Here is a 55254-nt window from a genome sequence, read left to right as displayed (position 1 = left end):
CGCCGAGGCCGGCAACGGCGACGGCGACCACCTCGGCGGCCTGAAGGAGCTGGTCACCGACCTGGGCGCGATCGACGCCCGGGAGATCTCCTCCTTCCCCGTCGGCAACGGCATCGTGCTGCGGGTCGGCCGCTACGGCCCGTACATCGAGCGCGGCGAGAAGGACGCGGAGGGCCACCAGCGCGCCGACGTGCCGGAGGACCTGGCGCCCGACGAGCTGTCGGTCGAGCTGGCCGAGGAGCTGCTGGCCAAGCCGAGCGGCGACTTCGAGCTCGGTACGGACCCGGCGACCGGGCACCAGATCGTCGCCAAGGACGGCCGTTACGGCCCGTACGTCACGGAGGTCCTTCCCGAGGGCACCCCGAAGACCGGCAAGAACGCGGTGAAGCCGCGTACGGCCTCCCTCTTCAAGTCGATGACCCTCGACACGGTGACCCTGGAGGACGCGCTCCGCCTGATGTCGCTTCCCCGCGTCGTGGGCACCGACGCGGAGGGCGTCGAGATCACCGCCCAGAACGGCCGGTACGGCCCGTACCTGAAGAAGGGCACGGACTCGCGGTCGCTGGAGAACGAGGAGCAGCTCTTCAGCATCACGCTGGACGAGGCCCTGGCGATCTACGCCCAGCCGAAGCAGCGTGGCCGCGCCGCCGCCAAGCCCCCGCTGAAGGAGCTGGGCACCGACCCGGTCAGCGAGCGCCCGGTGGTCGTGAAGGACGGCCGCTTCGGTCCGTACGTCACGGACGGCGAGACGAACGCGACGCTGCGGACCGGCGACAGCGTGGAGACGATCACGCCCGAGCGCGGTTACGAGCTGCTGGCGGAGAAGCGGGCGAAGGGCCCGGCGAAGAAGACCGCCAAGAAGGCGGCGGCCAAGAAGGCCCCGGCGAAGAAGACCGCAGCGAAGACGACGACGGCCAAGAAGACGGCCGCGAAGAAGACGACCACGGCGAAGAAGACGACGGCGAAGAAGACGACGGCGAAGGCGACAACGGCGAAAAAGGCCACGGCGTCCAGGGCCTCGTCCGCCGCTTCGGCCTCCTCTGCCGCGTCGGACGACTGATCCCGGGAAGCCCCGGGCGCGCGCCGACTGCGCGCCACGGCGCCCCGGCCCTCCCGGGGCCGGGGCGTTTGTACGGGTGGGGACGACTGGGTGTCGGTCCGTCCGGATAGGCTGATGGGATGACGCGAGCCGAGCAGCCAACGGTCTTGAGCCCCACCTCAGACTCCGACGCCGCACTTGCCGCGGACTCCCGCGAGCGCGCCGTACGGGCTCTGTTGCGCACCCCGCCGCTGAGGCGGTTGTGGAGCGCGCAGCTCGTCGGCGGGATCGGTGACGCACTCGCCCTGCTCGTGCTGGTGCTGCTGGCGCTGCAGGCGGCGGTGGTCGAGGGAGCCTTCGGCGGCGGGTACCGGGGGGCGGCCTTCGCGGTCGCCGCGGTGTTCGGGGCGCGGATCCTGTCCACCTTCCTCTTCGGTGCCGTTCTGCTCGGCCCGCTGACGACGCTGACCGCCCCCAAGGGCCCGCTGGACCGCCGCTGGACCATGGTCGGTGCCGACGGCGTACGCGTCGGGCTGCTGGTCATCGCGCCGCTGTGGATCGACTGGATGCCCGACCAGGCCCTCGTGTTCCTCCTGGGGACCGCCTTCCTGGCCGGCGTCGCCGAGCGTTTCTGGACCGTGGCCAAGGAGGGCGCGGCCCCCGCGCTGCTGCCCGCCCCGCCGGCGGAGGGAGCCGCCGTACGGCCGCTGCCGGACCACATGGACGCCCTGCGGCGGCTGTCGCTGCGCACGAGCTTCGCCGCCATCCCCGGCGCGGCGGCCGCGCTCCTCGTCGCCACACTCGTCGGCAATGTGCTCGGGACGGGCATCGACTGGTTCACCACCCACCAGGCGGCCCTCGGTTCGTACGTCGCGGCCGGCCTGTTCGCGGCGTCCGTCTCCGTCCTGTACTTCCTGGAACTGCCCGACGCCCAGACCCCGCGCCCCCGCTCCCCGCTGGAGGGCCTGCGCCGCCCGTCGACCGGAAGCGGCGTCGACAAGGGCCGTACGGGGGCCATACCGCTGCTGGTGCTCGCGTGCGCCGCCGTCGCCGGAGCCGTCGCGTCCGCCACCGCCGTCGCGGCGCTGCACGGCAGCGACCTCGGCGGTGGGCCCGTCGCTTTCGCGCTCCTGGTGCTGGCGCTGATCGGCGGGACCGCCCTCGGCATCCGACGCGCTCCGTTCGTCCTGCCCGCCCTGTCCCGCCGCCGCCTGCTGGCGCTGGCGATCGCCGTCACGGGCGTCGCCCTGCTCGCCGTGGGCCTGGTGCCGGACACGGCGACCGTGCTGTTCATCGCGCTCGGCGCGGGATTCGCGGCCGGTGTGGCGGCCAACACCGGGCACACCCTGCTGGACCAGGAGACGGAGGAGTACCGGCGGCCGCGTCTCACCGAGCACCTCCACGCCGTCGTACGGGTCTCCATCGCGCTCGGCGCGCTGGCCGCCCCGCTGCTCGCCGCCGCCATCGGCCCGCACCGGCTCGCCGGCGGCGACTTCGTCTTCGCCCACGGCGGTGCCGCCTTCACGCTGATGCTGGTCGGCGCCCTGCTGCTGCCCGTCGCGGCGCTGGTACTGGCCAAGACCGACGACCGCTCCGGGGTGCCGCTGCGCCGCGACCTGCGCGACGCGCTGCGCGGCGCGGACCCGGCGCAGGCCCCGTCGAAGACCGGTTTCTTCATCGCACTGGAGGGTGGTGACGGGGCAGGCAAGTCCACGCAGGTGGAGGCGCTGGCCGAGTGGATCCGGGCCAAGGGCCACGAGGTGGTCGTCACGCGCGAGCCGGGCGCCACACCGATCGGCAAGCGGCTGCGCTCGATCCTCCTCGATGTGTCGAGCGCCGGGCTGTCCAACCGCGCGGAGGCCCTGCTGTACGCGGCCGACCGCGCCGAGCACGTCGACTCGCTGGTCCGCCCGGCCCTGGAGCGCGGCGCGATCGTCATCTCCGACCGGTACATCGACTCGTCCGTGGCCTACCAGGGCGCCGGCCGTGACCTGTCGCCGACCGAGATCGCCCGCATCTCGCGCTGGGCGACCAGCGGTCTCGTACCGCACCTGACCGTCCTGCTGGACGTCTCGCCGGAGACCGCGCGGGAGCGGTTCACCGAGGCACCGGACCGGCTGGAGTCGGAGCCGGCGGAGTTCCACCGGCGTGTACGGGCCGGATTCCTCGCCCTCGCGGCGGCGGACCCGGGCCGGTACCTGGTGGTGGACGCCGGCCAGGAGCCGGAGGCGGTCACCACCGTCGTACGCCACCGTCTCGACCAAATGCTGCCGCTCTCCGAGGCCGAGGTGAAGGCCATGGAGGAGGCGCGCAAGCGCGCCGAGGAGGAAGCCCGGCGCAAGGCCGAGGAAGAGGCGGCGCGCAAGGCCGAGGAGGAGCGCCTGGAGCGCGAGCGCCAGGAACAGCTCGCCAAGCTGCGCGCCGAGGAGGAGGAGCGCAAGCGCCGCGAGGAGGAGGAAGCGCGTCAGCGCGAGGCCGAGCGGCAGGCCGAGGAGGCAAGGCGGCGGGCGGAGGAGGCGCGCCGTCTCGCCGAGGAGGAGCGGCGGCGCCGCGAGGCCGAGGAGAAGGCCCGCCACGAGGAGCAGGAGCGGTTGCGCAAGCTCAAGGAGGAGCAGGAGCGGCTGCGGGCCGAGGCCGAGGCACGGCGCCTGGAGAAGCAGCGCAAGGCCGAGGAGGCCCTGCTGCGCGCCGAGGAGGCACGGCGTCTCGCGGAGGCTGCCGCCGCGGCGTCGGCTGCCGCGTCCGCCACCGAGTCCGCTGCCGAGATCACGGTGCCGACGCCGGTGGTGAACCCGGACCAGGAGACCCAGGAAGTCCCGGCCCCGCGCGTCAACATGCGCAAGGACGACGACGAGACGGCCCTCCTCCCGCGCGTCCGTGACGAGGCCGCGTCCCCTGCCGCCGACGAGACGGCCGTGCTGCCTCCCGTACGGGACGTCCAGGACGCCGGGCGGGCCGATGACGAGACGACCGTTCTGCGGCCGGTGCGCGACAGCGGCCCGGCCGCGCCCTCGGACGCCGAGGAGACGGCCGTCCTCCCGCCCGTGCGGGACGGGGGGCCTGCCGACCGCGTGCCGCCGGGCTTCTTCCGGGACGAGGAGCCCGACAGGCCGGGCCCCGAGCGGACCCGTGAGCTGCCGCAGGTCGACGAGCAGGGCAGGCCGAGGCGCCGCTCGGACTGGGCGGAGGAGACCCCGCTGGACGACCTGCCGACCCTCGCGGACGAGTTGCTCGGCCCGCACGACGACGAGGACTACGGACGCGGGGACGGCCGCCGCCGGTCCTGACGGAGCCGGGTGCTGACGGCCCGGTGGCCCGGCGCCCGCCGTCGGACCTCTGCTGTCAGACCCCTGCCCCACAATGGAACCCGCACCGGGCAGCCGGATCACGAACCACACCGGGAAGCCGGACCGAGACACGTACGCAGGAAGGCGGTGACCCATGCCCGTGTGGGACGACCTGGTCGGCCAGGACCGGATCCAGGAGCAGTTGCGCGCCGCCGCCCGCGACGCCGACGCGCTCGTCACCGCCGACGCGGGCGGCACCGCACCGCCCGACGCGTCGAAGATGACGCACGCGTGGCTGTTCACCGGCCCGCCCGGCTCCGGGCGCACCACCGCCGCCCGGGCCTTCGCCGCGGCACTGCAGTGCGTCAGCCCCGACCGGGCGCTCGGCGGCGAACCGGGCTGCGGGTTCTGCGACGGCTGCCACACGGCCCTGGTGGGCACGCACGCGGACGTCTCGACGGTCGCCGCCGTGGGCACCCAGATCCTGGTCGACGACATGCGGGACACGGTCCGCAAGTCGTTCACGTCACCCGCGAACGGGCGCTGGCAGGTCATCCTCGTCGAGGACGCCGAGCGGCTGAACGAGAAGTCGGCCAACGCCGTCCTGAAGGCCGTGGAGGAGCCGGCTCCGCGCACGGTGTGGCTGTTGTGCGCACCGTCCATCGAGGACGTCCTGCCCACCATCCGCTCCCGCTGCCGTCACCTCACCCTGCGCACGCCGCCGGTCGAGGCCGTCGCCGACGTCCTGATCCGGCGCGACGGCATCGAGCCGGAGGCCGCGTACGCCGCCGCCCGCGCCACCCAGGGCCACATCGACCACGCCCGTCGCCTGGCCACCGACGAGCGCGCCCGGGCCCGCCGGGCGACGGTCCTCAAGGTGCCCCTGCGGGTGGCGGACATCGGCGGCTGCCTCAAGGCGGCCCAGGAGCTGATCGACGCGGCGTCCGAGGACGCCAAGGAGGTCGCCGAGGGAACCGACGTCAAGGAGACCGAGGAGCTGAAGGCGGCGCTGGGCGGCACCCCCGGCGGCCGGATGCCGCGCGGCACGGCGGGTGCGATGAAGGAGCTGGAGGACAAGCAGAAGCGCCGCCGGACCCGTACCCAGCGCGACAGCCTGGACCTGGCGCTCGGCGAGCTGACGAGCTTCTACCGTGACGTGCTGGCGCTCCAGCTCGGCGCGGGCACGGCACTGGCGAACGAGGACGTGCGCGACGCGCTGGACCGGATCGCCCGCGAGTCGACACCGGAGCGGACCCTGCGCCGGATCGAGGCGGTCCTCGCCTGCCGCGAGGCCATGGACCGCAATGTGGCTCCCCTGCTCGCGGTGGAGGCGATGACGATGGCCCTCCGCCAGGGGTAACCCGTACGGGTGGCCACGGCCACAAAGCGTGATCAGACGGATACTCTCCGGGGATGGACTCCAGCCGTCTGCTCCGCACGTCCGCCGTCACCGCCTCGCTCCTCGGCCTGCTCCTGGCCGGCTGCACGGAGGGGGGCTCCACCCCTGCCGCCTCCGCCCAGGCGTCGGCCTCGATCGCCTCGGCCGAGCGGCTCAAGGCGTACTACGGCCAGCGGCTGACCTGGCACGCATGCGGCGCCCCCGGTTTCGAGTGCGCCACCATGAAGGCCCCGCTCGATTACGCCGACCCGGACGGCGAACAGATCAAGCTCGCCGTGTCCCGCGCCAAGGCCACCGGTCCCGGCAAGCGCCTGGGCTCGCTGCTGGTCAACCCGGGCGGCCCGGGCGGTTCGGCGGTCGGCTACCTCCAGGGGTACGCGGGCGTCGGGTACCCGGCCCCCGTCCGGGCCCGTTACGACATCGTCGCCGTCGACCCGCGCGGCGTGGCCCGCAGCGAGCCGGTCCACTGCCTCGACGGCCCGCAGATGGACGCGTACACCCAGGTGGACCAGACCCCGGACGACGGGGCCGAGACCGCACGCCTCGCCGCCTCCTTCAAGAGCTTCGCGGCCGGCTGCCAGAAGCGCTCCGGCCGGATCCTGCCCCACGTCTCGACCGTCGAGACCGCCCGTGACATGGACATCCTCCGCGAGGTGCTGGGCGACAAGCGGCTGAACTTCGTCGGCGCCTCGTACGGCACGTTCCTCGGCGCGACGTACGCCGAGCTGTTCCCCTCCCGCACCGGGCGGCTCGTCCTGGACGGCGCGATGGACCCGTCCCTGCCGACCGCCGAGCTCAACCGCGACCAGACGGCCGGTTTCGAGACCGCCTTCCGTTCCTTCGCCGCCGACTGCGTCGAGCAGTCCGACTGTCCGCTGGGCACCGGGTCGCCCACCGCCGCGGCCGCCCGCCTCAAGGCGTTCTTCGCCGCGCTCGACGAGCAGCCCATCCCCACCGGCGAGAGCCGCGAGCTCGGCGAGGCCCTCGCCACCACGGGCGTGATCGCCGCCATGTACGACGAGTCCGCCTGGCCGCAGCTGCGTGAGGCCCTCACCCGCGCCATGGGCGGCGAGGGATCCGCCCTCCTGGCCCTCGCCGACAGCTACTACGAGCGCGAGGAGGACGGCACGTACTCGAACCTGATGTACGCCAACGCCGCCGTGAACTGCCTCGACCAGCCGCCCGCCTTCACCAGCCCCGAGCAGGTCGCCGCCGCCGTCCCGTCCTTCGAGAAGGCCTCCTCCGTCTTCGGCGAGGGACTGGCCTGGGCATCGCTGAACTGCGCGTACTGGCCCACCAAGGCCACCGGCGCCGCCCACCGCATCGAGGCCGCCGGTGCCGCCCCCATCGTCGTCGTCGGCACCACCCGCGACCCCGCCACCCCCTACAAGTGGGCCCAGTCCCTCGCCGCCCAGCTCTCCTCCGGCACGCTCCTGACCTACGAGGGCGACGGCCATACGGCATACGGCCGTGGCAGCGACTGCATCGACACCGCCATCAACACCTACCTCCTCGACGGCACGGTCCCCCCGCCCGGCAAGCGCTGCCGCTGACGCGTGTGCGAAGCACCCCCCGGACCTGTGTAGACTTGTCCCCGCTGCTGCACCCGACAGGGATCGCACGGCATGCCGCCTTAGCTCAGTTGGCCAGAGCAACGCACTCGTAATGCGTAGGTCTCGGGTTCGAATCCCGAAGGCGGCTCAGAGAAAAACCCCAGGTCGGACACTCTCGACCTGGGGTTTTTGTTGCGCCGTTCCCGACTGGCCGCAGAGGCGGCGCCGCGGTCGGCTCCGGTCGGGGTCAGCCCCGTGGCCGGCTCGGGTCGCGGTCGGCCCGTGTCGCCGGTCAGCCGGTCCAGAAGTCCCACCAGCGGGTCAGGATCAGCATCCCGATGATCCCGGTGTGCAGGACGGGCGGCACCCAGGCGAACTCGTCCAGGAAGCCGCGCACCGCGCGCGGGGCCGGCAGGAGGCCGTTGCGTACGGTGTGGGAGGTCACGCACCAGAACATGACCAGCGTCGCGATCCATGCGGAACAGCACCACAGGCAGAGCGCGTTGATCTCGTAGAGCGACTGGTGCATCAGCCAGGTGCAGAAGCCGACCCCGAACAGCGTCCCGGCGTTCAGCCCCAGCCAGTACCAGCGCCGCAGCCGCGCCCCCGCCAGAAGCGCGGCGCCGATGGCGACGACCATGCCGTAGGTGACGAGCCCCAGCATCGGGTTGGGGAAGCCGAAGACGGCGGCCTGGTCGCTCTTCATGATGTTGCCGCAGGAGACGACCGGGTTCAGGCTGCAGCCCGGGGTGAAGTTCGGGTCCTCCAGCAGCTTGAACTTGTCGAGCGTGATCACCCACGCCGCGAGCAGTCCCGCCGCGCCCGTGACCACCAGCGTCCAGGCGAACGCCCGGCCCGCACCGACCGTCGTGTCCTGCTCGGGCTCCTCGTTCCGGGCGAGGGAAGCCTCGTCCTTCACGCGCGTCATCGTCATGGCGGCGACGTTACACGCGGAATCCTTTCATTGCGGTTTTACCCGTTTTCTTCCACCGAAACGAGGGAAGGCCCCGGCGCCAGGTCAACACGCCTGCTGCCGGGGCCCCTTCGGTCGATGGGTCAGGTGCGCACCCGGCGCACGGGCAGCAGGCAGTGGGCGCTGCGCGCCACCATCTCCTCGTCCGCGAGGAACGCCCGAAGCTGCTCCTCGCTGACCGGCTTGCCCTGCACCGCCTCGGGCCACGGGCGCAGCGAGCAGATGAGATAGGCCTTGCCGCTCTCGTGGGCGGCCTTCTCCCACTGCGGCGGCACCGGGCACTGCACCCTCATGAACGGCAGGTTGAGCACCGCCTGTTCGGCCTCCACCAGCAGTGTGACCGGGATCCGGGTCTCGCGGGAGAGGTCCGTCACCTTGTCGCCGATCGACAGGCCGATCTTCTCCAGCTGGTCGCGCAGTGCCTCCGACCCGGCCTCGGGACCGTCGCTGCCGTCCCCGAGCGAGTACACCATCAGGAACGGCGTCACGGGCGAGTCGGAGTCGGCCTCGGGCTCATTGGTCCAGGGGATGACGGTGAGGGTGCCCAGAGGGGATTCCTGCTGCCCAGGCGTTGCGGCGGTCGTGGAAGAGGTCATGCTGCCGGATGGTACTGCCGTCTTACGGAGCCTTCGGGCTGGTTTTCACCCGTTCAGCCGATATGCCCGGGCGGTGATTCACCTGGCCGGGTAATGGAATGCGGTTACACCGTCCGGAACACCAACGGATACACCCCTCCCGGGCACACCCTCCGGACACACCCCGGACACACCCTCCGGAACGGTTCGCGAGCAGGATCGTTTGCCCGGGGGAGCCACGACGACCAGGGGAGCCCGATCGATGAGCGTCGCACAGTCGTTGTCCCGTCTCCTCCCGCGCCGGCGCGCCGTATTGCGGGCGCTGTTCACGCTGACCGTCTCCGCGTTCACCGGCGGCGCGCTCGCCCATGTCGCCACCACGCGCCCCGAAGGCGCGGGAGACAAGAACGCCGACGGGGCCGACGAGATGTACAAGGGCCGGCACATCCGGGTCGTCCCCCCGGTGGCAGGGGCGCGGTACGACGTACGGATCGACGGGAGACCGCTGCACCTGATGCGGTGCGCCGACGGCGGCTATCTCACGCCCGTCGACCACTACCAGTCGTACCCGACACCTCTCGCCGCCGCGCGCGCCGCCGTGGACGAGCTGGGCTCCGCCCGACTGGCCCCAGGAGGACACCATGGTGTACGTCCGTAAGAACCAGCGCGACCTGACCTCCGCCGAGCGGAAGAAGTTCGTCAGCGCGGTACTGGCACTCAAAAGGAGCGGCCGGTACGACGACTTCGTCCGTACACACATCGAGTACTACAACGCGGACGGCGAGGACGACCTGCGGGTCGCGCACATGGCGCCGTCCTTCCTGCCGTGGCACCGCCAGTACCTGCTGGACTTCGAGCGTGCCCTCAGGCGCGTCGACCCGACGGTGACCGTCCCCTACTGGGACTGGACCCGAGACAACACCCCGGCCGCGTCCCTGTGGGGCGAGGACTTCATGGGCGGCAACGGCCGGCGCGGCGACCACCAGGTGATGACCGGGCCCTTCGCGTACGCCAGGGGGGACTGGCCGATCACGGTCGGCGTGACCGAAAGTCCCTTCCTCACCCGTGACTTCGGCAACCCGGCCAACCCCATCGGCCTGCCGACCGAGCGGGAGCTCGCCCGCGCGACCGCGGAAAGCGTCTACGACTCCGCCCCTTGGGACTCCACCAGCCGAACCGGCTTCCGCAACGCCCTCGAAGGGTGGACCCGTGCGAGCGGCAACGGCCGCTGGCGCAACCACAACCGTGTCCACCGATGGGTCGGCGGCCTGATGCTCGGCGGCGCGTCGGTCAACGACCCGGTCTTCTGGCTGCACCACTCCTTCATCGACCTGATCTGGTCGCGCTGGCAGCGGAAGAACCCCCGGGCCGCCTACCTGCCCGCCACCCCGCCCCCGCCGGGCTCCGCCCAGTACCGGCGGGTCGTCGCCCGGGACGAGCCGATGCCGCCGTTCGAGGTCACCCCCGCCGACGTAGCCGACCACCACCGCGTCTACCGCTACGCGTAACGGCGCGCCCGGCAAGCGGAACGGCCCCCCGGCGGTGAGCCGGGGGGCCGGACGCGGGGGTACGCGCGGTGGTTCAGTGGCCGTAGCCCTTGTGGTCCTTCTTGTGGCCGTCGACGTTCGCGCACTGGTTGCCGAACGCGGGGTTCAGCAGACCGATGATGTCGATGGTGTTGCCGCACAGGTTGATCGGGATGTGGATCGGGACCTGGACCGCGTTGCCGGAGATGACACCGGGGGACTCGACGGCAGCGGCGTCGGACCGTGCGTCGGCGACGGCCAGGCCGGTTCCGCTGAGGGCGACAGCGCCCGTGCCGACGATGACGGCGGCAGCCTTCGCGATGCGAGACATCAAAATCTCCTTGTACGTGGAAATCGGACCGCGGACCTGCGGTCGTCACTCCCCTACAACGCCGCTCGTCAGGCCGGGTAACGGCCGCGCCACTCCAACAGCCGGTCGCGGCACAGGGTTCCCTCATTCGGACGCGGGGAGCGGGGGGAAGGGCGAGGGTGCGGTCAGTTCTTCGGCTGTGCCAGGCCCAGCGACGAGTCGAGCGCTCCGGTGACGGTCGGTGCCAGGAAACCGGCCTGCGGCAGTTCGACGCCCGGCAGGCCGAGCGACTCGGCGCGCGGCAGGGTGACGGGGGAGCCCAGGATCGCGCCCGGGGTGGTCGCCTGCACCTCGGAGGCGGGGGCCGCGACCAGGGCCCGGCCCGACGGCTCACCCTCGACGACGTCCGGCAGCGGGGCGCTGACCAGCGTCTCCGGGACGCCCGCCGTGACCGGGAGCTGCGGCAGCATCAGCGGCTGCACCTTGCCCTCCCCGTGCCCGGTGAGCCCCATGGGCGCGCCCGGGAGCGGGATGGGAACGCCGGTACGCAGCGTCGGCGTCTCGGTGGGGAGTACGGTGCCGAGTCCGTGCAGCGGTACGTCCACCGGTGCGACGGGGACGGCGGCGGCCGCCTCGGCGGGTGACGCCATCGCCGCCGACGCGAGGCAGCTGACGACGATCCCCATGCCGGCCTGATATTTCCGGTTCATTGCTGCGTACGCCTTCCGGGGCTGTGAGTACGGTGTTGCCCAAAAGAACGAGCACGCGCCGAAAAACGCGTCAGAATTCGCCTGGTTGCAGCAATGTCGAAGCCCCGGTGTTGACGGCCGAGCACGCCGAAAGGCCGACGGAAACGTCATTGTTTCCCGTCGGCCCCGGCAGCGTCGCGTACGCGTAGTGCATTCCCGGCCGTTGCCGGGTTTTTTGTGGGCGTGTTACTTGCCCAGCGGCAGCCCGCCCAGGAGGGGCTGCGCGGTGTCCTTCGCGGGCTCCAGTCCACCGGCGGCGCCCTGCACCTTGTCGACGGCCTTGCCGTCGGTCACTTTGCCGACCGCGTCGGTCGGAACCGCCTCGGTCAGACCGCGCTTGCCCAGGGCTTCGACTCCTCCGTTGAGGCTGGACGGGGTGAGGCTGTCGACGGCGAAGGCCGGCGCGGCCGCGCCCAGAGCCATCACGGAACCGGCGACGACCGCAGCAACCTTGGTGGGCTTCATTGGAGTGAGTCCTTCCTGGAATGGCGTCTGTTCGCTGCAACTCGCGCGCTCCACAGGCCACTTGGAGCCACCTGTGCAGTGCTCTGCCTTCTGTAACGAGACCTCCGCGTGGGGGAAACTCCGCGAGCCCGGAATTCTCGGCACTGCACCCGAACGATACGAACTCGTCCTATTCTCCGATCGGTATGAGGAGCAAGGCCGACGGCCGTGTCGGCTCAGCGGGGGGACTGAGGCGGCACGGCCGTCGGTGCGTGGGACGCGATGGGGCGCGGGGCCTAGCGCTCGGCGGTCACCGGCGCCGGCTGGGAGGTGGCCGGGAGCGTGGTCGCGGGGAGCGTGCTCACGCCCGTCGCCGGTGTGCCGGTCATCTTGGTGACGTCCCGCATGATGATGTCCATCAGGGTCTTGGTCGCGGCCTGCACCTGGGACGCCGAGGTGACCGCCTGACCCTTGACCGCGGAGGCGACCAGGTCGTCGATGGCCTTGTCCATGGCGGCCAGGGCCTTGTCCATGTCCGCGTCCGCGGTGTCCAGGGATTCCATGGCGTCCATGGAGCCCGCGGAGTTGATGGAGTCCAGGGAGTTCACGGAGTCCATGGGGTCCAGGGGGGTGTCGTCGGCCGCCGTCCCGGTGCCGGCGGTGCCGGTGGTCCCGGTCGTGCCCGTCGTACCGGTCGTGCCGGTGGTCCCGGTCGTGCCGGAGGTGTTGGTCTTGGATTCGGCCGCCGCCTTCTTCAAGGCCTCGATGGCGGCCGTGAGGTCCTTCATCTGCTGGTTCGTCTCACCAGCGGGGAGTGTCTGGGTGCTGCTCGTGCCCGCTACGGTGCCGAGCACGGAGTCGAGCACGTCGCCGATCGAGCCGAGGATGTCGCCGATGTCCTCCGGCGCCTTGGCCCCCTGCTCGGCGGCGTGGGAGGTGGAGTGGGCGAGTGCGGGTCCCGCCGTACCGAGTGTGAGCGCGGCACAGAGTGCGGTGACCGCCACGCGGCGGGGTGTCAGGAGACGCATGCCTTGTCCTTCCAGTGATGCGTCGGAACGTGACATCACCGTGAGTCCGCTCATTGCGACCCGCAAACGCATGCGTGACAAATGCGCATGGGCCCGATGGGTGAATCGGGCCGCCTGACCTGCCGGGAAGAGTGCCCGACGCTCCGTCACCTGATCATGGTGACGCGCCGCCGATGGAGTGGCCCGCCCGTCCCTTTCGCGCTCACGCAGAAGTGCGCCATCCCCGGAGGGATGGCGCACTGTCGTCACGCCCGGCTGTCGTGCGCGCGAAGCGCCGCGTGCGTCAGTCGTTGATGCAGACGTTGCCGAAGGTCGGGTTCAGCGCACCGATGATGTCGATGGTGTTGCCGCACAGGTTGATCGGGATGTGGATCGGCACCTGGACCACGTTGCCGGAAATGACACCGGGGGACTTCACGGCCGCGGCATCCGCGTCGGCGTGCGCGACGCCGGTGGCACCGACGACGGACGCGGCGACGGCGGAGGTCAGGACGGCTGCCTTCGCGATACGGGACATGGTGACGAACTCCTAGGTCGATGAGGCACAGCGGCCGACGTGGCCGGCTACACCAACAACGCCCCAGAATTTCGCCGGTTGCGCGACCGAATGGGTGACGCGCCCGCCGGAAGCCCGCGCGCGACACGCCGCCCCGCCAACGCGGCGTGAAAATCGGGAAGTTGCTCCGGCGGTGTTTCGCATGCTTCTGGTCGTGTTTGCTGAGTTATAACGTACATCTCGCTGGACGCGGTCCTCACTCGTCAAAGCGGAGAACCAGTATGGGGAATTCAGAGGTTCTTGCAGTGCGGGCGCGCCCGAATAACACGCGCCGCTGACATTCGCCCGCGCACCGGAAAGCGCATGTCCCGCCGACCCCGCCAGTCCCGTCGAATCCGCCGGAACCCTCACTGCCGCCCGCTTCCCAGAAAGCTTCGTAGAAAGGGTCACGCGTGCGTCCCCCATTCACCGCATTGCATGTTGTCCAGCCGGGTGACGGCGGGGTGGCCCGCGTGGTCGTCGACGTGGTCGGCGCGCAGCTGGACCTGGGAATGCGGGTCGCCGTCGCCTGCCCGCCCGGCACGCCGCTGGCTCTCGCGGTCGACGCGTGCGGGGCGGACGTGCACCCGTGGCCGGCGGGCCGCGAGCCGGGGCCGCGGCTGGTCGCCGAAAGCCGCCGGATCGCCGCGCTGGTGAATCACGTACGCCCCGACCTGGTGCACGCGCACAGTGCGAAGGCCGGGCTTGCCGCCCGGATCGCCGTACGCGGCCGGGTGCCCACCGTGTACCAGCCGCACGCCTGGTCGTTCGAGGCGGTCGACGGGGTGACCGGTGCCCTCGCCAGGGGGTGGGAGCGCTGGGCCGCCCGCTGGACCGACCGGGTCATCTGCGTCAGCGAGGCGGAACGGCGGCGCGGCGAACACGCGGGGGTCCGGGCGCCCTGGACGGTCGTCCACAACGGTGTGGACGCCCAGCGGTTCCGCGCCGGACCGGGCCGGGCCGACGCCCGCGCCGCGCTCGGGCTGCCCGCCTCGGCACCGCTCGTGGTGTGCGTGGGGCGGCTGTGCCGGCAGAAGGGCCAGGACACGCTCCTGGAGGCATGGCCCGCCGCCCTCGACCGCGTACCGCACGCCCGGCTCGTCCTCGTCGGCGACGGCCCCGCTGCCGGGGCGCTGCGCAGCGCCGCCCGGCTGACCACCGCCGGACACTCGGTCACCTTCGCCGGTGCCGTCCCCGACCCCGCGCCCTGGTACCGGGCCGCCGACCTGGTCGTCCAGCCGTCGCGCTGGGAGGGCATGGCCCTCGCGCCGCTGGAGGCCATGGCGGGCGGCCGGACCGTCCTCCTCACCGACGTGGACGGCGCCCGGGAGAGCCTGCCGCCGGGCCACGAGACGTACTGCCTGGTCCGCCCCGACGACCCGGCCGCCCTCGGTGCCGCACTCGCCCGCCTCCTCCAGCGGCCCGTCCTCCGGGAGGCCCTGGGCCGCCAGGCCCAGCAGCACGTGCTGCGGCACTTCGACGTGCGGCGTGCCGGCGCGGCCATCGCGGACGTGTACCGCGAGGTGACCGCCACGCCACGCCACGAGCTCAGGGAGCCGATCTCCCAGTGACCACGGAAAGCACCAGCCCGGCCACCACCACGGTCGTCCCGCCCCGAGGTGCGGCGGACCGGGTCGCCCTGCCACCACGCCGCCCGGTGCCCGCGCCGGCCTTCGTCTCCTCCCTGGTCGCCGCAGACTGCGTCGCCGTCCTGTTCGCCGCGCTGGTGCTCGACCCCGAGCAGCGCAGCGCCGCCCTGCTGATGCAGCTCACCGCGTGCCTGGCCGCGCTCAACGGGTACGCCGGCCTCTACCGGCCCGGCGCCGTCGCCTCGGTACTCGACGAGCTGCCCACCCTCGCCGGGAGGGCGGCCGTCGCGTGGTGCGCCGCCGCCGCGCTGCTCGCCGCGCAGTCCGCGCAGCGCGCCATCGGCCCGGCAGCGCTGGCCGCCGCGTACGCCGTCCACCTGGGCCTCGTGTGCGGGTGCCGTGCCGTCCTGCACCACCGGCGCCGTGCCGCGTCCCGCGCGCACCCGCGCTCCGCGCTCGTCATCGGCTCCGCCACCGCCGCGCAGCGGCTGGCCGAGACCCTCGCCAGGCACCCCGAGTACGGCATGCGCCCGGTCGGCATCGTCACCACCCACCGCCCACCGGCCCCGGCCGAATCGTCACTGCCGGTGCTGACGACCCCCGAGGAGATCCACCGGGCCGTCATCCAGAACACCGTGCGCGACGCGGTGTTCGCCGGAGGCGAGCAGCCCGACCTCGTGGCGCTGCTGCGCCACTACGGCTGCGCCGGCTGGCTGGTCGGCGGCACCGGGGGCGGCATGCCGATGGGCCAGCACCTGTGGGGCCACGCCTGCCGGCGCCTGGAGGCGCCGCCCGCGCACCGGGGCCGGCTGCCCAAACGGATCCTCGACGTCACGGTCGCCGGGCTCATGCTCGCCGCCCTCTCGCCGCTCCTGCTGCTGTGTGCGGCGGCGATCCGGCTGTCGGACGGCCCCGGCGTGATCTTCCGTCAGGAGCGCGTCGGCCAGGACGGCCGGCTGTTCACCCTGCTGAAGTTCCGTACGCTGCGGCCCGCCGACGACGAGGAGGCCGCGACCCGCTGGAGCGTCGCCCACGACGAGCGGATGAGCGTCGTCGGAACGTTCCTGCGGCGTACCTCGCTCGACGAGCTGCCACAGCTCTGGAACGTGCTCCGCGGCGACATGAGCCTGGTCGGCCCGCGCCCCGAACGCCCCTACTTCGTCGACAGGTTCAGCCGCGTCCACCCCGGTTACGCGGCCCGCCACCGGATGCCCGTCGGGCTGACCGGGCTCGCGCAGGTGCACGGGCTGCGCGGCGACACCTCCATCGAGGACCGGTGCCGCTTCGACAACCACTACATCGACCACTGGTCGCTCTGGCAGGACGTGTGCATCCTGCTGCGTACGGCGGCCTCGCTGATCCGCCCGGCGGGCAGCTGATGCCGGTACGCAAGTGGGCACCGCTGGTGCCGTTGCTCGCCGTCGTCGCGCTGCTCGCCGTCCCGCCGCCGCGCGGCTCCTCCGGCACCGGCACGGTGGCGGACGCCGCGTCCGCCGTGCTGGTCGTCTTCTGCGCGGTACGGGTGGTCCGGGACCGGGCACGGCCGCTGTCGCGGACGGCGGCCGTCGTACTGGGCCTGCCCGTGCTCGGCATCTGCGGCGCGGCCGTCGCGTCCCACGACCCGGCGGCGAGCCTGCCGGGCGTCGCCCGCTACCTCCAGGTCTTCGTCCTCGTACCGGCGGCCGTGGTGCTGCTGGTACGCGACCGGCGGGACTTCGCCGTGGTCGCCTGGTCGGTGATCGGCCTCGCACTGGTGCAGGGGTCGGTGGGGGTGGTGCAGCACCTGACCGGCACGGGCGCCTCGTACATGGGGGAGGACGTCCGGGCCGTCGGGACGTTCGGGGCGACGGACGTGATGGGCATGGCGACGGCCGTCGCGTACGGGATCGTCGCGGCCGCCGGGATCGCGCTCGGGTCGCCGGGGCGGCGGGCCAGGGCGTGGGCCCTGGCCTGCGGCGGGTTGCTCGTCGTGCCGCTGGTCGTGTCGTTCAGCCGGGGCGCGTGGATCGCGACGGTGGCCGCGTGCGCGCTGCTCCTCGCTCTGTGCGGGGTGCGGCGGGCCGTGCGGGTGGGCCTGGCGGCGGGCGCCCTGGGCGTGGTCCTGGTGGCCGGGCTGGGCGTCGGTTCGCAAGCGGTCCAGGAACGGGTGGCGAGCATCTCGCAGGTCACGGCAGCCCCGGACCGGTCGGTCACCGACCGGTACACCATGTGGGCCGCGGCGGCCGGGATGTGGCGCACCGAACCGCTCACGGGCGTCGGGCTCAAGGGCTTCCCCCACTACCGGGACAGCCACGCCTCGCTGGCCCTGTCGTCGGGCAGCGACACGGCGGGCGCGGGCAGCGGCTTCAAGCGGCAGCCCCTGCTGTCGCCGCACAACATGTACCTGCTGGTCCTCGGCGAGCAGGGGCTGCTGGGCCTGCTGACGGTCGCGGGCAGCTGGCTCGCCCTGCTGGCGTGCGCGCTACGGCGCCTGGCGGACACCCGTGGGGACGGCCTGGAGTGCGCCCTGGTCGCGGTGGGCCTGCTGGTCTGGCAGCTCGTCGACTTCGCGTACGCGGACATCGGCGGCCCCGCGACGGTCCTCACGGCCCTGGTGCTGGGCCTGGCGGCGTGGTGGTCCTTCGCCCCGCCCCGGCCGGCGGCGACCGCGTACCCGTCCGGCCTCCGGGGCGACCCGCCCCCGCACCCTCGCCCCCCGGCCCCCTGGGCGCCCCCCGCCACGGCCCCGGGCACCGGCCCCGTACCGCCCACCGTTCCCGGCCCGGCCACCGCGACCCGACCGCAGGCCGCCGCCCCGTCGCGCACCGCTGCCCCACGGGTCACCGCCACCCCGCCGCACACCGCCGCCCCGCCGCACACCGCCGCCCCGCCGGGCACCGCCGCTCCGGCGCGTACCGCCGTTCCGTCGGGTGCTCGCGACGCGGGGGTGCCGCATGGCTGACCGTCCGCGGCGTGTCGTGGTGGCCGCGCGGCCCGCGCCGGAGGGTGGCGGACCGGTATGGGCGCCGTCCGGCCGGCTCCTCGCCCGGGCGGCCGCGCTCACGGCCGCCCTGACGGCGGTGGGCGCCCTGCTGGGGCTGGTCCGGGACCAGCTGCTCGCCCGCACGTTCGGCGCGGGTACCGGCACGGACGCCTTCCTCGTCGCCTGGACCGTCCCGGAATTCGCGGCCACGCTGCTCATCGAGGACGGCATGGCCCTCGTCCTCGTGCCCGCCTTCGCCGCCGCCCTCTCCGGCCGGACCGACCGGACCGGCGGCCCCGATCCCGTACACGCCCTCGTCAGGGGAACCCTCCCCAGGACGGTCGTCGCCACGAGCGCGGCGACCGGGCTGCTCGTGCTGGCCGCGCCCCAGGTGGTCGCCCTGCTCGCGCCCGGACTGCCCGAGCGCCAACTCGCCGTCGACTGCACCCGGTTGACCGCCACCTGCCTGCTCACCTTCGCGCTCGCCGGGTACTGCAGCGCGGCACTCCGCGCCCACGGCCGGTTCCTCGCACCCGCCGCGATCTACGTCGCGTACAACACCGGCATCATCACGGCGGTCGTCCTCCTCGACCCCGGCGCGTGGGGCGTACGCGCGGCGGCGGCCGGAGTGGCGGTGGGCGGTGTGCTCATGGTGCTGGTGCAGGCGCCGGTCCTGTGGCGGCAACTGCGTACCCCCGGCTCGGCCCCCGCGCGGGGCGGGACGGCGCCCCGCCTCCTCCTGGCCGCGCTCGCGCCGGTGATCGTGTTCGCGCTGAGCCGCCAGTCGCAGGTCCTGGTCGAGCGGTTCCTCGCCGCGCCCCTGCCCGCCGGGGCGATCTCGCACCTCAACTACGCGCAGAAGGTCGCCCAACTGCCGATGGTCCTCTCGCTGATGCTCTGCACGGTCAGCTTCCCGGTCGTCGCGCGGGCGCTCGCGGCCGGTGACACGGCGACCGCGCGGCGACGGACCGAGCGGGACCTGCTGCTCGCGGGCGTGATCGTCCTCGTCGGCGCCGCGACCGTCATCGCCGCCGCACCGCAGATCGTCCACCTGCTGTTCCAGCGGGGCGCGTTCGACGGCGCCGACACCGCCGCCACGGCGGCCGTCATGCGGGTGTATGCCCTCGGACTGCTCGGCCACACCCTCGTCGGCGCCCTCGTCCGCTGCTACTTCTCCGCCTCGCGCCCCCTGTGGTACCCGGCCGCCGCCATGCTCGGCGGCATCACCGTGACCGCCGCCGCAGGTCACGCCTGGGCCGGGGCGTGGGGCGCCGAAGGCATCGCCGCGGCCAACGCGCTCGGCATCACCCTCACCGCCGCCCTCCTCCTTCTCGGTGTCCGCAGGCAGAGTGTCCCCCTCGACGCCCGCGGCCTCGCCGCGGGGCTCGCCCGGCTCACGGCCGCGGCGGCCGTCGCCACCGCCGCCGGGTGGTGGTGCGCGGCCGGCCCACCGCTCCTGGCGGTCGCCCTGGCCTGTGCCGCCGTCCCGGCCGCCTTCACCGCCACCGCCTGGGTGCTGCGCGCCCCGGTGGTCCCCTCCCTGATCCGCTCCGCGCACCCGTTCCGTCGGCTCACGAAGGCCCGCTCATGAACCAGCCGAGAATCCCCCTGTGGGTGGCGATGTACCACTCCATCGACGACACCACGGACGACGACCCGTACCACGTGACCGTCTCCCCCTCCCGCCTCGACAAGCAATTGCGCTGGCTGCGCGACCACGGCCTGCGCGGAGTCGGCCTGCGGCAACTCCTGCTGTACGCGGCACGCCACGGAGACACCCGCGGGCTGGTCGGCCTCACCTTCGACGACGGGTACGCCGACTTCCTCGACAACGCCGTCCCGGTCCTTCGCCGCCACGAGTGCACGGCCACCGTCTTCGTCCTCCCCGGCCGGCTCGGCGGCGACAACGGCTGGGACGCGCTCGGCCCGCGCAAGCCCCTGCTCACCGAGGACGGCGTCCGCCGCTGCGCCGCCGCCGGCATGGAGGTCGCCTCGCACGGCCTGCTCCACGTCTCCCTGTCCGCCGCCCCCGAGCACGTGCTGCGTGAGGAGACGGCAGACAGCCGGGAACTGCTCCGCACCCTCACGGGAACCGCCCCGGACGGCTTCTGCTACCCGTACGGCCACGTCGACGAGCGCGCGGTGCGCGCCGTGCGGGAGGCGGGGTACGCGTACGCGGCAGCCATCGACCCGTGCGCCCTGAACAGCGTGTTCGCCGTGCCCCGGGTGCACATCGGGCAGCGCGACACCGCCTGGCGGCTGCACGCCAAGCGCCGGCTGCACGGGGTGCGGCGCGCCCCGGTACCCGTGTCATGAAGGCACTGAACGTCCTGCACGTCATCACCGGCCTCGGCATCGGCGGCGCCGAACAGCAACTGCGCCTGCTCATCCCGCACATGGACCGGGTCCGCAGCAGCGTCGTCACCCTCACCAACCCCGGCCCGGTCGCCCGGGCCCTCCGCGCCGACGGGGTGCCGGTCGCCCACCTGGGCATGCGCGGCAACCGCGACCTGTCCGCCCTGCCCCGGCTGACCCGGCTGATCCGGCAGGGCGCCTATGACGTCGTCCACACGCACCTGTACCGGGCCTGCCTGTACGGCCGGCTCGCCGCCCGGCTGGCCGGCGTACGGACGGTCGTCGCGACCGAGCACTCGCTGGGCGCCGCGCAGATCGAGGGCCGGCGGCTGAGCCCCGGGGCGCGGGCCCTGTACCTGGCCGGCGAGCGGCTCGGTACGTCGACGGTCGCCGTCTCCGACACGGTGGCCCGGCGCCTGGCCGCGTGGGGGGTGCACCCGGGGCGCATCCGGGTCGTGCCCAACGGCGTCGACGTGCGGCGCTTCGCCTTCGACCCGGCCGCCCGGGGGGCGGCGCGGCGACGGCTGGGCCTGGCGCCCGACGCGTACGTCGTCGGCGGGGTGGGGCGGCTCGCGCCCGGCAAGCGGTTCGACACGCTGATCCGGGCGGTCGCGGCGCTGCCCGCCGACGCCCGGCTGCTGCTGGTGGGGGAGGGCGAGCAGCGGCAGCCGCTGGAGCGGGTCGCCCGGGAATGCGGGGCGGCGGACCGGGTCGTGTGGGCGGGCGCGGTCGACCGTGGCCTGCCGGAACTGCTGTCCGCCATGGACGTGTTCGTGTCCACGTCCGCCGACGAGGCGTTCGGGCTCGCGATCGTCGAGGCGCTGGCCGCCGGGCTGCCCGTGCGGTACGTGGCCTGCCCCGCGCTCGACGACCTGCCGCCCGAGGAGGCGCCGGGGGCCCGCCGGATCGGCGGGGCGGTCGCGGACGTGGCCGCCGAGCTGCGGTCGGTCACCCGGGAACGGCTGCCCGTGCCCGCCGCCGTGCACCGCTACGACATCGCCCGCAGCGCCCGGCAGTTGATGTCGCTCTACCACGACCTCCACGACGGCCTTTACGACGACCTTTACGACGGAGCGAGTTGTCGATGACCACGACCCAGTCCCTTGCCGTACGCCGTGCGATCGGCTGGCTCACCCGCCTCAAGCGCACCCGCCGACGGTGGCTCGTCCCGGGCGCCGCGCTGCTGGGCCTCCTGGTCGGCGGCTTCTACGGGCTGCTGAAGACCCCCGAGTACGCGGCGACCAGTTACGTCATCGTCGTACCGTCCGCGAAGTCCGACCCGGCCGGGGCGATGGGCCTGGCGCAGGCGTACGGGCGGGTCGCGACCGACATCGCGGTCGTCGGCGACGCCCAGGTCGCCGCCGGTGTGCCGGTGGAGACCCTGCGCACGAGCGTGCAGGCCGTGACCTCGCCGGACGCCCCGATGATCGCCATCACCGCGAGGGCGCCGGAGGCCGCGGTCGCGGCGGGCATGGCCGACAGCGTGGCCAGGGCCCTGGTGCAGAAGGGCTCCCACACCGAGGGCAGCACCGGGGTGAAGGTCCTCCAGTTCACCCGGGCCGCCACACCCACCAGTCCCGTCTCCCCGTCGGCGTCGCTGTCCGCGCTCGTCGGCGGCTGCGCGGGCGGACTGCTCGGTGCCCTGGCCCTGCTCGTGCGGCCCCGGTACCCCCGGCGCGGGGAGCGGGCCGGGTACAGGTCCGTGCCGGGGCCGGTGGCACAGCAGGAGGCGCTCGTATGACGTGGGAGGTCACCGTCTGCCGGGACGGCGAGGAGTTCGGCCGGCTGGGGCCGGAGTGGACGGACCTGTACCGGCGGTGCGCCGGCGCCACCCCGTTCCAGTCGCACTCCTGGCTGCACTCCTGGTGGGTGTCGTACGGCACCCCCGGCTGTCTGCGCGTGGTCCTCGTACGCCGGGACGGGCAGCTCCTCGCCGCGGCGCCGCTGCGGCTGGTGCGCGGACCGCTGCCCGTACTGACGCACCTGGGCGGGGCGATCACCGACTTCTCCGACGTGCTCGTCGACGACACGCGCGCCGAGGAGGCGGTACCGGCGCTGACCGGGGCCCTCGGCCGACTGGCCCGTACCGCCGTGATCGACCTCCGGGAGGTACGGGCGGAAGCCGCCGCCCAGCGGGTCTACGCGAACTGGCGCGGTCCGCGCCACCGCCTGCCCGACTCGGTCTGCATGGAGCTGCCCGCCGCGTCCATCGACGAGCTGGTCGGCCGGCTGCCGTCGTCCCGCGCCCAGCGCGCCCGGTCCAAGCTGCGGAGGCTCGACAAGCTGGGCATCGAGGAGCACGTCGTCCCGCCCGCCGAGGTGCCGGGCGCGCTCCGGCGACTCCTGGACCTGCACCAACGCCAGTGGGCGGACCGGGGAGTGACGCCGGAGCACCTCCGGCCCCGGTTCGCGGAGCACCTCCAGCGGGCGGTGCGGTCGATGGTGGAGTCGGGGGACGCGATGGTGACGGAGTTCCGCATGGCCGGAGACGTGGTCGCCGCGGACCTCACGCTGATGTCACCGCTGCTTTCCGGCGGCTACCTCTACGGGGCGGACCCGGTGCTGCGCAGCAGCAAGGTGGACGTCGCCACCCTGCTGTTGCGCAACGGCGCCCGGGAGAGCAGCGCCAGTGGCCGCGTCAAACTGAGCCTGCTGCGCGGCCGGGAGCCCTACAAGAGCCACTGGCGTCCCGAACCGGTCGTCAACCAGAGGCTGTTGCTGGCCCGGCGACGGACGGCGGCACCGCTGCTGCTCCTGGCCGGCTGCGCGGCCGGCCGCCGCTGGGCGGCGGACCGGTTGCGCGACCGTACCTGGGTGCGGCGGCTCATGCCGTGAGGTGACGGCGCCATTCGAACCGGACGCACAGCTTGCGGCCCAGCCACTTCTCGACCCACTCACCGAGGTCCAGCGGCGTACAGGCGGGCCGCTCCGGCTGCGGCTCGGGCTCGGGCTCGGGCTGCGGCTCGGGTTCCGGAGTGGGCTCCGGATTGGGATCCGGGGTCGGCTCCGGGGCCGGTTCGGTGGGGTCGCCCTTCCCGGACAGCTTCGTGCGGAACACCTCGGACGACTTCGGATTCTCGTCGCACTGCCAGACGCCGTGCGGGCAGTAGTCCGTGATCGTGTGGTAGAGCGGCTTGTTCTTCTCGATCCAGTCCAGCATGCGCCGCATGTACTCCGGGTTGTCGCCGTTGCGGAACAGCCCCCACTCCGGATACGAGATGGGCTTGCCGTGCTCGGCGGCGAACCGCACGTGCTCCCGCAGCCCGTAGGGCTCGTTCACCTGCTCGTCGAAGGTCAGGCCCGAAGGCTGGTCGTACGAGTCCATCCCGATGATGTCGACGACGTCGTCACCGGGGTAACAGGCGGTCCACGGAACGGCGTCCCGCCCGCGGTTGGGCGCGAAGTCGAACCGGAACCGCTGCCCCGGCACCTCGCGCATGGTGGTGACGATGCGCTTCCAGTACGTCTTCCAGGCCTCCGGGTCGGGACCGCAGCGGTGCGAGTAGGTGATGCCGTTCATCTCCCAGCCGAGGACGACGACGGTGTCCGGCACGCCGACCCGTACGAGACGTTCCGCCAGGGCCCGGAAGTGCCGGTCGAACCGCCCGTCCGCGCCGAGCCGCAGCAACTGGCGTACGACGGGGTCGGGGAGGTGGCTCTCGTTGCGCTCCAGCATGGGCACGTTGAGGACGAACAGCCGGTCCTTCCGGGCCTGCCGCCACTGTGCCCAGTGCTCCAGGAACCCGGGGCGCCCCTCGATGTTGGTCCACACATCGCCCGGGAGGTAGGTGTGCCCCACCCGCAGCTCGGTGCCGCCCAGCCACTTGCGCAGCCCCGCCATGCGGTGGATGCCCCGCGGACCGTAATCCAGGTAGGCCCCCATCGCCGTCCGGGCTTCCTCCTCCGCCGCCTCCCGTGCCCCCGCCCCGGGCTGCGCCCCGTCCGCGTCCCCGGCGCCCGTGCCCTGCTCCGGTGCGGGTCCGTCCTTGGGGCCGGGTTCCACGCCGGGCCCCGGCCCGCGCTCCGTCCCTGCCGCCGTACCCGGCCCCGTCCCCGCGTCCGTCTCCGGCCCCGGCCCCGTCCCTGCGTCGGCCCCCGGCCCTGTCCCCGCCGCGTCCCCGGCCGCCTCGGGTTCCGTCCTCGCTCCCGCGTCCGTCTTCGTCCCCGCGTCCGCCACCCTCCCGTCCGCGTCCGCGTCCGCGTCCCCGTCGCCGCCCGGGCCCGGCCCCTGCCGCGGTCCGGCGACCGGGGCAGAGGCCGGCACGGCGGCATGGCCGGGCGGGGCCGACACGGCGGAGCCCGCCATCAGCAGGCTGAGCAGACCGGCGGTGAGCACCCCCAGCCGTGCGCCTTTCGTCTTCGCTCTCCGGTGACCCATGTCCGCTCCTTCGCCAGGCGTCAGGATTTCGCCAGCCACTCGGAGCAAAAGTATTGTTAATGGGCCGATCGGGATCGCGGTCCCGTCCCCCAGTAGGCCGTTGGGGGATTTCATCGCCCGCTCGGGGGCATCCGGGCACAGAAAAGCCGGTCCCGGAGCGCTCCGGGACCGGCTGTTACGCGGCCGAGGCCTGATGCTGCGTCACTTGTTGATGCAGACGTTCCCGAAGGCCGGGTTCAGCAGCGCGACGATGTTGACGGTGTTGCCGCAGATGTTGATCGGCACGTGCACCGGAACCTGGACGACGTTGCCGGACAGGACGCCCGGGGAGCCCACGGCGGCACCGTTGGCGTCAGCGTCGGCGACAGCAGGCGCGGCCGCACCCAGCGCCATGACCACACCGGCGACGGCTACCGCAGCCTTCTTGCACTTCATAGTTTCGGGTCCTTTCCACAGGAGGAAGTCTTGCCACGGATTTCGTGACGGGCGAGCCCGATGAGGCCCGGCTTCCACTGCGAAAATCACAACGAATGCGAAAGCGGAAAGACACCATTGAGGCTGCATTCCGCACCGATTCACTCGAACCGCCGAGCACCGGCCGGAGGCAGATGGCTCAACGACTGGGCCACACGGGGCGGGTCACCAGGACCTCCCATTCGTGGTCCGGCAGTCCCGGGACGGCCCGGCCCAGCGCTCTCCATTCGCGCATCAACGACGAATAGACGGGGACCGTGTCGGCCTCCGTCGCTTGCCTGCTCTGTGGGATGAGGGGCACACGCTGCCATTTACCGGCGCGAGGAGCCATGCCGAACCTTTCCGTTCACAGCAGCCTTGGAGAGGCTCTCGCATCATGTCACAGCCCGTGCTCGTATCCTCACGATTCAGGGTTCATGGCCGCCGGGGGAGGGCGGCGAACCGCAGCCCGAAGTGGTCGAGGGTGCGTGGCAGCGGCCGGTCGGGCCGCAGCCGGCCGGGGCGTTCCGGCAGGTACGTGTGCCGTTCGAGGAGCGCCGCCAGCATGGTCGACGTGACCAGCAGCACCAGGTCCTGCCCGGGGCACTCGCCGGGGCCCGCGCTGAACGGCATCAGCGCCTCGGTGTCCTGTGCCGTGCCGTCCAGCCAGATCTCCGGTGTGAACCGGTCGGAGTACGGCAGCGACTCGTCGCGGTGGAACAGGGGCGCGTAGATCAGGAACTCCGTCCCGGCGGGCAGCGCGTCGTCGCCCCAGTCGGTCGGGCGCACCGACTCCCGCAGCAGGAACGGGGCGGTGGGCCACAGGCGTACCGACTCCAGCACGCTGGCGCGGGTGTACGGCAGGAGGCGCGGCTCGGTGAGGTCGGTGACGGCCAGTTCGTTGCGTATCTGCGTCTCCTGCGTGGTGTGCGTGGACAGCAGGGCCAGGGTCCGGAAGGCCGCGATGCCCGCCGCGTCGAAGGCGAACAGCCAGTGCGGCACCTGCCCGGCCGGGTCGGTGCCGGACCCGGCGGGGGCGGCCGCGAGGGCGGCGGCGAGGCTCCCGGGCTCGGCGCGGTCGAGGTGACCGCGCAGGCGCCGCTCGAAGCGGTCGCGCAGACCGGTGCGGCGCGGGGCGGCGCCCGCCCAGTCGGCGGTGGAGCGCAGCCTGCCGAGCATCGCGGTCAGGCCCGTGTCGTCGCGCCCGGTGTCACCGAGCACGAGGCGGCGCGTGGTGCGGTCCCAGGCGGTGCGGAAGGCCGGCCAGTCGATCTCGCCGTCGCCCGCGGTCGTCGCGCCCAGGAGCTTGCCGGCCTCCTCGCGTACGGTCCGCACCATCCGGGGGGCCATGCTGTGCATCTGGTGGCCGTACTCCAGCACGGCCTCGTTGAACGCGCGCCGCGTGTCGCGTTCCGCGCCGTGCGTGATCAGCACGCCGTGCGGCTGGAACTGCTCCAGTGCGGCGCGCTTCTCACGGGTGGAGGGGGAGTACGGGTCCGGCGTGCCGTTCAGGACGCGGGCGGCGTCGCCGGGCCGGAGGACGACGGCGAAGTGCCGCCCGGCCACGTCGACCCGGAGCGGGCCGGGGCCGTAGGCGCCGCGCAATTCGGTGAGGAGCCCGGTGGCGCGCCGGTCGACGGCGTACCGCTCGGCGAGGGCCATCCCGGCGCGGCGGCGGACGATGACGCCGGCCGCGAGCGTCGGTGCGACGACGTGGGCGACCAGCCGTGCCGTGTCACGGGCGGACGCCCGGGCGGGGGTGTGCGTGGCCGTGTCCGTACTGGTCATGGCCCCCGGGTGCCCAGGCGTCCGGCGCGCGAAACGGCAGGTGGGAGCGGTCGGCGGGGCATCGGCCGGGGCGGATCAGCCGCCCGTGGTCGGCCCGCCGCTGCCGAAGCCGCCACTGGGCGCGCCGCCCCACTTGGCGTCCTTCTCGCTGCGCGGCGAGGAGTCCGGGTCGGTGTTCTGGTGCCTCAGCTCGTACGGCATCACCCGGTCCTCGCGCTCGTCCAGCTCGGCGGGCCGGCGGTGGCCCTCGGCCTCGCCGGGGATCCCGGCGTCCAAAGGCCGGTGCGGCTGCTGGTCCGGCGTGGGGGGAGCGGGCTCCCGGTTCCGGATGCGCCGCCCCAGCCAGAACGCGCCGATCAGGAAGCCGACGAGGAGGATCCCCGCGACCAGCGGACCAATACCGACGACATGGTCCTTAGCGGCGAATTCCGTGGTGAATGTCGTGAGAGAGTCCATATGGGGCGTGTACCCCGGTCGTGCGGCGATCAGACATCTCCGTGGGCGTGAACAAGCCCATCGTCATCTCAGTGATTCATCCGGTTTTAGGTGATTGATCTCTTCGGGTGACCTGGCGCAACTTAAACGGTGGCCTGCTGTTGATCAGGGCGACCCCGAGCACAGGGTCTCTCGACGAGAAGGATGGACCATGATCAAGAAGGTTCTGGCCACCGCCGGCGTCGCCGCGGCCGTCCTTGGCGCGTCCGCGCCGATGGCCGCCGCCGTGGGCGACCGCGGAATCGACACGCAGAACGGCAACTTCGCCACCCAGTCGTACGGCAACACCACGACCGGTGGGTACATGAGCCCGCAGATCGGGCTGATCCAGGGCTCGCTGAACAAGCCCTGCATCGGTCTGCCCGTCCAGGCTGACATCCAGAACGTCGTGGGCCTGGTCAACATCGGTGTTCAGGACATCCTCAACGACACGCAGAACCAGCAGTGCGTCGAGAACTCCACGGCGGTCAAGGGCGACAGCGCCCTGTCGCACCTCCTGGAGAACGTCCTCTCCGAGAACGGGGCCGTCGCCGTCCAGAAGTGACGCGCGAGGTCACCGTCCCGCACGGTCGTCACAGCCGTGCGGGACGGATCCGCGTGGCCTTCGCCACGCACAACGGGCTGACGCCCACCTCCCACGCGCCCGACGCCGGGCGCTGGCACGACCCGAGCACCGGGTCTCTCGACGAATGGGATGAACCATGATCAAGAAGGTTCTGGCTACCGCCGGCGTCGCTGCGGCCGTGCTCGGCGCGTCCGCGCCGATGGCCGCAGCCGTGGGCGACCGCGGGGTCGACACGCAGAACGGCAACTTCTCCAAGCAGATTTACGGCAACACCACGACCGGTGGCTACATGAGCCCGCAGATCGGGCTGATCCAGGGCACGCTGAACAAGCCCTGCATCGGTCTGCCGGTGGAGGCGGACGTCCAGAACGTCGTGGGCCTGCTCAACATCGGTGTTCAGGACATCCTCAACGACACGCAGAACCAGCAGTGCGCCGAGAACTCCACGGCGGTCAAGGGTGACAGCGCCCTGTCGCACATCCTGGAGAACGTCATCTCCGAGAACGGGGCCCTCGCGGTCCAGGACTGACACACCTCCCCGCACGCGTAGCCACGCTTGGGCGGGCCCCGCATCCGACACCACGGATGCGGGGCCCGCCCTTGTGCGTGGGCCTGCGGGCCGCGAGCGCGGGGGGCGGGAGGAATTCATGTGAAACATTTGCCCGGGGCTGCCGCGTCAATGGGGTGAAGGACGACGGCAGTGGGTGAAGGGGAGGGCATGAGAAGGTCCCGAGCGGACGAGTTCATGGAGTTCGCGGCGGGCCGCACCGGGCATCTTTTCCGCTCTGCCTGCCTGCTGACCAGTGGAGACACCTACCTCGCCGAGGACCTGGTCCAGGAGACGCTGGGGCGGATGTACGCGCTGTGGGGCCGGATGGCGCGGATCGACAGCCCCGCGGCGTACGCCCAGACCGTCCTCGTCCGCGCCTACCTCACCCAAGCGCGCCGGCGCTCCGCGGGCGAGCGGCCGCTGGCCGAAGTTCCCGAGACTGCTACGGGGCGGGGCGACGATCCGGCGCTGCGGGTGGCACTGCTCGACGCGCTGGCACGGCTGGCGCCCAAGGACCGGGCGGTGGTGGTGCTGCGGTACTGGGAGGACCGCAGCGTCGAGGAAACCGCCGCCGCCATGAACGTCAGCGCCGCCGCCGTACGCACCCGCTCCAGCCGGGCGCTCGCCCGGCTCCGTGAGCAACTCGGCGGCAGCCTCGCCGAACTCGTCCCCGCGCACTGAGCGGCGGCGCTCCCCCCCCCGACCCTGCGACCCACGCACGTCATACGACCCACGAACGGTGGTTCCCCATGCCCTTTGAGGACGACGTCTCCGAGGCGATGCACCGCACCGGCGACACCTTCACCACGGACCACCGCGCGCTCGTGGAAGGCGGACTGCGCCGGGGGCGTGCCCGGGTGTTGCGCCGCCACGCCGCCGTCGGTGCGGCCGCCGTGATGGCGCTGACCGGTTCGGCGGTCTACGGGGGCTGGCTGCTCGGAGCATCCTCCGCCCAGGAGAGCCGGGAACTCGCCGCCGACAGCGGCCGGTCCCCGACCCCGGACGTCACACTCACCGGCAGGCCGAACCCCGGGACGAACGACCCCGACCAGCACATCCGTGTCAGCGCCGACCAGATGATCCAGATCCTGGAACGGGTACTGCCCAAGGCGAAGCTGACCCAGCAGCGCGGCACCAGCAACTTCGGCGACCCGAACCAGGCGGCGAACGCGTCCCTGGTGTACGACGACGGATTCGGCCAGGCTCTCGTCGAGGTGTCCATCAAGCGGGCCGACCGCAAGGACCCGGCCAACCGCAAGCTGATCGTCTGCCCCAAGAAGCTCACCCCGCCCGCGATCAGCTGTCACGGCGAGTCGTGGGGCGGGGGCTACGCCACCGTCCTGAGCGAGGACAAGGGCCTGCGCAAGTCACGCACGACGAGCCTGTCCGAGGAGGGCTACCTCGTCGAGCTGACCACCTTCAACGGTCTGCCGAAGGAGGGCAGGGCCACCCGTACGAACACGCCCTTCTCCCGGATGCAGACGTCCCACCTGGTAGGGATGCTGAACTCGGCGATGACCAAGTACGGCATCCCCAACCCGGACCTCTTCAGCCGCGAGGTGCACATCTCGGGGAGCCTGGACGTCATGGAGCGGCTGCAGCGGCTCTCGCCCAAGGGCCTCTCGCCGCGCGGCGGCGGGGGCGACGGCGCGACCGGCTACATCATCGCGTACGACGTCAAGAACAAGACCAAGAGCCACCTCCGGGCCACCCTCACCCCGAAGGGCGCCCCGGGCGGCGGGGAGCCGCAGTGGAGCGAGACACTGCCGGACGGCACGAAGATCGCCACCTCGGAGCGGCCCGCCAAGGGCAAGGGCGTCACCGAGTGGCGGGTCGACGCGCTGCGGCCGAACGGTCTGCGCGTCACCATCAGCTCGTACAACGCGGAGTACCCGCACAAGGACGCCAACCGGACGACGCCGCCCGCCTCCCTGGAGCAGCTCAAGGCGGTGGCGGTCGACGACTCCTGGCTGACGCTCAAGTAGGGCACGGCGTCCACCCGGGGCACGGCGTCACTTCGCGTCGGAGTACCGCTCCACCGTCGCCGTCGTGAACGGGAACCGCACCGGGGTGTCCCCGAAGGCGATCCGTCCGGCCGTGTCACCGGCCGCACGGATCGCCTCGGCGACCGTCGGGGCCTCGCCGGCGGGGCAGTGCACGATCACCTCGTCGTGCTGGAAGAAGACCAGCTCCGCCCGCATGCCCGCCAGCGCCTGCCGCAGCGCGGCCAGCATCAGCAGCGCCCAGTCTGCGGCGCTGCCCTGCACCACGAAGTTCCGGGTGAACCGGCCCCGCGCGCGGGCGTTCACCGACGCGTACCCCGGGGTGAACTCCCCGTCCGGCAGCGGCTCTTCCACCCCCTCCTGCGGGATGCCCGCCTCGTCGGCCTCCGCAGCGCCCGCCGCGCGCGGGCTCGTCCGGCCCAGCCAGGTGCGCACCAGCCGCCCCTCCTCGCCCGCCTTCGCCGCGTCGTCCACATAGGCCACCGCCCGGGGGAACCGCCGACGCAGAGCCGCCAGGTTCTTCAGACCGTCCCCGCTGGTCTGCCCGTAGATCGCGCCCAGCAGCGCGAGCTTCGCGTGGTTCCGGTCGCCGGAGAACGCCCGGTCGGACAGGCGTGTGTACAGGTCGTCCCCGTGGCCCGCGACCTCCATCAGCCCCGGGTCCCGGGAGATCGCCGCCAGCACGCGGGGCTCCATCTGGTCCGCGTCCGCGACGACGAGCCGCCAGCCGTCGTCCGCGACGACCGCCTGCCGTATGACCTTCGGGATCTGCAGGGCGCCGCCGCCATTGGTCGTCCAGCGCCCGCTGACCGTGCCGCCCGGGAGGTACTCCGGCCGGAAACGGCCGTCCCGCACCCAGTCCTGGAGCCAGCTCCAGCCGTGCGCCGTCCAGATCCGGTACAGCTTCTTGTACGTGATCAGCGGCTCGACCGCCGGGTGGTCGATCTCCGCGAGCTCCCATCGGCGCGTCGAACGCACCTTGATCCCCGCCTGGGCGAACGCCTTCACCACGTCCGCCGGCAGGTCGGGGCGGACGCGCCGCCCGAAGGCCGCCGACACCTCGTCCGTCAGCTCCGCCAGCCGGCGCGGCTCGCCCCCGCCCGCGTACCGCTCGCCCAGCAGCTCGTGCAGCACCGCCCGGTGGACGTCCGCCCGCCACGGCAGCCCGGCCCGGTGCATCTCGGCGGCCACCAGCATCCCGGCGGACTCGGCCGCCGTCAGCAGCCGCATCCTCCCCGGGTGCTCGGCGGCAGCGTGTCTTCGCTGCTGGTCCGCGTACACCTCCAGGAGGGCCTCGAAGGGGAGGTCCGTCGAGGGCACGGGCTCGAAGAGTGACGACTGGGCGCCCGGCTCGGCCGCCCTGAGCGGCGGATCGGGCGGTACGGGACGGTCGTGCAGCCGCGCCCAGGCCGCCGCCGCCGAACGGGGCTCACCCAGGCGCCCCTCGTGCCCGAGCAGCAACTGCTCGGCGCCCTCGATGTCGTAACACCGCTCGACCCGGACACCGGCCGCCAGGAGCCGGGGGTAGACCGAGCCGGTGGACCGCCACACCCACCGGCCGACCTCCGGCCGTGACCGCACCGCCTCCACCAGGTCGGGCTCGGTCAGCACCGGGCCGGCGGGCAGGCCGTCCCCGCCGAGGGGGACGAGCCGCGCTCCGCCGCCCTCCGTGCCGTCCACCACCCAGCGCTCGCTCACGCATGCGAGTCTGGCACCCGGCACTGACAATCGGCCGCGGCCGCGGCTACGCCGCCGCGTGGAAGAGCGCGGCCGCCTCGCCGCGCGACCCGACGCCCAGCTTGGTCAGGATGTTCGCCACGTGGAACTTCACCGTCGACTCGCTGATGTGCAGCTCCTCGGCGATCACCCGGTTGCGGTGACCGAGCGCCAGGTGCGTCAGCACCTCCAGTTCCCGCTCGCCCAGCGCGGTGAGGGGGTGCGGCGCGGGATCCTGGGCGGTGCGCAGCGGGATCGTCGCCGTGACGGTGGTGCCCCAGCCCGGTACGGCGTCGACGTCGAGGCGGCCGTCGAGGACGTCGAGCCGTTCGGCGACCCGGCCCGGACCCAGCGTGCAGTGCGACAGGGTCCCGGGCCCGTCGTCCCGTACCGTCGCGCGCAGGGCGTCCTCGGAGACCTGCCAGCCGATGTGGACGCGCCCCACCGGCTCCTGCTCCAGCACCTTCATCAGTACGGCGCGGACGACCGCGCGGGCGGTGTGCGCCACGTCGGCGGCCAGCGGCTTGGTGGAGCCCGGTGCGCCCAGCTCCAGGCGGACCGGGCTGTAGCGGACGAGGGGGCGCAGCGAGTCGGCCAGCCGGGCGAACGCCTGGTCGGCGGGTTCCTCCGCGATCCGCTGGTCCCGCTCCGCCTGGGCCCTCAGCTCCACCAGCGCGGACACGGCCAGGTCGGTGGCGGTGGCGCGGGCGGCCGCGTCGTCCAGGTGCCGGCTGCGCAGGACGCCCAGCAGTCCGGTCAGCGCGGCCGAGTGCGCCTCGCCCAGCTCGGCGATGACCCGGGCACGGGTGTCGGCGGCGGTGCGGGAGCGGGCCAGCGCGCCCGGCACGGCCTCGGCGGACAGCCGCTCGAAGTGGCTGGTGACCAGGTCCCACAGCGCCTGTACGAGGGCGAGGACGGCAGCGTCGAGAGCGGTGCCCTCGTCGCGGATCAGGAGCAGCACGGCGCCGCGCGGTGTCGCGTCGCTGCGGACGGCGAGCACCGGGTGGTCGGCCCCCGCCACCGCCAGGGTGCCCTGCCAGGGCCTGCCCGCGACTCCCGAGGCGAGCAGTGGGGCCAGATCGGCGGTGGTGAGCCGGGCGGTGAGGGCCTCGTCCCCGTACGTCTTGAAGGGTGAGTGCGCGCAGTGGGTGGACAGTTCGGCCACCGCGCGGTGCGGGACCGTCCCGGACAGGACGGACGACAGCCGGGGCAGGATCCGGCCGAGCGGCTGGCTGATCACGTCGTGGGCGGCGTTGAGGGCGGGGACGGCGCCGGGGCCGGTCGGGTCCATCAGGTCCATGCGCCCAGGCTAGACAGGCCCGGTCCGGGTGGCACTGTCCTTTCGGACAGGTGCAACTGTCCGTTGGACCGGCCGGGTTGGGTGGGTCTCCGGTGGAGGGTTGAGCTCGTCAGCGAGACCACCACGAGGGGGAGCACGACATGAAGGCGATCACTTACGACCGGTTCGGCGGCCCGGAGGTCCTGGAGTTCGGTGAGATTCCCAAGCCCGAGCCCGGGCCGGGCGAGGTGCGTGTGAAGGTGGTGACGGTCGGGGTCAACCCGCTCGACCACAAGCGCCGTTACGGCTGGGTCGAGCAGTTCTATCCGACGACGTTCCCCGCCGTGCCGGGCCTGGAGTTCGCCGGGGTCGTGGACGCGCTCGGCGAGGGAGCGACCGGATTCGCCGTCGGCGACGAGGTGTTCGGATGGACGCGGACCGGCGCGTACGCCGAGTACGCGATCGCCGGGGACATCGTCCACAAGCCGGCCGGTCTCTCCTTCGACGACGCGGTCACCCTGCCCGTGGCCGGGGAGACCGCGCAGCGTGTCCTGGGCCTCCTGGGGCTGCGGAGCGGCGAGACCCTGCTGCTGCACGGTGCGGCGGGCGCGGTCGGTCAGGTCGCCGTCCAGCTGGCCGTGGCGCTCGGCGCGACGGTCATCGGCACGGCCTCCCCGGCCAACCACGACTTCCTGCGGGCGCTGGGCGCGATCCCCGTGGCGTACGGGGAGGGCCTCGGCGACCGGGTCCGGGCGGTGGCGCCCGACGGGGCTGTCGACGCGGTCTTCGACGCCGCCGGGCATGACACGCTGCCCGTGTCGATCGAGCTGCGGGGCGGTACGACGGACCGGATCGTCACCATCGCGGCCACGGACGCCGACGCGTACGGCATCCCCTTCTCCGGGGGCGGCACCCCGTCGGACGTGGTCCGGGCGGGTCTTGCCGAGCACGGCCGTCTCGCCGTCGAGGGCGGGCTGCGGGTGCCGGTCGCCGAGACGTTCGCCCTGGCCGACGCGGCGAAGGCGCAGGAGCTGAGCGAGGGCGGCCATGTGCGGGGCAAGCTGGTGATCCGGGTGTGATCCTCCGGCCCGCCCAGGGGCCGCCGTCCCGCGCCGGCCGGGTGTCACGGGGGTGCTCACCGGCCCGTGCGGGTGGCGGCCAGGACGGCCGAGGTGACCGCCACCAGGGCGCAGCCGCCCAGCGCGGCGGCCAGCGTGCTCCACGGGACCGTGACGGCGGCCGGGGCGGACAGGGAGGCCAGGGCCGCGCCGAGCCCGGCGAGGTTGACCGCGGCCACCGCGGCGCCGAGCACCGCGCCGACCGCGACCGCGAGCAGCGCCTCGCCCGCGACGACCGCCAGGACCTGGGGGCGGGTCGCGCCGGTCAGCCGCAGCGCGCGCAGCTCCCCACCCCGGACCGACGTCGCCATCACCAGTGTGTTGGCGAGGGATATCGCCGTGTAGAGAAGGGCGATGCCGAGCACCACGAGGAGGCCGAGCCGGGTCTGCGGACCGGTGCGCGGGGCGGCCCAGGCCGCGACGGAGGTGACCGTGCCACCGGTGGCGCGCAGCACGGCGGGGCCGGTGCCGGGCGGGAGCCGTACGTCGACGCGGTCGATAGCCGCCGCACGGGCGTTGGCGGCGGTGACGTACGGACCGTTGTCGCCCGTCCCGGTCGCCAGCACCGCCGCGACGCGCAACGAAACCCGCCGCCCGTCGCCCAGCCACACGGCGATCCGGTCGCCGACCGCCCGCTTCCCCGACTCGCTGTTCGCGATCTCCTGGTTGATCACGATCGAGGTGTCGTCCAGGTCCTTGAGGTCACCCGCGACGACGGGCAGGCGGGCCAGGTCGGCGAAGGCTGCCGGGTCGGCGACCGCCCGGGCCTCGTACCGGACGACGGCCGTGCCGCCGTCGCGGACGAAGACGCCGGTCGACGCGGTGGGGGAGAGCGTGGCGCCGGGTATCCGGACCGGCTCGAGGTCCTCGCCGGTCACGATGTGGTCCGCCGCCGTGTGCCGCCTGGCCTCGGCCGCCTTGGCGGCGCTCACCGTCCCGGCCGAGCCGAGCAGGGATCCGGCCAGGGCGACGGTGACCACGACGGGCGCGGCGACGGCGGCGGTGCGGCGAAGGGCGGCGGCCGTGTTCTCCCGCACGAGCATGCCCGTGGCACCGGGCAGCGGCAGGGCGCGCACCACCGGGCGGACGAGCAGCGGGGCGAGCAGGGCCACGCCGGTGATCAGGAGCATCGGCTGGGTCGTGTACGTCTTGCGCTTCAGCAGGTCCGACGGGTCGGTGATCAGCGTCCAGCAGAGCAGGGCGGCACCCGTGAGCAGCAGTGCCCCGCCCAGCAGACGGCGGCCCGGGGGCAGGACGCCGCTGTCCACGTCCGCCTCGCGCAACGCCTCGACCGGACCGGTGCGCCCCGCCCGGCGGGCGGCCGCCCAGGCTCCGGTGACGGCGACGGCCAGGCCGGTCCAGAAGGCGGCGTGGAACGGCCAGGCGGCGTCCCGGACCGTGAACCACTCGGGGGCGATGCCGCCCTCGACCAGGAGCCGGGCCAGCTCCGGCGCGCCCCACGCCCCGAGGGCGCATCCCGCCGCGGAGGCGACGACCCCCACGACGCCCGCCTCGGTGAGCAGCGCCCGCCGCACCTGCCCGGGCGTCGCGCCCGCGGCCCGCAGCAGCCCGAACTCGCGTCTGCGCAGCGCCACCGCGAACGCGAACGTCGACGCCACGACGAACACCGACACGAAGGCGGTCACCCCGCCGGCCGTGCCCAGCAGGGCGTTCACCGTCACCAGCGCTTCCGCGTCCCGCTCCGGCTCCGGGTCGGCCTGCCGCCGCTCGTCTCCGGTGAGGACCCGGCCGCGGTCGCCGACGACCCGGCGGACGGCGTCGGGGTCGGCGTCGACCCCCACCGCATCCGGGCTTCCGTCGGTGGTCACCGGCCCGAGTGCCCGCAGTGCGGCGAGCAGCCGCACGTCCACAGGGTGTGGATGGAACAGCTCGTGCGTGACGCGCCCGACGGTCAGGGTGTCCGTACCGACCACCACCACCGGCGAGGCCGCGAACCGCTCGGGCGCCCGCTCCGGCGCGTCGAACGTCGACGCCAGGCCCAGGCCCATGGTCGCCAGCAGCCCGACGCCGAGCGCCAGCGCGACGAAGCTTCCCACGAAGGCCGTCCAGCGGCCGCGCAGCCCGTGGACCGCGAGGCTCAGCACGCCGCACGCTCCGGGGACTCCAGCCCGGCCATCCGGCCCGCGACCACCTCGGCGGTGGGCGCCGTCAGCTCCCCGCTCACCCGCCCGTCCACCAGGAAGACGACCCGGTCCGCGTACGAGGCGGCCACCGGATCATGGGTGACCATGACGACCGTCAGCCCGTCCCGGTCCACCACCTCCCGCAGCATCCGCAGCACCTCACGGCTCGTCGTGCTGTCCAGCGCCCCGGTCGGCTCGTCACCGAACAGCACGGCGGGCCGGGTGATCAGGGCCCGGGCGATCGCCACCCGCTGCTGCTGCCCACCGGACAGCTCGCCGGGCCGGTGCCGCGCCCGCTCGGCCAGTCCCACGCGTGCGAGGGCCGCCCGCACCTCGGAACGGGACGGGCGCCGCCCGGCGAGCCGCAGCGGCAGGGCGACGTTCTGCGCGGCGGTCAGCGACGGCAGCAGGTTGAACGCCTGGAACACGAACCCGATCCGGTCGCGCCGCAGCAGCGTCAGCCGCCGCTCGCTCAGCCCGGCCAGGTCGACGCCGTCGACCTCGACGCGCCCGCCGGTCGGCCGGTCGAGGCCCGCCGCGCACTGGAGCAACGTCGACTTGCCGGACCCGGACGGTCCCATGACGGCGGTGAAGGACCCGGCACGGAAGTCCAGGCCGACGCCGTCGAGCGCGGTGACGTCGCCGTAGGTGCGGCGAAGGGCGGTGAGCCGTACGGCGGTTGTGGTCATGGCTCAAGCGAACCGCTTCCCCGGCCCGCGATCACGACCGCTGGCAGGTGTCTTCGGGGTAGGGCCGGCCCTACCCCCCTGCGACCATGGACACCGGAAGCGGCGTACGCGCGAGGAGGCGGGGACCATGTCAGCGGGGCACTCGGAGGCAGGTGCCGTGGAGCGGGCGTTCGCCGCCGCTCTGTACGCGCGGGACGACACGGCCCTCGACACCGGTGCCTCGCTCCTGGCCGCCGACCCGGGCGCGGACGCCGAGCTGGCGCGGCGCGGTGAGGAGTTCGTGCGCCGGGCGTGGCAGCGCGGCTGGCAGCCGGCCGATGTGGTCCGGCTCGTACGCCGGGACCTGGACGAGCACCACGTACGGCTGGTGTCGGGGCTGATCGCCGCCGAGACGGGCCGGTACGAGCGGCTGCCGCCCCGGTGGGCCGCGCAGCTCGCCGAGCTCGGTGACACCGGCTGGCGCGCGGACCGCTTCTCGTACGCCACGGCCGTGCTGGAGCTGTACCGGCTGCTCGCCCGCCTCCCCGCGCTCGAACCCGTCGGCCCTGTACCGGGTGCCTCACCCCTGCACTCCGCGCCCGCGCACGGCGAGCCGCGGATGCTGGCCCGGATCCGGGCGCTGCTGGCCAAGGCGGAGGCGACCGGCTACCCGGAGGAGGCCGAGGCGCTGACCGCGAAGGCACAGGAGCTGATGGCGCGCCACAGCCTGGACGAGGCCGCCCTCGCGGCCCGCACGCACAGCCCGGACGAGCCCGCCGCGGTTCGGATCGGCGTCGAGGCGCCGTACGAGACGGCCAAGGCGATCCTGCTGGACGCGGTGGCGTCGGCGAACCGCTGCCGGGCGGTGTGGAACGAGGCGTTCGGCTTCTCGACCGTCGTCGGCTTCGAGCCGGACCTGGAGGTCGTCGAGTTGTTGTACACCTCGCTGCTGGTCCAGGGGACGGGCGCGATGACCAAGGCGGAGGCGGAACAGAGGAAGGGTGGACGGAAGCGTACGAAGACGTTTCGTCAGTCGTTCCTGCTGGCGTACGCCCACCGCCTCGGCGACCGGCTCGCGTCCACCTCCCGCCGGGTCACCGCCGAGGAGCCGACCCTGTTGCCGGTCCTCGCGGCCCGGGACGTGGCGGTCACGGCACGGGCGGACCGGATGTTCCCCGAGACGACCACCACGCGCGTGCGGGGCGCCGTGGACGAGGCGGGCTGGCACCACGGGACGGCGGCGGCGGACCGGGCGCGGACGGATCACGGGCGGGCGCGTGGCCCCGAGCGGGGGCGGCTGCCGGAGTAGCCGTTGTCCGGGAGCGTCTCCCGTGCGGCTCCACGGACGTCACCCGGGCGTCACCCGGGCGTCTCGGCCTTGCCGAGCGTGTCCTTCGCGCCGCCGGTCCAGGTGACGACCAGCTTGCCCCGGGCGGCCCTGGCGGCGCCCTCCGTGCGGGCGGTGTATCCGTCGCCGCAGGTCAGGCTGAGCGTGACGGTGTCCGTGCCCCGGGCGGTGCCCTGGCAGACGTGCGCGTCGGCCAGTACCAGGGCGTGGCCCTTCTTGATGGTGACGCTGACGGGTCTGCCGTCCGTGAGCCCCACCCAGGACCCGTCCGCGGCACCGGTGGTGACGGGTGGTGCGACCGGGGACGGGGTGGGGCCGCTGACGGCCGGGGTGGCGCCGGCGGCAGGCGCTGCGCCTGCGCGGGCTTCACCGGTGGGTCGCTGGTCGCGGCCGCCGCCGCAGCCGGCCAGCGCGAGCAGGGCGGTGACACCCGCCGCCGCGACGAACCCGGTACGTACGAGCCTGCGCGCGTTCACGCCACGTCTCCCCAACGTCGGTGCCGGAAACGCGCGCCAAGCTACCAGCCGGTAGGGCCGGCTACCAGGACGACTTGGTGACCCCGGGCAGGAACCCGGCGTGCGCCTGCTGTCGCACGTTCACCCGGGAGAGCCCGAACCGCCTCAGGTGGCCGCGCGGGCGGCCGTCCACGCTGTCGCGGTTGCGGACGCGCGTGGGGCTGGCGTCGCGCGGCTGGCGGCGCAGTTCGGCCTGGGCGGCGAGCCGCTCGGCCTCGGGGGTGCCGGGGTGCCGGATCAGCTCCTTCAGCTCCGCGCGCCGGGCGGCGTACCGCTCGACGACCTCCTTGCGCCGCTCATTGCGGGCGATCTTGCTCTTCTTGGCCATCAGACCTTCACCCCCCGGGCGCGGATCCGGGCCACGGCGGCCTCGATCCCGATCGAGTCGACGGTCTTGATGCCCTTGGTGGACAGGGTGAGCCGGACGTACCGGCCCTCGCTGGGCAGCCAGTAGCGCTTGCGCTGGATGTTGGGGTCGAAGCGGCGGGACGTACGCCGGTGCGAGTGCGAGATGCGGTTGCCGAAGCCCGGCTGGGCGCCGGTCAGCTGGCAGTGGGCGGACAAGGTGACCTACCTCTCTGGACACTGTCTTGGTAATGGAAACCATTTCCATTTACTCTACCCCCATGGCCCGCAACGAACTCCGACCGGTCATCAAGCTCCGGTCCACCGCCGGCACCGGCTACACCTACGTGACCCGCAAGAACCGCCGTAACGACCCCGACCGCATGACGCTGCGCAAGTACGACCCGGTCGTCGGGCGGCACGTCGACTTCCGAGAGGAGCGCTGAGGCGCACCATGAAGCCCGGAATCCACCCCCCGTACGAGCCCGTCGTCTTCCGTGACAAGGCGGGCGGCTTCGCCTTCCTCACCCGGTCGACCGCCACCAGCGACAAGACGGTCGAATGGGAGGACGGCAACACCTACCCCGTCATCGACGTCGAGATCTCGTCCGCGAGCCACCCCTTCTACACGGGCCACGCGCGCGTGCTGGACACCGCGGGCCGCGTAGAGCGGTTCGAGCAGCGGTACGGCCGGCGACGCGAGGGACGCTGATGCTGTCCGTCGCTCTCGTCGGCGGGCTGCACTCCGACGCCCGCACGGCCGCCGTCGACCGGCTGCTCGCCACCGTTCCCGGCAGCGTCGCGCTCCACCACGACCTGGCGGCCGCCGCCGAACGGGGCACGGTCACCCGTACCGTGCGCGACACGACCGGTGTCCTGTCGACGGACGAGACACCGCTGGTCAACGACTGCGCGTGCTGCGCGCTGCGCGAGGACCTGGTGCCGGAGCTGGAACGGCTCGCCGGCGCCGGGCTGACGCGGCTCGCGGTGGTCGAGCTGTGGGACTCGGTCGAACCCAAGGCGATGGCCGAGGTCGTCGCGGCGGCCGGGCTGACGGTCAGCTCCGTGATCACCGCCGTCGACCCGGCGCTGCTGCTGCCCTACCTCGGCAACGGCGACGACCTGAAGGAGGCGGGGCTGGCCGCGGCCGCCACCGACCAGCGCACGGTCGCCGACACCTGGGCGCGTCAGCTGGAGTACGCGCCGGTCCTCGCCGTCCTGGACAACCCGGACGCCGACGACGAGGACCGCGCGCTCCTGGCTCAGCTCCACCCGACGGCCCACCGGGTGACCCTGCCCGACGGGGACCTGGCCGCCGCCGCGCTGGCGGGGTTCGACGTCGAGGCGGCGGCGGCCGCACAGCACCCCGCCTGTGCGCTGCTGCCCCAGGAGGCGGACGCGCACGGCGTCGGCACCTATGTGTGGCACCGCCGCCGCCCGTTCCACCCGGAGCGGCTGTACGCGGCACTGGAGGACCTGTGCTGTGCGGCGGCGCGCAGCCGGGGGCGGTTCTGGCTGGCCGACCGGCCGGACACGCTGCTGGCGTGGGACGCGGCGGGCGGCGCCCTGTGCGTCGAGCCCGCCGGGCCGTGGCTCGCCTCGCTGCCGGACGCCGCCTGGGAGATGGTCCCGCCGGTGCGCCGGGCGGCGGCCGCGCTGGACTGGGACCCCGAGCACGGGGACTGCTGCCAGCACCTGGTCTTCACCTCGCCCGGCCTGGACCGGGAGGGGCTCGCCGAGCTCCTCGACTCCTGCCTGCTCACCGACGCGGAGTTCGCCGCGGGCCGCGAGGCCTGGAAGCGGCTCCCGCCCGCCTTCGACGCCCTCCTGGAGGTCTGACCCCCATGTCCCCCCGACACTCGGCCGACCGCAAGCCCGCCAAGTCCCGCCCCAATCCCCTCGACCGCGACGGCGTCACGTACATCGACTACAAGGACACCGACCTGCTGCGGAGGTTCATCTCCGACCGTGGCAAGATCCGCAGCCGCCGGGTGACGCGGGTGTCGGCGCAGCAGCAGCGGCAACTGGCCCGCGCGATCAAGAACGCGCGCGAGATGGCCCTGCTGCCGTACTCCTCGTCGGCGCGCTGACGGTCCTCGCGTACGCACATTCGACCAAAGGCCCTCCTTCCCGGAGGGCCTTTTCGTATGTCGTGGAGGAAGGGAGGGAGCCATTACGGCCGCTCGTACGTCTCTTATGGCGTACGGGGCAGTAGCAACGCGCTTGTAACCACAGGAACACCCCGCGTGCACGTGCATCTGCACGCGCACCTGCGCGGGATTCACCGCTATGATCCCGATAGTTGACACCTGCAACATGTATCTCGGGGAGCGTCCTGTGCACTACGTGTACAACGGCATGGCGGCCACGGAGCTTCACGGCGTCGTATGGCAGAAGAGCAGGCACAGCAACTCGCAGGGCTCGTGCGTGGAGTTCGCCAAACTGCCCGGCGGGGATGTCGCCGTACGCAATTCACGGCACCCGGACGGCCCGGCGCTGGTCTACACGCCGGCCGAGATCGAGGCCATGCTGCTGGGCGTCAAGGACGGCGAGTTCGACCACCTGATAGCCGGCTGAGCCGGACCGGATCCGCCGGATTCCGGGCCACGGCCGCGGGACCCGGGCACGACCGCGAGGCGCCGCCGGAAAGGCGGCGCCTCGATGGCGTCGGGTCCACGCTCTCGCTGTCTACGGCTTCTGCGGCGTGTCCGAGAGGCGGAACAGGGCCCAGACCACCTTGCCGTGCAGCGTGCCGGCCAGCGGGTGCCAGCCCCAGCTGTCACTGAAGGACTCGACCAGGAACAGCCCCCGGCCCGACTCGGCCGCGAAGTCCTCCTCCGACTCGCGCGTCGCGGGGCTGTCCGGGCTCGGGTCGCGCACCGCGCACACCAGACGGCTCGCCCAGCGCATCAGATGCAGCCGTACGGGCGGGTCGTGCGGGGCGTCACGGGGCGTGTCGGCGGGCAGGGCGTGCCGGAGCGCGTTGGTGACGAGTTCGGAGACGACCAGTGCGACGTCGTCGAACCGGTCGGTGAGGTCCCACTGGGCCAGTGTCGTGCTGGTGAACTTCCGTGCGCCGCGCACCGCTTCATAGCGGGCGGGCAGTGCGCACGAGGCGGAACTGGAGACGGAAGCGGCGTCGATCGGCGGAAGCCCCTGCCTTAAAGGCTCGAGCATGGTCGATCCATTCGTCCCCATGCGAGGCACTCCCGGGATTCGCGGCTGTGGTGCGACAACACGAACGACTACGCAGGTGCGCGGGGTCCATGGTTCCGAATGGGACCACCTGATGCAAGGGCAGATGCACGTGCACGCGCCGGGTCTGTACCGTCTCGCACCGGTTGCTGCGCATATCTTCCCCCCATGACTTTCACCGGAGGCACGGTCAAGAGGGCGTGACTCGGTCAAGGCTTCGTCTTTGCGTAACCGGGCGAGTACGCGGTGAAGCGTTTTGGTGGCAGAATCCGCCGTCTCGGGGCTCGGGGGTGCTCCGTCGTACACATCAGCGATGGGGAGGGTTGGAGACGTGACCGCAAGTGAATCGAGCGGTTCCGTGGTGCGGCGCATCCTGCTGGGCTCGCAGCTGCGGCGGCTGCGTGAGTCGCGCGGCATCACCCGTGAGGCCGCCGGCTACTCGATCCGGGCGTCCGAATCCAAGATCAGCCGTATGGAGTTGGGCAGGGTGAGCTTCAAGGCGAGGGACATCGAGGACCTGCTCACGCTGTACGGCGTCACGGACGACACCGAACGCGAATCCCTCCTCGGCCTCGCCCGCGAGGCCAACGTCACCGGCTGGTGGCACAGTTACGGCGACGTGCTCCCCGGCTGGTTCCAGACCTACATCGGGCTGGAGGGCGCCGCCTCCCTCATCCGTATCTATGAAGTGCAGTTCGTGCACGGCCTGTTGCAGACGGAGGCGTACGCGCACGCCGTCGTCACCCGCGGCATGCCGGACGCCGCCCGGGCCGAGATCGACCGGCGCGTCGCGCTGCGCCTGGAGCGCCAGAAGATCCTCGTCTCCGAGCGGGCCCCGCGGTTCCATGCCGTTCTCGACGAGGCCGCGCTGCGCCGCCCGTACGGGGACCGGGCCGTGATGCGCGACCAGCTCAAGCACCTGATCGAGGTCTCCGAGCAGCCCAACGTCACGCTGCAGGTCATGCCGTTCAGCTTCGGCGGCCACGCGGGCGAGAGCGGCGCGTTCACCATGCTGCGGTTCCCCGAGTCCGACCTCTCCGACATCGTCTACCTGGAGCAGCTGACGAGCGCGCTGTACCTCGACAAGCGCGAAGAAGTGGCCCAGTACGAGCGGGTGATGAAGCGGCTGCATCAGGACAGCCCGGGCCCCGAGGAAAGCCGCGACCTTCTCCGAGGTCTCCTCCAACTCACGTGACCCGCCAGTAGGATGACGTCCCATCAAACACCTGTATGAGCTTGCGCGCCCTCGGGAAGGGATGGCATGTCCTACTTCACAGACCTGGCCCTGCAGTACATAGACGGTGAGTGGCGGGCCGGTGGCGGCTCGTGGGACATCATCGACTTCAACCCGTACAACGAGGAGAAGCTCGCCTCCATAACCGTGGCCACGGTCGAGGAGATAGACCAGGCCTACCGGGCGGCCGAACGGGCACAGCGCGCGTGGGCGGACACCAATCCGTACACCCGCCGCGCCGTTTTCGAGCGGGCGCTGCGACTCATCGAGGAGCGCGAGGCCGAGATCACCGAGGCGATCATCGCCGAACTCGGCGGTACGCGGGCCAAGGCCGGTTTCGAGCTCCACCTGGCCAAGGAGTTCATGCGCGAGGCGGTCAACCTGGCCCTGCGCCCCGAGGGCCGCATCCTCCCCTCGCCGGTCGACGGCAAGGAGAACCGCCTCTACCGAGTGCCGGTCGGCGTCGTCGGGGTCATCAGCCCGTTCAACTTCCCCTTCCTGCTCTCGATCAAGTCCGTCGCCCCGGCGCTCGCCCTCGGCAACGCGGTCGTCCTCAAGCCCCACCAGAACACGCCGATCCTCGGCGGCGCGCTGGTCGCGAAGATCTTCGAGGACGCCGGGCTCCCGGCCGGCCTGCTCAACGTCGTGATCACCGACATCGCGGAGATCGGTGACGCGCTGATCGAGCACCCGGTGCCCAAGGTCATCTCGTTCACCGGATCCGACCGGGTCGGCCGGCACGTGGCCACGGTCTGCGCCGCCAACTTCAAGCGGTGCGTGCTGGAGCTCGGCGGCAACAGCGCACTCATCGTGCTGGACGACGCGGACATCGACTATGCGGTCGACGCGGCCGTCTTCAGCCGGTTCGTGCACCAGGGGCAGGTGTGCATGGCGGCCAACCGGGTGCTGGTCGACCGGGCGGTGGAGCGGGAGTTCACCGAGAAGTTCGTCGCCAAGGTCCGCACCCTGAAGGCCGGTGACCCCGCCGATCCGGCCACCCACATCGGTCCCCTCATCAACGCCTCCCAGGCCGAGGCGGTGACCACGCTCGTCGAGCAGACCGTCGAGGCCGGTGCGACGGCGCTGGTGCACGGCACCGCCGAGGGCAACGTCGTGACGCCGACCGTGCTGACCGGCCTGCCCGACGACTCCCCCGTCCTGGGCCAGGAGATCTTCGGGCCCGTCGTGATGCTCGTCCCCTTCGACGGGGAGGAGGAGGCGGTACGGATCGCCAACGACACCCCGTACGGCCTCAGCGGCGCCGTCCACACGGGTGATGTCGAGCGTGGCGTACGGGTCGCCCGGGGCATCCACACCGGCATGATCCACATCAACGACGCCACCGTCCACGACGAGCCGATCGTTCCGTTCGGCGGCGAGAAGCACTCGGGCGTGGGGCGGCTGAACGGCGAGGCGACGGTGGACGCCTTCACCACCTACAAGTGGATCTCCATCCAGCACGGCCGGAGCCGCTTCCCCTTCTGAGGACCCCTGCTCCGGGGACCTCCGCCGCGTGAAGACGGCGTGACTCGGACGCGAGTCGGGCGCGAGTCGGGCTCGATTCCGCGCGAGTTGAGGACAGAGCCTGACCGCAAGGGTCCGTAGGTTGGTTGTCGTAAGGCACCGACCGGAAAGGCGGACCAGGTCATGGTCACTCACGTTCCCGCAGAGGCTCACGGCGACGAGCGCGGCGCGCTGCTCAACTTCATCGAGGCGCAGCGCGGCGCGGTCCGCCGTTCGGTGCTCGGACTGACCGACGAGCAGGCCGCGTCCCGCCCCAGCGCGAGCGAGCTGTCGCTGTCGGGTCTGGTCAAGCACGTCGCCGAGACGGAGCTGGCCTGGCTGCGGCTGGCCCAGCAGCGGCCCAACGAGAAGCAGCGCACCGAGGAGAACTGGGCCGACAGCTTCCGGCTGGTGGACGACGAGTCGGTCAAGGGCGTGCTGGCGTTCTGGGACGCGGTGGCCGAGGAGACGGAGGAGTTCCTGCGGACGGTGCCGAGCCTGGACGACACCTTCCCGCTCCCGGACGCGCCCTGGTACCCGAAGGACGCCCGCGTCTCGATGCGGTGGCTGGGCATGCACCTCGTCGAGGAGATCGCCCGGCACGCCGGCCACGCCGACATCGTCCGTGAGTCGCTGGACGGCAAGAGTGCCTTCGATCTGATCGCCCTGGAGCACGCCTGACGGTCACCGCCCGCACCGCCTGCGTACCCTGGTCAAAGTTGACTACGAAGGGTGTGTGGGAGATGTCGGCGATCCGGCTGCTGGTTCTGGGGGCCGTGCGCCAGCACGGGCGGGCGCACGGCTACCAGGTCCGCAACGACCTGGAGTTCTGGGGCGCGCACGAGTGGTCCAACGCCAAACCCGGCTCGATCTACCACGCCCTCAAGCAGATGGCCAAGCAGGGGCTGCTGCACGCCCACGAGACCGCGCCGAGCACGGCCGGCGGCCCGCCCCGCACCGAGTACGAGATCACCGACAAGGGCACCGAGGAGTACTTCGCGCTGCTGCGCGAGTCGCTGACCACCCATGACCAGAAGACGGACGTCCTGTCCGCGGGGGTCGGCTTCATCGTCGACCTGCCGCGCGAGGAGGCCGTCGCGCTCCTCCGACAGCGGATCGAGGGGCTGGAGCGCTGGCGGGCGAGCGTCACGGAGTACTACACCCCCGAGGACGGGCCGGAGGCGCTCGGCCACATCGGCGAGATCATGAACATGTGGGTGCACTCGGCCGACGCGGGCGCCGCGTGGACCCGCGGACTGATCGAGCGCATCGAGGGCGGGGCGTACACCTTCGCGGGGGAGGGCGAGCCGTTCGTGGGCGTGCTGGCGGAGGGCCAGGAGAACCCGTACGCGACGGGGACGGCGCACCCGGAGGACGTCCGGTAGCCGGCTCGCCGGTCGTCCCGCCGGCGGCGCGGAACTTCGGCCGGCCGAGCCGCTGACGGGTCGGGGCCCGCGGTGCTTCCATGACGGCACGGTCCGCCACGGACCGGCCGGAGGGCGGGGGGCGGCTCCATGCGCGGACGTGCACGCGTGACCGGGACGGTGGCGGCGACGGCGCTGTCGGCGTCACTCGTGGCCGGAGGCTGTACGGGGCAGGAGGCGCGGCCGTCGCCGACGCCACCCCCGTCGGCGACCCCGGGACCGGCGTTGCCCCGCATCCCGTCGGCTCCCGGCCTGCCCGGCTGGTCGCACAGCCCCGGATTCGCCGCCGACGGGAGCGGGTTCGCCCTGCTCGCCCAGTGCGTCGAGGACGAGACCGCCCCGGAGAACGGCTTCTGCCGCCAGCACGTCGCGGTGCTCGACCGGGGCGCGGACCGGTGGGTGCTGCGGACCTCTCCGCTGCCCGAGGTACGCGGCGTGGGCGTCACCGCCACGCTCACGGTGCTGGGCCCGGGCCGCGCCCTGATCCACGAGGGCAGCGAGCGGCATCCGCTGCGCACCTGGTTCACGAAGGACGGCGGCCGGTCCTGGCGGGCCGGTGACCTGCGGGCGGCGGGCACGGCCGACACGATCCCCCCAGGCGCGGTGCTGTCCACCCGGTGCGCCGGGCCGGACGGGCCGCTCGTGCAGGAGTGCGACGAACCGCGGCTGGTGGCGATCTCGCCCGAGGACGGGAAGGTCCGGTTCCTGGCGCGGCAGCCGGGGCTCGGCCGGCACCGCGCGCCGGCGGGCGAGGCCCAGCCCGACGGATCCTGGTGGCTGTCGGGCGTCGAACCCCGCTCGGGCCGCACGGCCGTCGCCGTGACGCGGGACGCCGGCCGGACATGGACGGTGAGCAGGCTGCCCAGCCCCTCCGCCGGTCCCGCGTGGCGCATCGCGGTCACCGTCGGCCCGGACGCGGTGTACGCCGCGGAGGGCGGCGAGCTCGGGGGCGGGGAACAGGTCAGGAACCCGCTGCGCGCCCTGCACCGCTCCCGGGACGGCGGCCGGACCTGGACGCGGGTGTGGACGAGCGGCCCGGGGCGCGAGCCCCGCACGCTCACGGGCGTCGTGGTCGCCGGGCCGGGCGGCCGGCTGACCGTGCACGGGGAGCGGAGCACGTACACCAGCGGTGACGGCGGCCGTACCTTCAGGGAGGCGGGCCCCGGCACGTACCACGTCACCCGCGGCCCGCTGGGGTACCTGCGGTCCGCCGGTTCCGGCTGCGCGTACGGGGTGTCGCCCGACGGGGTGCGCTGGGTGACCTTCCGGCTGGCCTGCGAGGACTGAAGGGGACCTGGGCCGAGGGGGACTTGCACCTCACGTCGGGTGAGGACCCAGCCTGGTGTGCGTACCGAGAAGAAGGGAGCGGAGAGCCATGAGCTACTCCGTGGGACAGGTCGCCGCTTTCGCCCACGTCACGGTGCGGACGCTGCACCACTACGACGAAATCGGCCTGCTCTCCCCGAGCGGCCGCAGCCACGCGGGCCACCGGCGTTACGACGACGCCGACCTCGACCGGCTGCAGCGGATCCTGTTCTACCGGGAGCTGGGCTTCCCGCTCGACCAGGTCGCGGCCCTCCTCGACGATCCCGACGCGGACCCGCGCGAGCACCTGCGGCGCCAGCACGAACTGCTGACCACGCGGATCGCCGAACTGCAGAAGATGGCCGAGGCCGTCGAACACGCCATGGAGGCGAAGAAGATGGGCATCAACCTCACGCCCGAGGAGAAGTTCGAAGTGTTCGGGGACCACGACCCCGACCAGTACGCCGAGGAGGCGGAGCAGCGCTGGGGCGGCACCGACGCCTACCGGGAGTCCCAGCGCCGTACCGCGCGCTACACCAAGGCCGACTGGCAGCGCCTGAAGGACGAGGCCACCGAGTGGGGCGCCCGCTACCAGGCCCTGATGTCGGAGGGCGAGCCGCCGACGAGCGAGCGGGCGATGGACCTGGCCGAGGAACACCGGCAGCAGATCGTCCGGTGGCACTACGACTGCACCTACGAGATCCACCGGGGCCTCGCGGACATGTACGTGTCGGACAAGCGCTTCACGGCCTATTACGAGGCCATGGCCCCCGGCCTCGCCGAACACCTCCACGCCGCCATCCACGCCAACGCGGCCCGCCACTCGTAAGCGGCCGGCCGCTCTCGGGGCCCGGATCCCGGGGGCGGGGGGCAGGGAAGGGGACGTGGAACCGGGTGGGGGGTGGAAGCGTTGATAGCTTTGGGCAGCCGTCCCCCGCCCACCGACCCAGGAGCCCCGGAACCCGTGAATACGCTTGCGCTCGGACCGAGCTGGCTGGACCCGGACTACCTCATCGAGACCTTCGGCCTCATCGGCGTCCTGGTCATCGTCTTCGCCGAGTCCGGACTGCTGATCGGTTTCTTCCTCCCCGGTGACTCGCTGCTGTTCACCACGGGGCTGCTGGTCACCACCGGCGTGCTCGACACCCCGCTGTGGCTGGTGTGCACCCTGGTCGTGCTGTCCGCGATCATCGGCGACCAGGTGGGTTACCTCTTCGGCCGCAAGGTCGGACCGGCCCTCTTCAAGCGCCCGGACTCCCGCCTCTTCAAGCAGGAGAACGTGGAGAAGGCCCATGAGTTCTTCGAGAAGCACGGCCCCAAGTCGCTGATCCTGGCCCGGTTCGTCCCGATCGTGCGGACGTTCACGCCGATCATCGCCGGTGTGAGCCGGATGAACTACCGCTCGTTCATCACCTTCAACGTCATCGGCGGTGTCCTGTGGGGCGCCGGTGTGACGCTGCTCGGGGCCTCGCTCGGCAAGATCGAGTTCGTCCACAAGAACATCGAGCCCATCCTCATCCTCATCGTGCTGATCTCGGTCGTCCCGATCGTGATCGAGTACCTGCGGGCCCGCTCCCAGAAGAAGAAGGAGCCGGTCGCCGAGGACGGCGCGCCCTCGGCCCCGCGCGGGCGGCACGCCAAGCGCTGACCGCTCAGGCGGGCGACTCCCGCTCGTCCGGCTCGCGCTCGTCCCGCTGGTCCGGTTCCTGCTCGTCCGGCTCCTCCTCCGCCGCGGCCGTCATCGTGCGGACCAGCGGCGACAGGGCCGTACCGAGCAGGGTCGCCGCGGCGATCGAGCTCAGCGCGATGCCCCAGCCGACCGGCCCGAGCGGGGTGCAGCCGAAGAACTGGCTGACTCCCGGCGTCTGGATCACGGCGGCCAGCACCGCCGCCGAACCCAGACTCGCGGCCAGCACGTTCCGGTCGAGACCGCCCGTCGCGAGGGTCTGGGCCAGCTGCGTACCGACGACCGCGGCGAGCGCCACCGTGCCCGCCCGCCTGCTGCGGCCGGTCAGGCGGGCACCGGTCCACGCCAGCCCCGCCCCGGTGGCGGTGATGGCGCCGCGCAGCAGCATCTCGTGGGTGAGCGCGCTGCCCAGCGAGCGGCTCGGGCCCTCCGCCAGGAGCCGTTGCGCCGCCTGGCCGGCCGGCTCCCGCACGGCGATGGCCAGTGAGGGCGCCAGGTCGGTCAGCAGGTTGACCAGCATGATCTGCCGGGCGTTCAGCGGTGTGGCGCCGGTCAGCGTGGAGACCAGCACGCTGAACGTGACCTCGCCGAGGTTGCCGCCGATGAGGATGCCCAGCGCGGCCCGCACCGACGCCCACATGGACCGGCCCTCCATCAGCGCCGAGACGATCGTCTCCAGCCGGTCGTCGCTGACCACCAGGTCCGCGGCCGCCGTCGCGGACGGGGTGCCGCGCCGCCCGAGCGCGATGCCGATGTCGGCGAGCCGGATGGCGGGCGCGTCGTTGGCGCCGTCGCCGGTCATCGCGACGACCCGGCCGACGCGCTGGTACGCCTGGACGATCCGGACCTTGTGGTGCGGACTGCACCGGGCGATGACGTCCACGGTCGGCAGGAGCGCGTCCAGCTCGTCGTCGCTCAGCTCGTCCAGCTCGGCGCCCGTACAGACCTTCGGGTCGGTGACCTCGCTGATGGTGGACGCGATGGCGTCGGCGGTGGCCGGGTGGTCACCGGTGAGCATCACGGTGTGCACGCCCGCCTCCCGCAGCCGCGCCGTCGCGGGCGCGGCGCCCGCACGGACCGGGTCCGCCAGCGTGACGAACCCCAGGAAGGTCAGGTTCCGCACGCTGTCGTCGGTGAGGTCCTCGCCGGTGTCCATCCGGCGCTCCGCCACCGCCAGCACACGTCGCCCGGCGCCCGCCAGCTCCTCCGCCGCCGCGTTCAGCCCCGCGATCCCCTCGTCGTCGAGCGCTTGCGGCCGGCCGTCGGGCGTCCGGCGCCGGGCACAGCGGGCCAGGACGTTCTCGGGCGCGCCCTTCACACTCAGCAGCGGGCCGTGCGCGGTCTGCCCGGACGTGGCGTGGTAGGGGCGGGACGGCTCGAACGGCAGCGTGTCCAGCCTCCGCCAGCGTGCCGCCGCCTGCCGCACGGACACCTTGGCGCTGCGCGCCCCGGCCGTCACGGCGCGGTCGGTCTGGTGGGCCATGGGCTCGGCCTGCCGGGCGGGCGGGGTGGCCCGCAGCGCGGCGGCGAGGACGTCCTTGCGCGGGCCGTCCAGCCGGTCCAGCGGCAGCGCGCCGTCCCCGTCGCTCACGGCTGCCAGCTGCAGCTTGCCCTCCGTGAGCGTTCCGGTCTTGTCGAAGCACAGCACGTCGGCGCGGCCGAGCGCCTCGATGGTCCGCGGGTTGCGGACGAGCGCGCCGACGTCGGCCAGGCGCCGCGCGGCGGCCAGCTGGGCGGCGTTGACGAGGAAGGGCAGCCCTTCGGGTACGGAGGCGACGGCGAGGTTCACCGCGGAGGCGAGGTTGTCGGCGAGGGGCCGCCCGTGCAGCAGGCCCGACGCGGCGACCGCGCCGGCCGATCCGATCGCGATGGGCAGGCTGGACCGGGTGAGCGAGGCGAGCCGGGCCTCCACTCCCGTCTCGGGCGCGGCCTGCCGGGCGGTGGCGAGGCTCCGTCCGACCTCGGTGCTCGAACCGGTCGCCACCACCACGGCCACCGCCCGGCCGGAGGAGACGGTGGTCCCCTCGTAGACCATCGAGCGGCGGCCGGTGATGTCGGTGGCAACCACCGGTGCCGGGTCCTTGTGGACGGCGAGGGACTCACCGGTCAGCGACGACTCGTCGACCTCCAGCCCCTCCGCCTCCAGCAGCCGGCAGTCCGCCGGTACGACGTCCTCGGGCCGCAGCAGGACGATGTCGCCCTCCACCAGGTCGCCGGCCGTCACCAGCCGCTCGCGCCCTCCCCGGCGTACGCGCGCGCCGATGGCCGAGCGGCGGAACAGCTCCTCCAGGGCGCGTTCCGTCCGTACGCGCTGGAAGCCGCCGATGAGCGCGGAGCTGCCCGTGATGGCGGCCACCAGCCCGGCGTCGGTGCGTGAGCCCACGGCGGTGGCGAGGGCGGCACCGCCGGCGAGGACGGGGGTCAGGGGGTTCGCGAGTTCCTCGACGAAGGCGGTCGGCAGGGTGAGGCGGGCGGGCTCGTTGCCGCCGGAACCTCCACCGCGGGTGGCGGCCTCGTCGGCGGTCAGGCCGTCGGCGCCGGTGCGGAGCCGCTCCAGGACCCGGTCGGTGGGCATCAGGTGCCAGGGCACGCTCGTGACGGGCGGGGCGAGGGGCCGGGCGAGGAGCTGCCGGGCGCGCCAGGCGCCCATGCAGAACGCCACGCTCGCGGCGGTCGTCCCGGCCGCCATGCCCCGGGCCGTCGCCTGGGCGGGCGGCGCCTGCAGCGCGGCCACCGCGCCGACACCGCTGCCGCCGGCCGCGAGCACGGCGCTGTCCCGGTCGACGCGGGCCGCCATGCCGACGGCGTCCACGATGATCCCCGCCGATTCGAGGTCGGCGCCGACGATGAGGTGGGCGCCCCAGGCGGGCGGCTCGCCCTCGCGGTGCACGCCGACCCCGCAGTCGGCCACGCCCAGCGCCCGCCGGTTGCCGGACACCAGCAGGATCACCGCGCCGTCGGCCTGGAGGCCGCGTACGGAGGCGACCAGACGCCCGCCCGCCGGGACCACCGCGTCGGCGAAGGTGAACGCCGGGGACTCCCGGTCGGTCGCCAGCACCACCCGCGCCCCCGCCCGGCGGGCGGCGGCGGCGACGGCGTCCGCGCCCGGGGCGGTCTGGGTGGCGAGCCCCGCCACCGCCTGGAGCCGGTGGCCACGCGCCAGGCCGAGTGTCTTCTCGGCACCCCGGCGGCGCAGCTGCCCCTCGGCCTGCCGCCCGGTGCGGCCGGTCAGTTCCAGGTCGTCCAGCGGGCCGAGGATCCAGCCGTCGTCGTCGCGGGCGGTCCGCAGGGGCGCGTCGGAGTCGAACAGCGCGAAGAGCCGCTCCGCGGTCAGCTCGGGGTCGGCGCCGCTGAGCAGCTCCAGGTCCACGGGCTCGTACCGGTCGCTGCGCAGCGCGTCCTCCTCCAGGATCACCGTGTCGACCTGTCCGAGCCTCCGCAGCGCGCTCCGGTCCATGGTGACGACGCCCCGCAGTGCCAGCGCCCGGCCCAGCCGGGTGGCGAAGCCCTCGCGGCCGGCGTCCGGGGCCTTCGGCACGGCGGACAGGGCGACGGCCAGCCCCTTGCGCGGCCCTGCGAACGGGGACGCCAGCGCGCCGGCCGCCAGACCCGCCGCCGTGGCGCGCTCGGCGTACCGGTCGGTGGTGTCCTTGGGCGGCGGACCGGCGCGGTCGACGACGATCGGATCGGCCGAGGCGTCGTCCGGCCCGGTGACGAGCCGGGGCTCGGCCTCGTTCCACGCGGCGCGTTCGGCGGTGGCCTCGCGCCACTGGGCGACCCGTTCGAAGGCGTCCAGGGCGAGGCCGCCGCCCCGGGTGGCCACGCCCTGGGCGAGGGCGCTGACGACGGGCAGTACGGATTCGGCCTGCTCCGCGCTGCTGAGCTCGGCGACCAGGTGGCGCAGCCGCGGGTGGCGCTGGAGGGCGCCCGTGAGCGCCGCCACCTCGGGCGGCAGTCGGAACCAGGGGGCCAGCCGCCGTACGGAGGCGAGGGCCAGCCCCACCGTGTCGGCGGCCAGCGCGGGCACCGACTGGCGGGTGTCGGGGCCCTCGCTCGGGTGGTGCGGTTCGGGGCACCACTCGTCGAACTCGTCGGCGTGCGCGTCGAGCTCTCCTTCCGCGCGCTCGACGAGGGCGACCAGTTCGCGGTCCGACGGTGGCGGTGCGGACACGGCCACGACCACGCGCTCGGACGGCGCGTTCACCCGGGCCCACAGCACGCCCGGATGCTCCTCCAGGGCGCGCTCGACGCGCCGGGCGACCCGGTCGCCGCCCGCCCCGTGCACCCCGTGCACCTCGATGTAGCAGCGCCCGGGCCGCCACCACACGCCGCGCTGCGGCAGCCCCATGAGCTGCGCGGCCACGTCGGCGGCGCCGCGCACGCCGACGGCGACGCCATACGTCACGCCGGACGCCACGGGTCCGAGCAGGTGCAACGGTGACATGGCTGGTTCCTCCGGTCGTCGTCACGTCCGCTTCAGCCGTCCCGGAATGGATACCCTGAAATATGGACAACCTGCCCATACCGCATCCATGGATGTGAGATCTGTGGCCACCTCTCCAGCACCTCGTAAGCGCACCACGACGAAGTCCACCGAGACCAAGCCCACCGACGCGACGGCCGCCGACCAGCAGATGGCGGCGAAGGCGCTCAAGGCACCGGCCCCCGAGCGGAGCGAGGACAAGGCCTCCCCAGGAGGCCGCACGATCAGCTTCACCGTTCCGTCCCTCGACCGGGTCGCGAACGGCGCGGCGAACGCGGCGCTGCTCCCGGTCGCTGCCGCCCGTCAGGTGCTCCCCTCGAAGGGCGGCCTGCCGCTCTACCTCGGCCTCGGGGTCCTGGGCGCGGCCGACGTCATCGAATGGCCCGTCGCCATCGGCATCGGCCTCGGCTACGCCGTCCTCCGCCGCGGCGGCCTGATGTCCCCGGGCTCCACCCGCCCCCGCGCCACTGCGGCCTGACACTCTCCCCGGCCCCGGCCCCGGTCACGGCGGCGGCCGTGCGGCGTGTGCAGGTCGGTTGCGGCCGGCGTTCCGGGTCGGGGCCCCTCCGGGCTCACCTCCTCGCGGTCGGCGGGGTGCCCGAGCACTCTCCTCACCGTTTCGCTCCGCCGATCCGCTGCGGGGGCGACCCTGCACGGCCCCTCCTCGCCGTCTTACAAGAACCACCGGCCCGCACCCGGCGTACGACCGGGGTGTGGCCGTGCAGGGTCGCCCC

General features: G+C 73.2%; 52 protein-coding genes, 1 tRNA gene and 1 pseudogene (1 of these 54 only partly in view). 34 read left to right on the top strand and 20 right to left on the bottom strand.

Annotated elements, in window-relative coordinates:
• From topA to ACZ6C1_RS22805, 5 genes are all read left to right on the top strand, one after another.
• Positions 1 to 1060, top strand: the 3' end of a protein-coding gene (gene topA / locus ACZ6C1_RS22825; RefSeq protein WP_469243075.1) for a type I DNA topoisomerase. It extends 1826 nt beyond the left edge of the window; the window shows 1060 of its 2886 coding nt (coding positions 1827-2886); its start codon lies beyond the left edge, outside the window; its stop codon occupies positions 1058 to 1060.
• 119 nt (positions 1061 to 1179) lie between these two features.
• Positions 1180 to 4326, top strand: coding sequence for a dTMP kinase (tmk, locus tag ACZ6C1_RS22820; protein WP_469243074.1), 3147 nt, complete (start codon positions 1180 to 1182; stop codon positions 4324 to 4326).
• 154 nt (positions 4327 to 4480) lie between these two features.
• Positions 4481 to 5686, top strand: a complete 1206-nt coding sequence (locus ACZ6C1_RS22815; protein ID WP_469243073.1) for a DNA polymerase III subunit delta' — start codon at positions 4481 to 4483, stop codon at positions 5684 to 5686.
• Between the two features lie 53 nt (positions 5687 to 5739).
• Complete coding sequence (locus ACZ6C1_RS22810; protein ID WP_469243072.1) at positions 5740 to 7278, top strand: alpha/beta hydrolase; 1539 nt, start codon at positions 5740 to 5742, stop codon at positions 7276 to 7278.
• A gap of 74 nt (positions 7279 to 7352) precedes the next feature.
• Positions 7353 to 7426, top strand: a tRNA-Thr gene (locus ACZ6C1_RS22805).
• Positions 7427 to 7570: 144 nt separating this feature from the next.
• Here the strand turns inward: ACZ6C1_RS22805 and ACZ6C1_RS22800 are convergent.
• The gene (locus tag ACZ6C1_RS22800) at positions 7571 to 8206 is read right to left on the bottom strand and encodes a vitamin K epoxide reductase family protein (RefSeq protein WP_469243197.1); all 636 of its coding nucleotides are present in this window, start codon (positions 8204 to 8206) and stop codon (positions 7571 to 7573) included.
• A 128-nt stretch (positions 8207 to 8334) separates the two neighbouring features.
• Complete coding sequence (locus ACZ6C1_RS22795; protein ID WP_469243071.1) at positions 8335 to 8847, bottom strand: DUF5949 family protein; 513 nt, start codon at positions 8845 to 8847, stop codon at positions 8335 to 8337.
• A gap of 241 nt (positions 8848 to 9088) precedes the next feature.
• Between ACZ6C1_RS22795 and ACZ6C1_RS22790 the strand changes: the two genes are divergently transcribed.
• Positions 9089 to 9484 (top strand): tyrosinase family oxidase copper chaperone, encoded by a 396-nt coding sequence (locus ACZ6C1_RS22790; RefSeq protein WP_469243070.1) that lies wholly within the window; start codon positions 9089 to 9091, stop codon positions 9482 to 9484.
• The gene (locus ACZ6C1_RS22785; RefSeq protein WP_469243069.1) at positions 9468 to 10334 is read left to right on the top strand and encodes a tyrosinase family protein; all 867 of its coding nucleotides are present in this window, start codon (positions 9468 to 9470) and stop codon (positions 10332 to 10334) included. Before ACZ6C1_RS22790 ends, ACZ6C1_RS22785 begins: the two co-directional genes overlap by 17 nt.
• Before the next feature lie 73 nt (positions 10335 to 10407).
• Here the strand turns inward: ACZ6C1_RS22785 and ACZ6C1_RS22780 are convergent, their stop codons facing one another.
• From ACZ6C1_RS22780 to ACZ6C1_RS22760, 5 genes are all read right to left on the bottom strand, one after another.
• Positions 10408 to 10683, bottom strand: coding sequence for a chaplin (locus tag ACZ6C1_RS22780; protein WP_469243068.1), 276 nt, complete (start codon positions 10681 to 10683; stop codon positions 10408 to 10410).
• Between the two features lie 164 nt (positions 10684 to 10847).
• Entirely contained in the window at positions 10848 to 11372 is a 525-nt protein-coding gene (locus ACZ6C1_RS22775) for a hypothetical protein (RefSeq protein ID WP_469243067.1), read from the bottom strand.
• A gap of 225 nt (positions 11373 to 11597) precedes the next feature.
• On the bottom strand, positions 11598 to 11876 hold the full coding sequence (locus ACZ6C1_RS22770) for a hypothetical protein (RefSeq protein WP_469243066.1): 279 nt from the start codon (positions 11874 to 11876) through the stop codon (positions 11598 to 11600).
• Between the two features lie 275 nt (positions 11877 to 12151).
• Positions 12152 to 12883, bottom strand: coding sequence for a hypothetical protein (locus ACZ6C1_RS22765; RefSeq protein WP_469243065.1), 732 nt, complete (start codon positions 12881 to 12883; stop codon positions 12152 to 12154).
• A gap of 283 nt (positions 12884 to 13166) precedes the next feature.
• Positions 13167 to 13400: a chaplin gene (locus ACZ6C1_RS22760; RefSeq protein WP_469243063.1), complete on the bottom strand. Its 234-nt coding sequence runs from the start codon at positions 13398 to 13400 to the stop codon at positions 13167 to 13169.
• A gap of 452 nt (positions 13401 to 13852) precedes the next feature.
• Here ACZ6C1_RS22760 and ACZ6C1_RS22755 point away from each other — a divergent pair, with 452 nt between their 5' ends.
• The 8 genes and pseudogenes from ACZ6C1_RS22755 to ACZ6C1_RS22720 all read left to right on the top strand — a co-directional run bounded on the left by ACZ6C1_RS22755 (position 13853) and on the right by ACZ6C1_RS22720 (position 23159).
• Complete coding sequence (locus tag ACZ6C1_RS22755; RefSeq protein ID WP_469243061.1) at positions 13853 to 14989, top strand: glycosyltransferase; 1137 nt, start codon at positions 13853 to 13855, stop codon at positions 14987 to 14989.
• On the top strand, positions 14986 to 16386 hold the full coding sequence (locus ACZ6C1_RS22750) for an exopolysaccharide biosynthesis polyprenyl glycosylphosphotransferase (RefSeq protein ID WP_469243060.1): 1401 nt from the start codon (positions 14986 to 14988) through the stop codon (positions 16384 to 16386). Before ACZ6C1_RS22755 ends, ACZ6C1_RS22750 begins: the two co-directional genes overlap by 4 nt.
• A pseudogene (locus ACZ6C1_RS22745) lies at positions 16386 to 17648 on the top strand (O-antigen ligase family protein); the annotation flags it as partial. The gene ACZ6C1_RS22750 and the pseudogene ACZ6C1_RS22745, both read left to right, overlap by 1 nt.
• Positions 17649 to 17940: 292 nt before the next feature.
• Complete coding sequence (locus tag ACZ6C1_RS22740; protein ID WP_469243059.1) at positions 17941 to 19560, top strand: lipid II flippase MurJ; 1620 nt, start codon at positions 17941 to 17943, stop codon at positions 19558 to 19560.
• A complete protein-coding gene (locus tag ACZ6C1_RS22735) occupies positions 19557 to 20285 on the top strand; it encodes a polysaccharide deacetylase family protein (RefSeq protein WP_469243057.1) in 729 nt (242 codons plus the stop codon). The genes ACZ6C1_RS22740 and ACZ6C1_RS22735 overlap by 4 nt, the downstream gene beginning before the upstream one ends.
• A gap of 5 nt (positions 20286 to 20290) precedes the next feature.
• A complete protein-coding gene (locus ACZ6C1_RS22730) occupies positions 20291 to 21412 on the top strand; it encodes a glycosyltransferase (RefSeq protein ID WP_469243196.1) in 1122 nt (373 codons plus the stop codon).
• The gene (locus tag ACZ6C1_RS22725) at positions 21409 to 22065 is read left to right on the top strand and encodes a YveK family protein (protein ID WP_469243055.1); all 657 of its coding nucleotides are present in this window, start codon (positions 21409 to 21411) and stop codon (positions 22063 to 22065) included. Before ACZ6C1_RS22730 ends, ACZ6C1_RS22725 begins: the two co-directional genes overlap by 4 nt.
• Positions 22062 to 23159 carry a GNAT family N-acetyltransferase gene (locus ACZ6C1_RS22720; protein ID WP_469243053.1) on the top strand — a complete coding sequence of 366 codons (1098 nt, stop codon included), beginning with the start codon at positions 22062 to 22064 and terminating at the stop codon, positions 23157 to 23159. The genes ACZ6C1_RS22725 and ACZ6C1_RS22720 overlap by 4 nt, the downstream gene beginning before the upstream one ends.
• Here ACZ6C1_RS22720 and ACZ6C1_RS22715 read toward each other — a convergent pair.
• From ACZ6C1_RS22715 to ACZ6C1_RS22700, 4 genes are all read right to left on the bottom strand, one after another.
• A complete protein-coding gene (locus ACZ6C1_RS22715) occupies positions 23149 to 24501 on the bottom strand; it encodes a glycoside hydrolase family 26 protein (protein ID WP_469243195.1) in 1353 nt (450 codons plus the stop codon). The genes ACZ6C1_RS22720 and ACZ6C1_RS22715 overlap by 11 nt on opposite strands.
• Before the next feature lie 402 nt (positions 24502 to 24903).
• Positions 24904 to 25137: a chaplin gene (locus ACZ6C1_RS22710; RefSeq protein WP_469243051.1), complete on the bottom strand. Its 234-nt coding sequence runs from the start codon at positions 25135 to 25137 to the stop codon at positions 24904 to 24906.
• 453 nt (positions 25138 to 25590) lie between these two features.
• Complete coding sequence (locus ACZ6C1_RS22705) at positions 25591 to 26943, bottom strand: cytochrome P450 (protein ID WP_469243049.1); 1353 nt, start codon at positions 26941 to 26943, stop codon at positions 25591 to 25593.
• Positions 26944 to 27018: 75 nt separating this feature from the next.
• Positions 27019 to 27399, bottom strand: coding sequence for a DUF6479 family protein (locus ACZ6C1_RS22700; RefSeq protein WP_469243047.1), 381 nt, complete (start codon positions 27397 to 27399; stop codon positions 27019 to 27021).
• 190 nt (positions 27400 to 27589) lie between these two features.
• On the opposite strand from ACZ6C1_RS22700, the gene ACZ6C1_RS22695 reads away from it, so the two are divergent.
• The 4 genes from ACZ6C1_RS22695 to ACZ6C1_RS22680 all read left to right on the top strand — a co-directional run bounded on the left by ACZ6C1_RS22695 (position 27590) and on the right by ACZ6C1_RS22680 (position 30538).
• On the top strand, positions 27590 to 27982 hold the full coding sequence (locus tag ACZ6C1_RS22695) for a rodlin (protein WP_469243045.1): 393 nt from the start codon (positions 27590 to 27592) through the stop codon (positions 27980 to 27982).
• 157 nt (positions 27983 to 28139) lie between these two features.
• On the top strand, positions 28140 to 28532 hold the full coding sequence (locus tag ACZ6C1_RS22690; protein WP_469243043.1) for a rodlin: 393 nt from the start codon (positions 28140 to 28142) through the stop codon (positions 28530 to 28532).
• Between the two features lie 189 nt (positions 28533 to 28721).
• Positions 28722 to 29234: a SigE family RNA polymerase sigma factor gene (locus ACZ6C1_RS22685; protein ID WP_469243041.1), complete on the top strand. Its 513-nt coding sequence runs from the start codon at positions 28722 to 28724 to the stop codon at positions 29232 to 29234.
• A gap of 68 nt (positions 29235 to 29302) precedes the next feature.
• A complete protein-coding gene (locus ACZ6C1_RS22680) occupies positions 29303 to 30538 on the top strand; it encodes a hypothetical protein (protein ID WP_469243039.1) in 1236 nt (411 codons plus the stop codon).
• A gap of 27 nt (positions 30539 to 30565) precedes the next feature.
• Here the strand turns inward: ACZ6C1_RS22680 and ACZ6C1_RS22675 are convergent, their stop codons facing one another.
• Both ACZ6C1_RS22675 and ACZ6C1_RS22670 read right to left on the bottom strand, forming a co-directional pair.
• Positions 30566 to 32254 (bottom strand): bifunctional 3'-5' exonuclease/DNA polymerase, encoded by a 1689-nt coding sequence (locus ACZ6C1_RS22675; RefSeq protein ID WP_469243037.1) that lies wholly within the window; start codon positions 32252 to 32254, stop codon positions 30566 to 30568.
• A gap of 46 nt (positions 32255 to 32300) precedes the next feature.
• Positions 32301 to 33572 carry a LuxR C-terminal-related transcriptional regulator gene (locus ACZ6C1_RS22670; RefSeq protein ID WP_469243035.1) on the bottom strand — a complete coding sequence of 424 codons (1272 nt, stop codon included), beginning with the start codon at positions 33570 to 33572 and terminating at the stop codon, positions 32301 to 32303.
• A gap of 140 nt (positions 33573 to 33712) precedes the next feature.
• Between ACZ6C1_RS22670 and ACZ6C1_RS22665 the strand changes: the two genes are divergently transcribed.
• Positions 33713 to 34630, top strand: a complete 918-nt coding sequence (locus ACZ6C1_RS22665; protein WP_469243033.1) for an NADP-dependent oxidoreductase — start codon at positions 33713 to 33715, stop codon at positions 34628 to 34630.
• A 56-nt stretch (positions 34631 to 34686) separates the two neighbouring features.
• Here the strand turns inward: ACZ6C1_RS22665 and ACZ6C1_RS22660 are convergent, their stop codons facing one another.
• Complete coding sequence (locus ACZ6C1_RS22660) at positions 34687 to 36774, bottom strand: ABC transporter permease (RefSeq protein WP_469243031.1); 2088 nt, start codon at positions 36772 to 36774, stop codon at positions 34687 to 34689.
• Positions 36768 to 37502, bottom strand: coding sequence for an ABC transporter ATP-binding protein (locus tag ACZ6C1_RS22655; protein ID WP_469243029.1), 735 nt, complete (start codon positions 37500 to 37502; stop codon positions 36768 to 36770). The genes ACZ6C1_RS22660 and ACZ6C1_RS22655 overlap by 7 nt, the downstream gene beginning before the upstream one ends.
• 127 nt (positions 37503 to 37629) lie before the next feature.
• On the opposite strand from ACZ6C1_RS22655, the gene ACZ6C1_RS22650 reads away from it, so the two are divergent.
• Entirely contained in the window at positions 37630 to 38790 is a 1161-nt protein-coding gene (locus ACZ6C1_RS22650) for a DUF2786 domain-containing protein (RefSeq protein ID WP_469243028.1), read from the top strand.
• 50 nt (positions 38791 to 38840) lie between these two features.
• Here the strand turns inward: ACZ6C1_RS22650 and ACZ6C1_RS22645 are convergent, their stop codons facing one another.
• The 3 genes from ACZ6C1_RS22645 to rpmB all read right to left on the bottom strand — a co-directional run bounded on the left by ACZ6C1_RS22645 (position 38841) and on the right by rpmB (position 39908).
• Positions 38841 to 39305, bottom strand: coding sequence for a hypothetical protein (locus ACZ6C1_RS22645; protein ID WP_469243026.1), 465 nt, complete (start codon positions 39303 to 39305; stop codon positions 38841 to 38843).
• Between the two features lie 61 nt (positions 39306 to 39366).
• Positions 39367 to 39672, bottom strand: a complete 306-nt coding sequence (gene rpsN / locus ACZ6C1_RS22640) for a 30S ribosomal protein S14 (protein WP_469243024.1) — start codon at positions 39670 to 39672, stop codon at positions 39367 to 39369.
• Complete coding sequence (gene rpmB / locus ACZ6C1_RS22635) at positions 39672 to 39908, bottom strand: 50S ribosomal protein L28 (RefSeq protein ID WP_469243022.1); 237 nt, start codon at positions 39906 to 39908, stop codon at positions 39672 to 39674. Before rpmB ends, rpsN begins: the two co-directional genes overlap by 1 nt.
• 62 nt (positions 39909 to 39970) lie before the next feature.
• Between rpmB and rpmG the strand changes: the two genes are divergently transcribed.
• From rpmG to ACZ6C1_RS22610, 5 genes are all read left to right on the top strand, one after another.
• Positions 39971 to 40135 carry a 50S ribosomal protein L33 gene (gene rpmG, locus ACZ6C1_RS22630; protein ID WP_003999141.1) on the top strand — a complete coding sequence of 55 codons (165 nt, stop codon included), beginning with the start codon at positions 39971 to 39973 and terminating at the stop codon, positions 40133 to 40135.
• Positions 40136 to 40143: 8 nt separating this feature from the next.
• Positions 40144 to 40401, top strand: a complete 258-nt coding sequence (locus ACZ6C1_RS22625) for a type B 50S ribosomal protein L31 (protein WP_469243020.1) — start codon at positions 40144 to 40146, stop codon at positions 40399 to 40401.
• Positions 40401 to 41528 (top strand): CobW family GTP-binding protein, encoded by a 1128-nt coding sequence (locus ACZ6C1_RS22620; RefSeq protein ID WP_469243018.1) that lies wholly within the window; start codon positions 40401 to 40403, stop codon positions 41526 to 41528. Before ACZ6C1_RS22625 ends, ACZ6C1_RS22620 begins: the two co-directional genes overlap by 1 nt.
• Before the next feature lie 5 nt (positions 41529 to 41533).
• The gene (gene rpsR / locus ACZ6C1_RS22615) at positions 41534 to 41779 is read left to right on the top strand and encodes a 30S ribosomal protein S18 (RefSeq protein WP_469243017.1); all 246 of its coding nucleotides are present in this window, start codon (positions 41534 to 41536) and stop codon (positions 41777 to 41779) included.
• A 247-nt stretch (positions 41780 to 42026) separates the two neighbouring features.
• Positions 42027 to 42266: a DUF397 domain-containing protein gene (locus ACZ6C1_RS22610; protein WP_469243194.1), complete on the top strand. Its 240-nt coding sequence runs from the start codon at positions 42027 to 42029 to the stop codon at positions 42264 to 42266.
• Between the two features lie 111 nt (positions 42267 to 42377).
• Here ACZ6C1_RS22610 and ACZ6C1_RS22605 read toward each other — a convergent pair whose 3' ends face one another.
• Positions 42378 to 42887: an ATP-binding protein gene (locus ACZ6C1_RS22605; protein ID WP_469243015.1), complete on the bottom strand. Its 510-nt coding sequence runs from the start codon at positions 42885 to 42887 to the stop codon at positions 42378 to 42380.
• Positions 42888 to 43197: 310 nt separating this feature from the next.
• Here ACZ6C1_RS22605 and ACZ6C1_RS22600 point away from each other — a divergent pair, with 310 nt between their 5' ends.
• The 7 genes from ACZ6C1_RS22600 (at position 43198) to ACZ6C1_RS22570 (ending at position 49998) form a co-directional block, all read left to right on the top strand.
• A complete protein-coding gene (locus ACZ6C1_RS22600) occupies positions 43198 to 44079 on the top strand; it encodes a helix-turn-helix domain-containing protein (protein WP_469243014.1) in 882 nt (293 codons plus the stop codon).
• 66 nt (positions 44080 to 44145) lie between these two features.
• Entirely contained in the window at positions 44146 to 45603 is a 1458-nt protein-coding gene (locus ACZ6C1_RS22595) for an aldehyde dehydrogenase family protein (RefSeq protein ID WP_469243012.1), read from the top strand.
• A gap of 162 nt (positions 45604 to 45765) precedes the next feature.
• Entirely contained in the window at positions 45766 to 46302 is a 537-nt protein-coding gene (locus ACZ6C1_RS22590) for a DinB family protein (RefSeq protein ID WP_469243010.1), read from the top strand.
• A 62-nt stretch (positions 46303 to 46364) separates the two neighbouring features.
• Positions 46365 to 47006 carry a PadR family transcriptional regulator gene (locus ACZ6C1_RS22585; protein ID WP_469243193.1) on the top strand — a complete coding sequence of 214 codons (642 nt, stop codon included), beginning with the start codon at positions 46365 to 46367 and terminating at the stop codon, positions 47004 to 47006.
• A 129-nt stretch (positions 47007 to 47135) separates the two neighbouring features.
• The gene (locus tag ACZ6C1_RS22580; RefSeq protein WP_469243008.1) at positions 47136 to 48332 is read left to right on the top strand and encodes an exo-alpha-sialidase; all 1197 of its coding nucleotides are present in this window, start codon (positions 47136 to 47138) and stop codon (positions 48330 to 48332) included.
• An 88-nt stretch (positions 48333 to 48420) separates the two neighbouring features.
• Positions 48421 to 49179: a MerR family transcriptional regulator gene (locus ACZ6C1_RS22575; RefSeq protein WP_469243007.1), complete on the top strand. Its 759-nt coding sequence runs from the start codon at positions 48421 to 48423 to the stop codon at positions 49177 to 49179.
• Positions 49180 to 49314: 135 nt separating this feature from the next.
• Positions 49315 to 49998: a DedA family protein gene (locus ACZ6C1_RS22570; RefSeq protein ID WP_469243005.1), complete on the top strand. Its 684-nt coding sequence runs from the start codon at positions 49315 to 49317 to the stop codon at positions 49996 to 49998.
• A gap of 4 nt (positions 49999 to 50002) precedes the next feature.
• On the opposite strand, the gene ACZ6C1_RS22565 is transcribed toward ACZ6C1_RS22570, so the two are convergent.
• The gene (locus ACZ6C1_RS22565; RefSeq protein ID WP_469243004.1) at positions 50003 to 54481 is read right to left on the bottom strand and encodes a cation-translocating P-type ATPase; all 4479 of its coding nucleotides are present in this window, start codon (positions 54479 to 54481) and stop codon (positions 50003 to 50005) included.
• Positions 54482 to 54569: 88 nt separating this feature from the next.
• On the opposite strand from ACZ6C1_RS22565, the gene ACZ6C1_RS22560 reads away from it, so the two are divergent.
• A complete protein-coding gene (locus ACZ6C1_RS22560; protein WP_469243003.1) occupies positions 54570 to 54998 on the top strand; it encodes a hypothetical protein in 429 nt (142 codons plus the stop codon).
• Positions 54999 to 55254: the final 256 nt, after the last annotated feature.

The sequence above is a fragment of the Streptomyces sp. NPDC041796 genome, from assembly GCF_055590785.1.
The sequence above is the reverse complement of the archived record's forward strand: the minus strand, read 5'-3'. Positions and strand labels throughout refer to the sequence as shown.

What these genes read in the sequence shown, in the direction of transcription:
- ACZ6C1_RS22785 (WP_469243069.1), top strand. Translation starts at nt 9,468, where the DNA reads ATGGTGTACGTCCGTAAGAACCAGCGCGACCTGACCTCCGCCGAGCGG.
- ACZ6C1_RS22590 (WP_469243010.1), top strand. Translation starts at nt 45,766, where the DNA reads ATGGTCACTCACGTTCCCGCAGAGGCTCACGGCGACGAGCGCGGCGCG.
- ACZ6C1_RS22680 (WP_469243039.1), top strand. Translation starts at nt 29,303, where the DNA reads ATGCCCTTTGAGGACGACGTCTCCGAGGCGATGCACCGCACCGGCGAC.
- ACZ6C1_RS22695 (WP_469243045.1), top strand. Translation starts at nt 27,590, where the DNA reads ATGATCAAGAAGGTTCTGGCCACCGCCGGCGTCGCCGCGGCCGTCCTT.
- ACZ6C1_RS22625 (WP_469243020.1), top strand. Translation starts at nt 40,144, where the DNA reads ATGAAGCCCGGAATCCACCCCCCGTACGAGCCCGTCGTCTTCCGTGAC.
- ACZ6C1_RS22580 (WP_469243008.1), top strand. Translation starts at nt 47,136, where the DNA reads ATGCGCGGACGTGCACGCGTGACCGGGACGGTGGCGGCGACGGCGCTG.
- tmk (WP_469243074.1), top strand. Translation starts at nt 1,180, where the DNA reads ATGACGCGAGCCGAGCAGCCAACGGTCTTGAGCCCCACCTCAGACTCC.
- rpsR (WP_469243017.1), top strand. Translation starts at nt 41,534, where the DNA reads ATGTCCCCCCGACACTCGGCCGACCGCAAGCCCGCCAAGTCCCGCCCC.
- ACZ6C1_RS22810 (WP_469243072.1), top strand. Translation starts at nt 5,740, where the DNA reads ATGGACTCCAGCCGTCTGCTCCGCACGTCCGCCGTCACCGCCTCGCTC.
- ACZ6C1_RS22815 (WP_469243073.1), top strand. Translation starts at nt 4,481, where the DNA reads ATGCCCGTGTGGGACGACCTGGTCGGCCAGGACCGGATCCAGGAGCAG.
- ACZ6C1_RS22710 (WP_469243051.1), bottom strand. Translation starts at nt 25,137, where the DNA reads ATGAAGTGCAAGAAGGCTGCGGTAGCCGTCGCCGGTGTGGTCATGGCG.
- ACZ6C1_RS22585 (WP_469243193.1), top strand. Translation starts at nt 46,365, where the DNA reads ATGTCGGCGATCCGGCTGCTGGTTCTGGGGGCCGTGCGCCAGCACGGG.
- ACZ6C1_RS22765 (WP_469243065.1), bottom strand. Translation starts at nt 12,883, where the DNA reads ATGCGTCTCCTGACACCCCGCCGCGTGGCGGTCACCGCACTCTGTGCC.
- ACZ6C1_RS22740 (WP_469243059.1), top strand. Translation starts at nt 17,941, where the DNA reads ATGGCTGACCGTCCGCGGCGTGTCGTGGTGGCCGCGCGGCCCGCGCCG.
- rpsN (WP_469243024.1), bottom strand. Translation starts at nt 39,672, where the DNA reads ATGGCCAAGAAGAGCAAGATCGCCCGCAATGAGCGGCGCAAGGAGGTC.
- ACZ6C1_RS22720 (WP_469243053.1), top strand. Translation starts at nt 22,062, where the DNA reads ATGACGTGGGAGGTCACCGTCTGCCGGGACGGCGAGGAGTTCGGCCGG.
- ACZ6C1_RS22655 (WP_469243029.1), bottom strand. Translation starts at nt 37,502, where the DNA reads ATGACCACAACCGCCGTACGGCTCACCGCCCTTCGCCGCACCTACGGC.
- ACZ6C1_RS22800 (WP_469243197.1), bottom strand. Translation starts at nt 8,206, where the DNA reads ATGACGCGCGTGAAGGACGAGGCTTCCCTCGCCCGGAACGAGGAGCCC.
- ACZ6C1_RS22770 (WP_469243066.1), bottom strand. Translation starts at nt 11,876, where the DNA reads ATGAAGCCCACCAAGGTTGCTGCGGTCGTCGCCGGTTCCGTGATGGCT.
- ACZ6C1_RS22795 (WP_469243071.1), bottom strand. Translation starts at nt 8,847, where the DNA reads ATGACCTCTTCCACGACCGCCGCAACGCCTGGGCAGCAGGAATCCCCT.
- ACZ6C1_RS22670 (WP_469243035.1), bottom strand. Translation starts at nt 33,572, where the DNA reads ATGGACCTGATGGACCCGACCGGCCCCGGCGCCGTCCCCGCCCTCAAC.
- ACZ6C1_RS22620 (WP_469243018.1), top strand. Translation starts at nt 40,401, where the DNA reads ATGCTGTCCGTCGCTCTCGTCGGCGGGCTGCACTCCGACGCCCGCACG.
- ACZ6C1_RS22690 (WP_469243043.1), top strand. Translation starts at nt 28,140, where the DNA reads ATGATCAAGAAGGTTCTGGCTACCGCCGGCGTCGCTGCGGCCGTGCTC.
- ACZ6C1_RS22775 (WP_469243067.1), bottom strand. Translation starts at nt 11,372, where the DNA reads ATGAACCGGAAATATCAGGCCGGCATGGGGATCGTCGTCAGCTGCCTC.
- ACZ6C1_RS22665 (WP_469243033.1), top strand. Translation starts at nt 33,713, where the DNA reads ATGAAGGCGATCACTTACGACCGGTTCGGCGGCCCGGAGGTCCTGGAG.
- ACZ6C1_RS22650 (WP_469243028.1), top strand. Translation starts at nt 37,630, where the DNA reads ATGTCAGCGGGGCACTCGGAGGCAGGTGCCGTGGAGCGGGCGTTCGCC.
- ACZ6C1_RS22605 (WP_469243015.1), bottom strand. Translation starts at nt 42,887, where the DNA reads ATGGGGACGAATGGATCGACCATGCTCGAGCCTTTAAGGCAGGGGCTT.
- ACZ6C1_RS22565 (WP_469243004.1), bottom strand. Translation starts at nt 54,481, where the DNA reads ATGTCACCGTTGCACCTGCTCGGACCCGTGGCGTCCGGCGTGACGTAT.
- ACZ6C1_RS22600 (WP_469243014.1), top strand. Translation starts at nt 43,198, where the DNA reads ATGGGGAGGGTTGGAGACGTGACCGCAAGTGAATCGAGCGGTTCCGTG.
- ACZ6C1_RS22705 (WP_469243049.1), bottom strand. Translation starts at nt 26,943, where the DNA reads ATGACCAGTACGGACACGGCCACGCACACCCCCGCCCGGGCGTCCGCC.
- ACZ6C1_RS22595 (WP_469243012.1), top strand. Translation starts at nt 44,146, where the DNA reads ATGTCCTACTTCACAGACCTGGCCCTGCAGTACATAGACGGTGAGTGG.
- ACZ6C1_RS22790 (WP_469243070.1), top strand. Translation starts at nt 9,089, where the DNA reads ATGAGCGTCGCACAGTCGTTGTCCCGTCTCCTCCCGCGCCGGCGCGCC.
- ACZ6C1_RS22780 (WP_469243068.1), bottom strand. Translation starts at nt 10,683, where the DNA reads ATGTCTCGCATCGCGAAGGCTGCCGCCGTCATCGTCGGCACGGGCGCT.
- ACZ6C1_RS22760 (WP_469243063.1), bottom strand. Translation starts at nt 13,400, where the DNA reads ATGTCCCGTATCGCGAAGGCAGCCGTCCTGACCTCCGCCGTCGCCGCG.
- ACZ6C1_RS22735 (WP_469243057.1), top strand. Translation starts at nt 19,557, where the DNA reads ATGAACCAGCCGAGAATCCCCCTGTGGGTGGCGATGTACCACTCCATC.
- ACZ6C1_RS22700 (WP_469243047.1), bottom strand. Translation starts at nt 27,399, where the DNA reads ATGGACTCTCTCACGACATTCACCACGGAATTCGCCGCTAAGGACCAT.
- ACZ6C1_RS22685 (WP_469243041.1), top strand. Translation starts at nt 28,722, where the DNA reads ATGAGAAGGTCCCGAGCGGACGAGTTCATGGAGTTCGCGGCGGGCCGC.
- rpmG (WP_003999141.1), top strand. Translation starts at nt 39,971, where the DNA reads ATGGCCCGCAACGAACTCCGACCGGTCATCAAGCTCCGGTCCACCGCC.
- ACZ6C1_RS22575 (WP_469243007.1), top strand. Translation starts at nt 48,421, where the DNA reads ATGAGCTACTCCGTGGGACAGGTCGCCGCTTTCGCCCACGTCACGGTG.
- ACZ6C1_RS22725 (WP_469243055.1), top strand. Translation starts at nt 21,409, where the DNA reads ATGACCACGACCCAGTCCCTTGCCGTACGCCGTGCGATCGGCTGGCTC.
- ACZ6C1_RS22560 (WP_469243003.1), top strand. Translation starts at nt 54,570, where the DNA reads ATGGATGTGAGATCTGTGGCCACCTCTCCAGCACCTCGTAAGCGCACC.